Origin of the sequence: Pseudomonas sp. (assembly GCF_033723075.1) — a bacterium.
Classification (GTDB): domain Bacteria; phylum Pseudomonadota; class Gammaproteobacteria; order Pseudomonadales; family Pseudomonadaceae; genus Aquipseudomonas.
This window is the reverse complement of the sequence record NZ_JAWVXU010000005.1, coordinates 225386-282008: the sequence shown is the minus strand read 5'-3', so window position 1 is coordinate 282008 and position 56623 is coordinate 225386. Positions and strand designations below refer to the sequence as shown.

Sequence of the window (56623 nt, the reverse complement as noted above, 5' to 3'; positions counted from 1 at the left end):
CCCGCCCAGCAGGCACGCCACAATGTTCGAGGATTTCCTCCAGCATCAGCGGACTCGGCTTGCTCGCCGTCTCGTCGGCACAGCGAGTGACATCGAAGTAGTCCAGCCAGCCACGCCCCTCCAGCACACGCTGCAAGCCATGGCGACTCTTGCCCGTGGCCACAGCCAAACGATAGCCCTGCGCACGGAACATCTCCAGCGCCTCAGCCACCCCCGGGAACAACGCCGATGGCTGAGCCTCCAGCGCCAGATAGCGCTCGCTATAGCAGTGACGGAAGCGCTCGACCCGTGCAGTCTCGACCAGTTCGGGATGCAGGCTGGCGATCGCCTCCGGCAAACCAAGCCCGATAATCCCCTTGACCTGCGCATCGCTACACCGCGCCAGCTCACAAGAATCCGCCGCCCAATGCATCGACTCGACGATACGACCAATGGAATCGACCAGCGTGCCATCCCAATCGAAGATCAACAGCTCATAATCAGGCACTCAGACGCTCCAGCGTGCGCGCCCAGGCCGCATCGACCGGCGCCTCCAAGCGCAGTTCGCCACCATCGGGCAGCGGCACGACCAGCGCATAGGCATGCAGGAACAGACGCTTGCCGCCCAGCTCGCGGATCTCGCGACTGAAGTCGTCATCGCCATACTTGCTGTCGCCGGCGATGCAGTGCCCGGCATACTGGCTGTGTACGCGAATCTGATGGGTGCGCCCGGTTACCGGCTTGGCCTCGACCAGGGTGGCAAACTCACCAAAACGGCGCAGCACGCGAAACAGCGTCAGCGCCTCCTTGCCCTCATCGTCGACCTCGACCATGCGCTCACCAGAACGCAGATTGCTCTTCTGCAAAGGCGCATTGACCCGTTTCTTGGCGGTCGCCCAATGTCCACGGACCAACGCCATATAGCGCTTGTCAACGCCGTCACCGCGCAAAGCCTCATGCAGATGGCGCAGCATGCTGCGCTTCTTGGCGATCATCAGCAGCCCGGAAGTATCGCGATCGAGACGATGAACCAGCTCCAGCTCCTTGGCATCTGGCCGCAGCTGACGGAAAGCCTCTATCACCCCGTAGTTGAGGCCGCTACCACCGTGCACAGCGATGCCGGCCGGCTTGTTCAGCACTATCAGGGCCTTGTCTTCATAAACGATGGCCGCCTCGAGGCGCTCGAGCAACCCCTGCGCCAAGGGGGCCGGCTCATCGCGCTCAGCCAGACGTAGCGGCGGAACACGAATGATATCGCCCGCCTGCAGCTTGTACTCCGGCTTGATGCGGCCCTTGTTCACCCGCACCTCGCCTTTACGCAAAATGCGGTAAATCAATGTCTTGGGCACACCCTTTAACTGAGTGCGGAGAAAGTTATCGATGCGCTGGCCGGCGAGTTCCGGCGCAACCTCGAGCAGCTGAACGCCGGAGGTTGTAGAAGTAGGAGTTGTCATCGCGCAATCATAACAATTTTTTATGGAATTGAAGCACTTAATCATAACTGCTATAGTCGCGAACGCCGCCAAAAGCGGTCCGGTTTGCGGATGATCGCCAAAACTGCCATCCCCAACCGACGCAATTCATTTGGGACGTAAGGCCGTCCGACGGGTTACTCAGACGATAGAAAGCCGCAAAGGCCGCGAATAACTCGGAAATAAAGCCTTAAGCCATGATGCGCAGCCGCCCCCATTGGGCGTTTGCGATAACTGCCAACCCGCTGCGGATGTTATGCGAGCGGCACCCGATTTTCAGTGATACGTGTAGGGTGGAGATGTACAACCGTCGGTCTGCGTAGCAATTAGCTTTATCGAAGACGCTTCATCTCGTCCGCTACCGACAGTTGATTCCTCCTCCTGACTAATGCTTTCTGTCACAACAGCGAGCAGGAGATGTCCGTCGCGACCCAGCCCAACTGGCTGACTGTCGCTTGACAATGAAACGATTTACGCCCGTTTCTGACGCGCCTGACACCGACCCTGAGAGTCGTGTGTGCCGAACGCCGCTTCCGCCAGCACCGGAAACCGACGGTACAACATGAAAAGAATGCTGATTAACGCAACTCAACCCGAAGAGTTGCGTGTTGCTCTGGTCGACGGCCAACGCCTGTATGACCTGGACATAGAATCGGGCGCCCGCGAGCAGAAGAAGGCCAACATCTATAAAGGCCGCATTACTCGCGTCGAACCCAGCCTCGAGGCCGCTTTTGTCGACTTCGGCTCGGAGCGCCACGGCTTTCTCCCCCTCAAGGAGATCTCCCGCGAGTACTTCAGCAAGGCGACCGAGGGCCGCGTCAACATCAAGGACGTGCTCAAGGAAGGCCAGGAAGTCATCGTTCAGGTCGAAAAAGAGGAACGTGGCAACAAGGGCGCGGCCCTGACCACCTTCATCAGTCTGGCCGGTCGTTACCTGGTACTGATGCCGAACAACCCGCGCGCCGGCGGCATCTCGCGGCGCATCGAAGGCGAAGAGCGCAACGAATTGCGTGAAGCCCTCAATGGCCTGGTCGCCCCAAGCGACATGGGCCTGATCGTGCGCACTGCCGGCCTCGGTCGCTCCAGCGAAGAAATGCAGTGGGACCTCGATTACCTGCTGCAACTGTGGAGCGCCATTAAAGAAGCCTCACTCGATCGCGCCGCGCCCTTCCTGATCTACCAGGAAAGCAACGTGATCATCCGCGCGATCCGCGACTACCTACGTCAGGACATCGGCGAAGTACTGGTCGACAGTGTCGAAGCGCAGCAGGAAGCACTCAGCTTCATCAATCAGGTGATGCCGCAGTACGCCAGCAAGATCAAGCTGTATGAAGACAGCGTGCCGCTGTTCAACCGCTTCCAGATCGAAAGCCAGATCGAAACCGCCTTTCAGCGCGAAGTGAAACTGCCCTCCGGCGGCGCTATCGTGATCGACCCGACCGAAGCACTGGTGTCCATCGACATCAACTCGGCGCGCGCAACCAAAGGCAGCGACATCGAAGAAACCGCGCTGCAGACCAACCTGGAAGCGGCAGAAGAGATCGCCCGCCAGCTTCGCCTGCGCGACATCGGCGGCCTGATCGTGATCGACTTCATCGACATGACGCCAGCCAAGAACCAGCGCGCCGTGGAAGAAAAGGTCCGCGAAAGCCTGGAAGCCGACCGAGCCCGCGTCCAGGTTGGGCGCATCTCGCGCTTCGGCCTGCTGGAAATGTCCCGTCAGCGCCTGCGTCCGTCGCTCGGCGAAAGCAGCGGCATCGTCTGCCCACGCTGCAACGGCCAAGGCATCATCCGCGACGTCGAATCGCTGTCCCTGGCGATCCTGCGCCTGATCGAAGAAGAAGCCCTGAAAGATCGCACCGCCGAGGTTCGCGCCCAGGTGCCGATCCCGGTAGCCGCCTTCCTGCTCAACGAAAAGCGCAACTCGATCACCAAGATCGAACTGCGCAGCCGTGCACGCATCGTCATCCTGCCGAACGATCACCTGGAAACGCCACACTTCGAAGTCCAGCGCATCCGTGACGACAGCCCGGAAGCGCAATCCACCCAGACCAGCTATGAAATGGCTGCCGCCGAAGTGGAAGAAGTGCAACCGGTTGCGGCCACCCGCACCCTGGTTCGCCAGGAGGCGGCGATCAAGACCGCCCCCCAGCGCACCGCGCCAACGCCGGCGCCAGTGACCGAGATCAGCGAACCGGTAGTAGCCGCCAGCCAACCCAGCCTGTTCAAGGGCCTGGTCAAGTCGCTGGTCAGCCTGTTCGCCAGCAAGGAAGAAGAAGCAAAACCTGCTGTAGTCGAGAAAAAAGCCAGCGAACGCCCGCAACGCAGCGATGAACGCCGCGGTGGTCGTCAGCAGAACCGCAGCCGCGGCGGTCGTCGCGACGAAGAACGCAAACCCCGTGAAGAGCGCGCCCCGCGCGAAGAACGGGCACCTCGTGAAGAGCGTCAGCCGCGCGTAGCACGCGAAGAGGCGCAACCGCGTGAAGAACGCCAACCGCGTGAAGCCGTTGAGGTTCGCGAGCCACAGGAAGTCCGCCAGTCGCGCCCACCACGCGAAGGCCAGGAGAACCGCCGCGAGCGCAAGCCACGTGAAGAGCGCCCAGCCCGTCAACTGCGCGAGCCGCTGGATGCACCGCAAAGCGCCGACAACAGCAGCGAAAGCGACAGCGACAGCAGCACCGCAGAAGTACGTGCCGAGCGCCCGCAACGCGAACCGCGCCAACCGCGCGCGCCCCGTGAAGAGCGCCAACCACGCCCCGAAACGGCTGCAGTCATTGATGACGAAGCACTGAGCAACGAACAGCCACAGCAAGACGATGAGCCGGAAAGCGTAGAGGGTGAGCGCCCACGCCGCCGCTCGCGTGGCCAGCGTCGTCGCAGTAATCGCCGTGAGCGGCAAAGCGACGCCAGCGGCAATGTGATCGAAGGCACTGAAGAAAGCAGCGCAAACCAGGCTGAAGCCTCTGCCCCACTGGCAGTAGCCGCAACCGTTGCCGCTGAAGTGAGCGCCGAGCTGGTCAGCGCCGAGCCCACCGTGACCGAGCAACCAACCGAGGAAACGCCGGCTCAGTCTGTTGCACAGCCAGAGCTGCCAGTGGCCGAACAACCCAGCGAAGCAGGCACTACTGAAGCGGCTGAAGAAGCGACTGTAGCGACTGTCGAAGCCAGCACACCGCAGGCCGTTGAAGCAGTCCCCGAGATCAGCACAGAAGCTGTCACTCCCGCGCCAAGCGAAGAGCCAGCCGAAGTGGCGGTCGAAATCGTTGCCAGCGAACCGACTGAGCCCGCAATCACAGTGACGGAAGAGGTCGCACAGACCACAGAGACCACAGAGACTGCAAGCAACGTACCGAGCGCCGCAGGTCGTGCGCCGAACGATCCACGCGAAGTGCGTCGCCGTCAACGCGAAGCCGAGCGCCTGGCGCGCGAAGCAGCCGAGGCCGCAGCCGCCCAGCCAGCCGAAGCGGTAGAAGAGACCAGCCCAACTGAACCTGCGACTGAAACCGCAGCCAGCGACGAGGCAAGCGAAGCAAGCAACGAAGCACCAGCGGCTGAGACCGGCGAGCCGGAGCGCACACCAGCAAACGCAGTAGATGCCGACGCTGAAACTGAAACTGAAACTGAAACTGAAAAGCATCAGGATGAGCACGCGGACAAGCCGCACGCCTGAGACTATTCAGCGCAATAAAAAAGGGGATGCTTCGGCATCCCCTTTTTTATGCTTCTACCCACGCTACGCGGCTAGCCCCAACGGGATCATGGCCTGCGAGCATAGCCATCTCGTAGCGCCGAATACGGCTTAAAGCACGTTAGGCTCGATTTCCAGGTCAACCGCAAAGCGCCGGAATACATCCGCCTGGATACGCTGCGCCAACGCCAACAACTGCTGCCCGGTGGCCTGACCATAATTGACCAGCACCAGAGCCTGCAGCCGATGCACCCCGGCATCACCCTCACGAAAGCCTTTCCAGCCAGCGCGCTCGATCAGCCAGCCAGCGGCCAGCTTGACCCGACCATCGGCCTGCGGATAAGCCACCAGGCCGGCATGCTCGGCGCCCAGGCGCTGCGCCAGCTCAACTGAAACCAAAGGGTTCTTGAAAAAGCTGCCGGCGTTACCCAGCACCGCCGGATCCGGCAATTTCTCGCTGCGAATCGCACAGATCGCCTGGCTGACATCGACAGCCGTCGGCGTCGTCATGCCCTGCTCCGCCAGGCGCTGATGCAGCGGACCGTACTCGAGATGCAGCGCGGCCGTGCGGCTCAAAGCGAAGCGTACGCGCAGGATCACCCAACGCCCCGCCTCACGCTTGAACAGGCTGTCACGATAGGCGAAGCCACAGTCGGCCAGGGAAAATTCGCGCAGCTCGCCGCTCTGACGATCCAGGGCGGTCAAGCCGTCGAACAGGTCTTTCAGCTCGACACCATAGGCGCCAATATTCTGCATCGGTGCGGCGCCGACCGTACCGGGGATCAGGCTGAGGTTTTCCAGGCCGACCAACCCCTGCTGCAGAGTCCACAGCACAAAGGGATGCCAAGGCTCGCCGGCTTCGGCCTCCACCAGCACCCGCTCGCCGTCATCCTGCAGCACGCGAATGCCGCGACTGGCCATGCGCAGCACCAGCGCCTCGACATCGGTGGTCAGCAGCATATTGCTGCCACCGCCGAGCAACAGCACGGGCAACTGCTGCTGTTGTGCATAAACCAACGCCTCACGCACCTGATCGTCGTCATGCGCCTCGGTAAATGCACGCGCCGCAACATCCACGGCGAAGCTGTTATAGGCCTTGAGCGAAACCCGCGACCGAACACTAAGGCTCATAGTCGCCCCCGCAGTTCGCGGAGCAAACCATCGCAGGCCTGCTCGAGCAGATCCAGCACCTGCTCGAAACCTTCCTCGCCGCCGTAATAGGGATCCGGCACCTCATCCGGCGCCAGGTCATAGCGGCGCAGAAACAGATCCAGCTCGGCCGCAGCGTTGCCAGGACGCATGCGCCGCAGGTGCTCCAGATTGCTGTTATCCATGGCTAGAATCAGATCGAAACGACTGAAATCACCGGCGCAGACCTGACGTCCGCGCAAGGCGGAAAGGTCATAACCGCGCAACTGCGCCGCCTGCCGAGTGCGGCTGTCCGGCGGCTTGCCCACATGCCAATCGCCGGTACCGGCGGAATCGACCTCGACGCCCTCCTCCAGCCCCAGCTCACGCACCTTGTGACGCAGCACCGCTTCGGCGGTAGGCGAGCGGCAGATATTGCCCAGACAGACAAACAGGACGCGCATCAAGCCCCCAGCAGCCGGCGCACGCGCTCGAGATCTTCCCGGGTATCGACCCCGGCCGGCGGACGCTGCAGGGCATCGGCGACGTGGATGCGCACGCCGTGCCAGAGCGCGCGCAACTGCTCCAGGCACTCGGTGTCCTCCAGCCAGCAAGGTCCCCAGGCGACGAAATCGTGAAGGAACTGCGCGCGGTAGGCATAGATGCCGATATGCCGACGGTAGGGCACGTTAGCCGGCAACTGCTCGCGACTGACGGCAAAGGCGTCACGCGCCCAGGGTAAGGGCGCACGGCTGAAGGTCAGTGCCAGACCATTGCGATCGCTTGCGACCTTGACCACGTTGGGATTGAACAGCGCGGCCACATCGTCGATCGGCTCGGCCAGGGTGGCGATCGCCGCCTGCGGGTTGGCCGCAAGATTGGCCGCCACCTGATCGATGATCGCCGGCGGAATCAGCGGCTCGTCACCCTGCACGTTGACCACGATGGCATCGGTGGTCAGCCCCAGCGCGGCGGCCACTTCGGCCAGACGATCGGTGCCGGAGTTATGGTCGGCACGGGTCAACAACACCTGAGCCCCAAAGCCGTGACAGGCCTCGACGATGCGTGCATCGTCGGTCGCCACCACCACCTGCTGGGCACTGCTTTTACACGCCTGCTCCCAGACATGCTGGATCATCGGCTTGCCGGCGATGTCCTGCAGCGGCTTGCCGGGCAGACGGCTGGAGGCGTAACGCGCCGGGATCACAACGGTAAAAGCGCTGTTCATTTACTTGTCCAGACGTTCGTCGACGTTGAGGGTACGGGCTTCGCTCTCCAGCATCACCGGGATGCCGTCGCGCACCGGAAAGGCTAAACCGTCGGCCTTGCAGATCAGCTCGGACTTGTCGGCGGCGAGCTTGAGCGGGCCCTTGCACAGTGGGCAGGCCAAAATATCGAGTAGTTTCGGGTCCATGGAAGATCCTTGCTGTAGAGCGGCTGCAATGAATGGGACGGCGCTTGCCATAGCCGCTGGCTTAGCGAGCGAGAGGCAGCAAAGCGGTCAATTGCGCATCGAACCAGGCAATGAAGGCCGCCGAGGGCTCGGCATCCACCACCAGGTACCACCAGTCATCGGCGGCAAAAGCCCGGCATTTGACCGCATCCTTTTCCGTCATGACCACAGGCAACGCCGGGCTGAATTTCAGCAGCTCGGCGCTGTACTGCGCATGGTCGGCAAAAGCATGCGCAATCGGCCGCCAGTGTAGCGTTTCGAGCGTATTGAAGAAACGCTGAGGATTACCGATGCCGGCGACGGCATGCAGCTGCTGCTGCGGTGAGAAATGCGTCAGGGGACACTGCTCACCACTACGCAGGTTGACCAGGGAGCGCGGACGCAAGCCGAAGGCGTAACCACCCTGCGGATCACTGCTGGCACCGTTGTAGAGCAGCGCATCGACGCTCAGCAGGCGCTCGACCGGCTCGCGTAACGGCCCGGCAGGCAGGCAACGTGCATTGCCCAGGCCGCGCGCCGCATCGATCAGCACCAGCTCCAGGTCACGGGCCAGGTGATAGTGCTGCAGGCCATCGTCACTGAGGATCAGATCCAGCGGCTCCGCTGCCAGCAAGGCAGCCACCGCACGCCCGCGATCGGGATCGATCATCAAGGGCACGGCACTGCGCTGGACGATCAGCAGCGGCTCGTCGCCGGCAACGCTGGGGCTTTGATCGGCCTGCACCCGCCAAGGCAATTGCGGCGGCTTGGCGCCGTAGCCACGACTGACTACGCCGACCCTGAGGCCACGCTGGCGGCAATGTTCGATCAACCAGAGGATCAGCGGGGTCTTGCCAGTGCCGCCGACGGTGATATTGCCCACCACCACGACCGGCACCGGGGCGCGGTATATCTCGCCCTCACCCGCGAGGAAGCGTGCACGCTTGCGCTCTACCACCGCACGGTAGAGACCCTCGAGTGGCCGCAGCAGGGTCAGCGCCGGATGCCCGGCATACCAGGCCGCGAGCAGCCGGTCAGACAGACTCATGGGGAAACGACCCTCAAGGCGTGGCCTGCGCCTCGACCGTGGTGATACGCAGGTGGGCAAAGCCCAACTTGCCGGCGGCGTCCATGGCCGTGATCACCGCCTGATGAGGGGTCTTGCCATCGGCACTGATGGTCAGCGGCAGGCTGTTATCACCCTCCGATTCCTTTTGCAGCGCCGCCATCAAGCCATCCAGGTTACTTTTCAGCAGTTGCTTGCCATTCAGCGAATAACTGCCGTCGACTGCAATCAGCACCTCCAACTGCTTGAGCTCGGTCTGCTCCGGCGGCGTGCCACTGGCGGCCTCGGGCAGATCGACCTTGAGCTGGGTCTCACGGGTGAAGGTGGTGGTGACCACAAAAAACAAGAGCAGGATGAACACCACGTCGATCAGCGAAGCCAGGTTGATCTCGACGTTCTCCCGCGGTTTGCGCCGGAATTTCACGCCTTGCCCTCAGCAAAATCGACGTCACGATCACCCTGCACCACTTCCACCAGCTTGATCGCTTCCTGCTCCATGCCGACCACCAGCTCATCGACCCGACGCTGCAGGTAGCGGTGAAAGAACAAGGCTGGAATGGCCACCATCAAGCCGGCCGCCGTGGTGATCAATGCCTTGGATATACCCGCGGCGAGCAGCGCCGCATTGGCCATGCCCGAACCCATGAAGGAGCTGAAGATCTCGATCATGCCCAGCACGGTGCCGAGCAAACCGAGCAGCGGCGCAATACCGGCGATGGTGCCCAGGGCATTGAGATAGCGCTCCAGGTCGTGGACAACACGCGCGGCCGCCTCTTCGATGCACTCTTTCATGATCTCGCGACCATGCTTGGAGTTGGCCAGGCCGGCAGCCAGAATCTGCCCCAAGGGCGAGTTGTTACGCAACTCCTTGAGCTTCTGGTTGTTCAGCTTTTTATCCTTGATCCAGCGCCACACCTGACCGAGCAGGTGTGGCGGCGTGATGCGGCTGGGCCGCAGCGTCCACAGACGCTCAGCAATAATGCCGACCGCAACGATAGAGCAGAGCATGATCGGCAGCATTATCCAGCCGCCAGCTTTAACCAGTTCCCACACGGTGGTACATCCCCTTTGGAAAAGTGGCGCCACTCTAGCATAGGGGCGACATGGCGCCGACCGCCGCGGTTCTCATTTTTCTCGCCAAAAACGTGCGTGCTCGCGCAACCCTTGCCCTGGAGCGAAGGCGCCCAGGCGAATGCGCACGGCGCCGTGCTCGACCGTGTCATAGAGCCGAGCGGACAACGCCTCGTATCGCGCTACCACAGCGGCATGGGGATGACCGAAGGCATTGTGTTGGCCGCGGGAAATCAGTGCCGCACGCGGTACCACGGCATCCAGCAAGGCCTGCGAAGATGAGCTGCCACTGCCATGGTGTGGCGCAAACAGCCAGTGCGCGCGAAGGTCCAAGCCACTGTCGAGCAGCCCGCGCTCGGCGGCGCTGTCGATATCACCCGTCAACAGCAGGCGCTCGCCAGCCGCCTCGATCAGCAATACGCAGGAGGCCTGGTTGCCATCCGTCGCCTGCGCCCAGCGCCAGATAGTGAAGTTCACCCCATCCCACTGCCAGCTGCGCCCCGACTCACAGGCCTCGGCCCGGAGCATCGCTGGCAGTACCGCCGCCTCGCCGCTCACCACCTGCCTGACCACCATGCCACGCTGAATCGCCAGCGCACCGCCGGCGTGATCGTTGTCGGCATGGCTGATCAGCAACATATCCAGCTGTACCACCCCCAATCCGCGCAGCGACGGCAGCACCACACGCTCGCCCATGTCGAAATCGCCGAAGCGTGGCCCAGCGTCATACAGCAGCGCGTGCTCGCGAGTGCGCAGCAAGACCGCCAGGCCCTGACCAACGTCCAGCATCCACACCTCGGCCTGGCCATGGGCAGGCCGCTGCACCTCGGTACAGAACAGTGGCAGCAGCAGAATCCAGCCCAGGCTGCGCAATGGCACGCCAGCCGGCAGCAGCAACAGCACAGTACCTAGCGTCACCAGCAACCAAGCCCAGAGCGGTAATGTCCCGGGCAACCAGGCCGGCAGCCAGGTTGCCATCTGCGCCAGCAGCATGAACAACAGCTTGAGCAAGCCACCGGCCAGCCATAGCAGCGCTTCCCCCAGCCAGGGCAGTGGCAAGAGCAGGGTTCCCAACAACGCCAATGGCACCACCGCCAGACCGACCCAGGGCACGGCAAGCAGATTGGCCAGCGGGCCACTGGCACTGACCGGCAAACCCAACGCCAGCAACAACGGCAGCAGACCTATGGCCATTGCCCATTGCGCCCGCCCCAGCGTCTGCCACCATGGCCACGCGCCCAGCCGGCCACTGAAAAGCAGGATCAGCAACAGCACGGCGCCGAAGGACAGCCAGAAGCCCGGCTGCAAGCTGGCCAGGGGCTCCAGCAGCAAGACCACCACCAGCGCAACCAACAATGGCAAGAAAACCCCGAGATGGCGGAAGCGCCAACGCCACAGCAGCACCAGACCGACCATCACACAGGCACGCCGCACCGGCACCTCGAAGCCTGCCAGCAGGCCATAGCCGAGCGCACCGGCGAAGGCCAGAGCACAAGCCCAGGGCAACCACGGCCATTGCCGCGGCCACCAGCCCAGACGGGCCAAGCCGGCAATCAAACCATACAGCAGCGCGGCCAGCAGGCCGATATGCTGACCGGAAATCACCAGCAAGTGCACCGTGCCGGTGTCTTGCAGCACGCGCCAATCGGCCACCGACAAGCCGGAACCATCACCCAGCACCAGCGCCGCCAGCGCCCCCTCGCGACCATGGGCATCGACTGCAAGCAGGCGCTGACGCAAGCCATCGCGCCAGCTCCCCGGCCCACTGGCGGTGCTCAGCAGCTGGCCGCTCTTGACCGTGCCGGTCGCGCCAATACGTTGCGCCAGCAGCCAGGACTCGTAATCGAAAGACTGCGGATTGACCAGGCCATGCGGCCGCTTGAGACGCACTGCCAGGCGCCAGGTCTCGCCGGCCCGCAGCTCGGGGCCGCCATACCAGGCCAGGCGCAGTCGTTGCGGCAACCGGGCACGCCGCGACTCGGCCTGCTGCAGTTGAAACCTGACCACCCCATCGCGCAAGTCGGGTAGGCCGACCACCCGCCCCTGCAGCCACAGAGTACGGCCATCGAGCTCCGGCGCCAGCCTGTCGTCCAGCGCCGACTGCGCCGAGATACCGGCCCAGCTGAGACCAAACAGGAAGAATGCCAGGGGATAACTGCGAAATGGCAGCAACATCAGCCCCAGGACCGGCAGCAGCCATAACAGCCAGACGGGCGGTAAAGTCGGCAAAAATCGTAGCAGGAGCAAACCCGCTACCAGCGCTGACATCCCTGTGCGCATAACCCCTCACTCCTTGAGATCCGCTTCCGTGGACCCAACCCAACAACCGACGCTCACTTATTTGCTGTGACAAAGTCTGAAAGCGGCTCGCCTTGAATCGGTGCATAATATCGGCGCTTTTAGCCTGCCAGAGAGCCCCGATGCCGCGTCGTTTTTTCAAACGCTACATGCCTCACCCGGACCGCATCAAGGCCAGCAAGTCCCTGCGCTTTCTCGGCGCCCTGATTCACGACCCCAATCTCTGGCACCTCAACCGCCACTCGGTGGCGCGCGCCGTGGCCATTGGCCTGTTCTGGGCGATGATGCCCATGCCGCTGCAAATGGTCGCCGCTGCGCTGGTCGCTATTCCCGCACGCGCCAATCTGCCCATTTCCGTTGGACTGGTCTGGCTGACCAACCCGATCACCATGCCGCCGGTGTTCTATTGCAGCTACAAATTCGGCGCCTGGATGACCAACACCCCCGCCCTGCGCATGCCCGACCAGATCACCCTGAGCTGGGTCGGGCATATGCTGCAGACCCACTGGCAGCCTCTGCTCCTCGGTTCTTTCGTGCTCGGCTTGCTCTTTGCTGCACTGGGCTACCTGGTCACCAACAGCTACTGGCACTGGTGGGTACGGCGCAGCTGGCGCAAGCGCCAGGAACAACGCCGCAACAACAGGCCGGATAATTGAAAGCAAAAAGCCGTTACTCGAGTAACGGCTTTTTGCTTTCAGAGAGACTAGCTCATTCGTAGCGCAAGGCTTCCGCCGGCTGGATACCCGCCGCACGCCAAGAGGGATAGAGGGTCGCGAGAAAACTCAGGGCAAAGGCCGCGCCGCAGATCAGCAGCACATCGGCAAGCAGCAATTCGGACGGCAGGTTGCTGATGAAGTAGACATCCGAGCTGAGTACCTGCTGACCGCTGAGACGCTCGATCCAGCCGACCAACTGGCTGACATTCAGCGCCGCCACGATGCCCAGCGCGGCGCCAATCAGCGTGCCGACCACCCCGATCACCGTGCCCTGCACCATGAAGATGCCCATGATCTGCCCAGGGGTCGCGCCCAGGGTACGCAGGATGGCGATATCCGCCCCCTTGTCGGCGACCACCATGATCAAGGTGGCAATGATATTGAAGGCAGCCACCGCCACGATCAGCAGCAACAGCAAGCCGATCATGGTCTTTTCCATCTTCATGGCACTGAACAGACTGCCCTGGGTCAGCGTCCAGTCGCTGGCTCGATAGCCCTCGCCCAGCTCGTTGACGATGGCAGCCGACACCTGCGGCGCCTGATACAAATCCTGCAATTTCAAGCGCACACCGGGCACCTGGCCAGGCTGCAAGCGCTGGATCTGCGCAGCATCGGCGACATGCAGCAGGGCCAGCGAGCCGTCCAGCTCGGCACCGACCTTGAACACCCCGACCACATTGACCGCCTGCATCCGCGGCGTGATGCCACCGGGCACCGAACTGGCCTCGGGCACGATCAGCGCCAAGCGGTCGCCGAGCTTCAGTTGAAAGCGCCGGGCGGTGATTTCGCCGATCACCACACCGAACTCACCGGCCTGCAGATCGCCCAGACGACCCTGGGTCATGTGCTCGGCAATGATCGATACCTGCGACTCCAGCGCGGGATCGATGCCCTGCAACTGAATCGGCTGCATCGCGCCGCGGTAGGACAGCATGCCTTCCAGCTCGGCAAAGGGCACGGCGGCCAACACTTGCGGATTGCGCTTGGCAGCCGCGGCCACCGCCTGCCAATCGTCCAGCGGCTGGTCCCCGAAGATCGCCGCATGCGGCACCATGCCAAGGATCCGCGAGCTCATTTCCTTCTGAAAACCATTCATCACCGACAGCACCACGATCATTGCCAATACGCCCAGGGCGAGGCCGATCATCGAAGTCAGGGAGATAAAGGAAATGAAATGGTTGCGCCGCTTGGCGCGGGTGTAGCGGGTACCGATGTACAGACTCAGAGGGCGAAACATCAGGCGGCCACCAACTTGCCGTCTTCCAGGCGCAGGATACGATCCATCTGCTGAGCCAGTTCCAGGTCGTGGGTCACCACCAGGAAGGCAGTGCGCGACGCGCTGCTCAATTCCCGCATGAGATCCTGAATGCCCTGGGCGGTGTGATGATCGAGGTTGCCGGTAGGCTCATCGAGCAGCACCAGCCCCGGTCGATTGACCAGGGCCCGGGCAATGGCCACGCGCTGGCGCTCGCCACCGGACAGCTCCGCCGGCTTGTGCGCCAGGCGATGGCCGAGCCCGACCCGTTCGAGCAGCGCAGTCGCCCGCTGACGCGCCTCGGCAATCGGCGTGCGCCCGATCAGCAGTGGCATGCAGACGTTTTCCAGCGCCGTGAACTCCGGCAACAGGTGATGGAACTGATAGACGAAACCCAGCGAGCGGTTGCGCAGCAGACCACGCGCCTTCTCGCTCAGCGCCGACAGCTCCTCGCCCGCCAGCCAGACGCTGCCGGTACTGGGCGTATCCAGACCACCGAGCATATTCAGCAAGGTGCTCTTGCCCGAGCCCGAACTACCGACTATCGCCACCCGCTCGCCGGGGTGCAGTTCCAGCTGCAGGCCTTCCAGCACCACCACCGACTGCGGACCTTCCTCGTAGCTTTTGCCAAGATTGCGGCAACTCAACACAGCACTCTCTTGCATAACCTGATCACTCATAACGCAGTGCCTCCGCGGGCTGGGTGCGCGCCGCGCGCCAGGCCGGATAAAGGGTGGCGAGAAAACTCAGAACCAGCGCAGCGGCGCAGACCAGCAGTACATCCGCGAGCATCAGTTGCGATGGCAGGTAGTCGATGAAATAGACGTCGGCGTTGAGAAAGCGCATGCCCAGGGCACGCTCCAGCGCCGCGATACCGGCACTGACATTGAGTGCCGCGAAGATCCCCAGCAGCGCGCCGATAAGGGTGCCAACCACGCCGATCACCGTACCCTGGACCATGAAGATGGCCATGATTTGCCCAGGCGTAGCACCGAGGGTGCGCAGGATGGCGATGTCGCCCTTCTTGTCCGTCACCACCATGACCAGCGTCGAGATGATGTTGAACGCGGCGACTGCGACTATCAGCAGCAGCAGCAGGCCGATCATGGCCTTCTCCATGCGGATCGCCTGATACAGGTTGCCGTGGGTGCGGGTCCAGTCGCGGGCGTAATATTCACGCTCGCCCAGGGACTGGGCCAACTCCCAGGCCGTGCGCGGCGCCTGGAACAGATCGGCGACTTTCAGGCGGATGCCCTGTACCTGACCCGCCTGGCGGCGCTGCAAGCGCGCCAGATCCTGCACATGGGTCATTGCCACGTAGCCATCGATCTCCCCGGCGCCGACATGAAAGATGCCCACCACAGTGAAACGCTTGAGCCGCGGAAACATGCCCGCCGGCGTTACTGTGACTTCGGGCGCGACAAAGGTGATCTTCTCGCCCAGGCTCACGCCCAGCTTGGCGGCGGCCTTGTCGCCGATGACGATGCCAAAGGCGCCGGCTTCGAGGTCTTGCAAGCGGCCTTGCTGGAAGAAATCGCCAATGATAGAAACCTTCGCTTCCTCGAGCGGATCGACGGCGTTGATCAATACCTTCTGCACCTTGCCCTCATGCGTGAGCAAGCCCTGCATCTGGCTGAATGGCGCGACGGCCAACACCTGCGGGTTCTCCAGCGCCTGGTCGGCGAGGCTGCGCCAATCATCGATGGGGGTCGCCGACTCGACGGTGGCATGGGGCACCATGCCGAGCACGCGGGTGCGCATCTCATGATCGAAGCCGTTCATCACCGACAGCACCACAATCATCACAAGCACACCGAGTGCCAGCCCGATCATCGAGGTCAGGGAAATAAAGGAGACGAAGTGATTGCGGCGTTTGGCGCGTGTGTAACGCGTACCTATATATACGAACAGGGGTCTGAACATGTCGGGGGCTGATTCGAGGGAAAGAGGAACGTCCTTGTGGCGGGGCCCGGCCAGCGGCCTTACACTCAGACCACTACTGCTGCCATGGGTTCGCCATGTCGATTCAAGATGAAGATGACCGCCGCGAATACTATCGTATCGACGATACGATCGCACTGGAATTCACCCCCCTGTCGGAAGCAGATGCGCTGGCCAGCGACGAACTTCACGACAGCTCGCCGCTGTTCAATCTGCTCAGTGAATTGCACCTGCTGGACTTCGAGTCACAGCACCTGTTGCGCCATATAAGCGAGCGCGACCGCACCCTGGCCAACTATCTGAAGGTGATCAACAAGCGCATCGACCTGCTCGGCCAGGCCGTCGCCCAGAGCCTGTTGCGCGACATCGGCACACCGCGGCGGGTCTGCCTGTCCGAGGGCGGCGTGAGCTTCATCAGCAGCCAAAACCTGGCCATCGACAGCCATCTGGCGATCAAGATAGTCCTGATGCCGCAGGCACTCGGCCTGCTGTTGCGGGCCAAGGTGATTCACTGCCAGGCGCTCAACGAACAACAGTTCGAGATCGGCACCGAGTTTGAAGCCTTGACCGACGCCCAGCGCCAGTTGCTGGCCCGGCATATCCTCCAGCGCCAAGCCCTGGAGCGCCGCCAGGCCCGTGAACAGCCCCAGCCTTAATGACGAGAAGCCCATGCCACGCCTTTTTCTGGCCCTGATCCTGTGCCTGCCGTTTGGCGCTAACGCCGACACCCTGCTGATCCCCGTCGGCCAGCAAGGCGCCACTACCGTTCAACTGCCCCTGCGCGGCGAATCGCGGCGCTCGGTGCTGGAGCGTTTCGGCCTGGCCGATGAAGAACACCGCGCGGTCGGCAACCCACCGATTAGCCGCTGGGATTACCGCGAGTTCAGCGTGTACTTCGAGTTCGACCATGTGATCAACAGCGTGCGCCACCATCAGCCGCGCACCAGCGACTCTGCGAAGGAGCAACCGTGACCCTGATCTACGGCCACCGCGGCGCCAAAGGCGAAGCACCGGAAAACACCCTGACCAGCTTCCAGCAGTGTCTGGAGCATGGTGCGCGCCGCTGCGAACTGGACCTGCACCAGTCACGCGACGGCGAGTTGATGGTGATTCATGACCCGACCCTGAAACGCACCACCGGCCATCGCGGCAAGGTGGTCGAACACGACGCCGCTGACCTGGTGCGCTATGACGCCCGCAAAGGAGGACCCGGCTGGAAAACCCCCTGCCCGATTCCCCGCCTGGCCGAACTGTTCGAAAAGTGCGCCTTCGAGCACTGGCAACTTGAAGTCAAGAGCGCCTCCAAAGCCCGCGCGGCGAAGATGGTCGAAGCGATTGCCGAGCTGACCGCGCGCTATGACCTGACCGATCAAGTCACGGTCACCTCGAGCTCACGGGAAGTACTGAGTGCCCTCAAGCGGCTGGCACCGCAGCTTGCTCGTGGCCTGGTGGCGGAATACGCCTGGCTCGACCCGCTGAAAGTGGCCCAGCACTATGGCTGTAACCTGCTGGCGTTGAACTGGACCCTGTGCACCCCGGAACGCCTGCTGAAAGCACAGAAAGCCGGCTTGCATGTCTCGGTCTGGACGGTCAACGAACCGGCACTGATGCGCCGACTCGCCGATTTCGGTGTGGACAGCCTGATTACCGACTTTCCCGGTTTGGCGGTGCAAACCCTGGGCAGCACGTAGGGTCTACCCGGCCCGCCCCACCCTTGCACTCGACTATTGCCCCCTACAAGGCAGGCAATAAAAAACCGGCCACACAAGGCCGGTTTTTTATTGCTGCCTGGTCAGAAACTCTCCCGGTTCGGCCAGCGCCACGCCGAGGAGTCACTGAACGGATCTTCCCCGACCGGCTCAGGCCACCGGTCGGAGCCGTTCAAAAAAGCCGGTTGAGGCCGTCGAACGCCGCCACCCGATAGGCTTCGGCCATGGTCGGGTAGTTGAAGGTGGTGTTGACGAAGTACTTGAGGCTGTTGGCCTCACCCTTCTGGTTCATGATCGCCTGGCCGATGTGCACGATCTCCGAAGCCTGATAACCGAAGCAATGCACGCCGAGTACCTCGAGCGTCTCGCGGTGGAACAGGATCTTCAGCATGCCCACCGGCTCGTTGGAGATCTGCGCCCGCGCCATGCTCTTGAAGAACGCCTTGCCCACTTCGTAAGGAATCTTGGCTTGGGTCAGCTCGCGCTCGTTCTTGCCGATCGAGCTGATCTCCGGGATGGTGTAGATACCGGTCGGGACATCGTCGACGAAACGCCAGCTGTCGTTCTCGACGATATTGCCCGCGGCCGAACGCCCCTGGTCGTAGGCCGCACTGGCCAGACTCGGCCAACCGATCACGTCACCCGCGGCGAAGATATTCGACACTTCGGTGCGGTAATTCTGGTCGACCTCGATCTGCCCACGACTGTTGACCTTGATGCCGATGTTTTCCAGGCCCAGCTGGTCGGTGTTGCCGGTCCGGCCGTTACACCAGAGCAAGGCGTCGGCCTTGATCTTCTTGCCCGACTTGAGATGCAGAACCACCCCGTTATCCACACCTTCGATGCTCTCGTACTCTTCGTTGTGACGAATCAGTACGTTGCTGTTGCGCAGGTGATAGCTGAGCGCATCGGAAATTTCCGCATCGAGGAAGCTCAGCAATTGGTCACGATTGTCGATCAGATCGACCAGCACACCGAGACCGCTGAAAATAGACGCATATTCGCAACCGATGACCCCGGCCCCATAGATAATCAGCCGCCGCGGCGTGTGGCTGAGGGTCAAAATGGTGTCGCTCTCGTACACCCGCGGATGGTTAAAATCGACATCCGCCGGACGATAGGGGCGCGAGCCGGTAGCAATGATGACCTGCTTGGCCACCAACTTTTCCACCACGCCATTGGCGCAGACCACCTCGATGGTCTGCTCATCGGCAAAGCTGCCCGTGCCGAAGAACAGGTCGATGCGATTGCGCGCGTAGTAACCGGTGCGCGAGGCCACCTGCTTGGTGATCACCCGCTCGGCACTTTTCAGCACATCGGGGAAGGAAAACCAGCGCGGTTCGCCGATCTGACGAAACATCGGGTTGGTATTGAATTGCATGATCTGGCGCACCGAATGGCGCAACGCCTTGGACGGGATGGTGCCCAGGTGGGTGCAGTTGCCACCGACCTCGCGACGGCTATCGACCACCGCCACCTTGCGCCCCGCCTTGGCGGCGTTCATTGCCGCGCCCTCGCCCGCCGGGCCCGAACCCAACACCACTACGTCGTAGTTGTAGACCGCCATGTTTACTCCTTCAGATCACACCGGAGCACTTATGGCGCACTCTCGGCAGGGCCAGCGCTGCATCTGGGCAGCCTGGCTATCAATACGTGTTCGACACAGCCTGACATGCCGGCCGGCGAATGGCGATTAGCGCTTGGTCGCGTCGTAGGCCAGTGCACTGGTGCCGGCCTGCGGCGCGCTGTTGACCTCTTCGCACTTCTCGCGGCTACCGCCGCAAATCGAGCACTCTTTCTCGATACCCAGATTGGCGATGCCACCACAGGAACCGGCAATCGGTTTACGCCCCATGATCACGCCAACTGCCATCAACGACACCACCAACAGCATGGTGAAAAATACGATCAACCAAATCATTGCTCTTCTCCTGCAGCGAACAGCTGCTCGAAAGCCATGGTACTCCGTGTGACGAAGCCCTCGCCCTCACGGGTCACGAAAAACGCGGCGATGCCGGCCTGCTCGGCGTAGGTCAAACCTCGCTCCGGCCCCAGCACCATCAACACTGTAGACAAGCCATCGGCGCGTAAGGTCGACGGATCGGCGACCGTCACCGCAGCCAGCGTATGAGTGATGGGCGCACCGGTTTGCGGATCGAGCGTATGCGAGTAGCGCACGCCGTTTTCCTCGAAATAATTACGGTAATCACCCGAGGTGGAAATGCCATAACCATCCAGCTGCAGAACCTTCTGTGCCACCCGCTGATCATCGCGCGGCGCCTCGATGGCGATGCGCCAGGGCTGCCCGTCCGGCTTCTTGCCCGCGCCCTTGAGCTCTCCGGTAACATCCACCAGGTAACTGCCGACACCCAACTCGGCCAGGCGACCGACGATTCTTTCGACCGTATAACCCGCGGCGATACTGTTGAGATCCAGTTGCAGATCGACATCCTTGCACAGCTGCTGCCCCTCTATGCGCAGGTGCCGATAGCCACTACGCAGTCGCGCCTCGGCCAGTTGCTCGGCGCTCGGCACACGCTCGACCCGCGCCTGTGGACCGAAGCCCCACAGATCGAGCAACGGCTCGAGGGTCGGATCGAAAGCACCGCCACTTTCCCGGGCCAGTTGCAGCCCCGTGCGCACAACTTCGAGCATCCCAGCGGGAACCGTCATACAGCTGCCCGCCGGCGCCCGGTTGAACGCCGAGATGACGGAGTCCTCGCGGTAGGTGGACATCTGCTGATCGACTTCGGCCAGGATCGCCTCGGTCTCGGCCTTGAGGGTTAGCGCATCGGCGACACCCTCACCGGTGACATATTTGACCGAGTAGGTGCTGCCCATGGTCGGGCCACCGAACTCTTCGACCTGCTCAGAATGCAAACAGCCCGTTAGAGCTGCCGCAAAAGCGACAGCGATAACGGGCTGGAATATCGCAAACGTCATGCTTAGCCGCCGAAGTCGTCGAGCAGGATATTCTCCTCCTCCACACCCAGGTCGACCAGCATCTTGATCACGGCAGCGTTCATCATCGGCGGGCCACACATGTAGAACTCGCAATCTTCCGGAGCCGGATGCTCCTTCAGGTAGTTCTCGAACAGCACGTTGTGGATAAAGCCTTTCATCCCGGTCCAGTTGTCTTCCGGCAGCGGGTCGGACAACGCCAGGTGCCACTTGAAGTTGGGGTTCTCCGCCTGCAGCTGGTCGTACTCTTCGACGTAGAAGGCTTCACGCATGGAGCGCGCGCCGTACCAGAAGCTGATCTTGCGCGTCGACTTCAGGCGCTTGAGCTGGTCGAAGATGTGCGAACGCATCGGCGCCATGCCGGCACCACCGCCGACGAAGACCATCTCGGCATCGGTCTCCTTGGCGAAGAACTCGCCGAACGGACCGTAGACGTCGATCTTGTCACCCGGCTTGAGACTGAACACATAGGAGCTCATCTTGCCCGGCGGCAGATCGTCCTTGCCCGGCGGCGGCGAAGCGATACGGATATTGAACTTCACCAGACCGACTTCTTCCGGGTAGTTGGCCATGGAGTAGGCACGAATCACCGTCTCCTCGACCTTGGACACGTACTTCCACTGGTTGAACTTGTCCCAATCGCCGCGATATTCCTCCTGGATATCGAAGTCCTTGTAATGCACCTCGTGCGGCGGACATTCCAGCTGTACATAGCCGCCGGCGCGGAAGTCGACGTTCTCGCCTTCCGGCAATTTCAGCGTCAGCTCCTTGATGAAGGTGGCCACGTTCGGATTGGACAACACCGTACATTCCCACTTCTTCACGCCGAAAACTTCTTCCGGCACCTCGATCTTCATATCCTGCTTGACCGGGGTCTGGCAGGACAGGCGCCAGCCAGCCTTGGCTTCGCGGCGGGTGAAGGCGGCTTCTTCGGTCGGCAGCATTTCGCCGCCACCGCTTTCCACTAGACACTTGCACTGGGCGCAGGTACCGCCGCCACCACAGGCTGACGACAGAAAGATATTGTTGGCCGCCAGGGTCTGCAGCAACTTGCCACCGGCCGGCACCACAATGGTTTTTTCGCCATTGATCTCGATGCTCACGTCACCGCTGGAAACCAGCTTGGCGCGCGCAGCGATAATGATCAGCACCAACGCCAGCACAATGCCGGTGAACATGCCGATCGCGATGAAAATCTCGAAATTGATCATCTATTCATCCCTTCCTTACAACTGCACGCCGGAGAAGGACATGAAGCCCAGAGACATCAGACCGATGGTGATAAAGGTGATGCCCAGCCCCTGAAGACCCGCTGGCACGTCACTGTACTTGAGCTTCTCGCGAATCCCCGCCAGAGCGGCAATCGCCAACGCCCAGGAGACACCGGCACCGACACCATAGACGGTGCTTTCCGCCAGGTTGTAGTCGCGCTCAACCATGAACAGCGAGCCGCCCATGATCGCGCAGTTCACCGTGATCAACGGCAGAAACACCCCGAGCGCGTTGTACAGCGAGGGCACGTATTTATCCAGGGTCATCTCGAGGATCTGTACGATCGCCGCGATCACGCCGATAAAGGTCAGCAGGCCGAGGAAGCTGAGGTCGACTTGCGGATACCCCGCCCAGGCCAAGGCGCCGTCTTTAAGCAGATTGGTGTAGATCAGGTTGTTCACCGGCATGGTGATACCCAACACCACGACCACGGCAATGCCGAGGCCTATGGCGGTTTCGACCTTTTTCGAGATGGCGATGAAGGTACACATGCCGAGGAAGAACGCCAGGGCCATGTTCTCGACGAACACCGCTCGGACGAACAGGCTGATGTAGTGTTCCATTAGTAGGCCTCCTTGCTGGATACCTGAGGCGCCATCTTGAAGCTCGGCTTCTCGACCTGGTCTTTCTTCCAGGCGCGGATGCCCCAGATAAACAGGCCGATCAGGAAGAACGCCGAAGGTGGCAGCAGCAGCAAGCCGTTAGGCTGGTACCAGCCGCCGTCGTTGATCACCGGAATGATCTCGTAACCCATCAGTTTGCCGGCACCGAACAACTCACGAATGATGCCCAGAGCGATCAGCATGGCGCTGTAACCGAGACCGTTGCCGATACCGTCGAAGAACGACAGCACCGGCGGGTTCTGCATGGCGAAGGCTTCTGCACGGCCCATCACGATGCAGTTGGTGATGATCAGACCGACGAATACCGACAGCTGCTTGGACAGACTGAAGGCATAGGCCTTGAGCACCTGATCCACCACGATGACCAGGGACGCAATGATCACCATCTGCACGATCATGCGGATCGAGCCCGGGATCTGGCTGCGGATCATCGAAATGAACAGGTTGGAGAAACCGGTCACCAGAGTCAGCGCCGCAGACATCACCAGCGCGGTTTTCAGGTTCGAGGTCACCGCCAGGGCGGAGCAGATACCGAGGATCTGCAGGCCGATGGGGTTGTTATTGAAGATCGGATCCAGCAGTACTTGTTTGATCGTAGGTTGCGACATGATCAAGCCTCCCCTGCGCGCAGGTTCGCGATAAACGGACCGAAGCCATTCTGGCCGAGCCAGAACTTCAGCAGGTTGTCCACCCCTTTACTGGTCAGGGTAGCGCCCGCCAAGCCATCGACTTGGTGCTCAGCCTTGGGGCCTTGCGGGTCTACGCCGCCCTTGACGATTTCCACGGCCAGCTTGCCGCTGTCGTCGAACAGGGTTTTACCCGGCCACTGGCCTTTCCATTTCGGGTTATCCACTTCGCCGCCAAGACCCGGGGTCTCGCCATGCTGGTAGAAGCCCATGCCGACCACGGTGTTCAAGTCGCCTTTTACCGCGATGAAACCGTGCAGGGTCGACCACAGACCGTAGCCACGCACCGGCAGGATCAGGGTGTCGACCTGACCATCCTTCTCCACCACATAAACAGTGCTGAAACGTTCCTGGCGTTTGATCCCGGCGATGTCTTCACTGCCCGGCAGCACGCTGGAGAGCTTCGGATCCTTCGAGGCCTTCAACGGATCGAAGGTCACCGGGTCCTGGGCATCGGAGAACTTGCCGCTCTCCAAGTCGACCAGTTTGGCGCTGATAGTGCCTTTGAACAGCTCTTTGACTTCGCGCGCCGACATATTCGCCTCGCCCAGACCGGCGATCGCCAGAATGCTGCGCTGCTTATCCAACAGACGGTTGTCCAACTGGGTCGGCTTGAGCGCCACTGCGGCACCGGCGACGAACACCGAGCACACCAGGCAGACCAACAGGGCCACCGTCAGGGTGCGGGCGGTGGATTCTTTTTGACTAGACATTGCGTGCCAGCCTCCGCTTGATATTGGCTTGAACGACGAAGTGGTCGATCAGCGGTGCGAACAGGTTGGCGAACAGAATCGCCAGCATCATGCCTTCCGGGAACGCAGGGTTGACCACACGGATCAACACCACCATGACACCGATCAAGGCACCGAAAATCCACTTGCCGGTATTGGTCATGGACGCCGATACCGGATCGGTGGCCATAAAGAACATACCGAAGGCAAAGCCACCGACCACCAGATGCCAGTGCCAGGGCATGGCGAACATCGGATTGGTTGTCGAACCCAGGGCGTTGAACAGCAGGCTAAGGCCGACCATGCCCAACATCACCCCGGCGACGATGCGCCAGGAAGCGATCTTGGTGATCAACAGCACACCGCCGCCGATCAGGATCGCCAGGGTGCTGGTTTCACCCAGGGAGCCGTGAATGGTGCCGACGAAGGCGTCCATCCAGGTAATGCCCTGGCCAATCACGTTTTCGATCCCGCCGGACGCGGCCAGGCTCAGCGCAGTGGCACCGGCGAAGCCGTCGACCGCGGTCCAGACCGCATCGCCGGACATCTGCGCCGGGTAGGCGAAGAACAGGAAGGCACGGCCGGTCAGCGCCGGGTTGAGGAAGTTCTTGCCGGTACCGCCGAACACTTCCTTGCCGATCACCACACCGAAGCTGATGCCCAGGGCAACCTGCCACAGCGGAATGCTTGGCGGCAGAATCAGCGCGAACAACACCGAGGTAACGAAGAACCCTTCGTTGACTTCATGCTTGCGGATCGAGGCAAACAACACTTCCCAGAAACCGCCGACGATGAAGATCACGCCGTAAACCGGCAGGAACCATGCCGCACCCTGGACGAAGTTGTCCCACAGGCTATTGGGGTCGAAACCGGCAAAGGCGCTGATGAACGCGAAGTGCAAGCCTTCCTGACTCGCCAACAGCTCGGGGCTCTGGGCGAAAATCTGGTTGGCCTGGTAGCCGGTGTTCCACATACCGAAGAACATCGCCGGGAAGGTACAGACCCAGACGGTGATCATCATGCGCTTGAGGTCGATGCCGTCACGCACATGGGCGGTGGTTTTGGTCACGCTGCCGGGGCGATAGAAGAACGTATCGATGGCCTCGTACAAGGCATAGAACTTCTCGTACTTGCCGCCCTTCTCGAAGTTGTGCTCGATTTTATCGAGGAATGCACGAATACCCATGGGTTAACCCTCCTTTTCGATGCGGGCGAGGTTATCGCGCAGGATCGGGCCATATTCGTATTTGCCGGCACAGACATAGGTGCACAACGCCAGATCTTCTTCGTCGAGTTCCAGACAGCCCAGTTTCTGGGCCATCTCGGTGTCGCCAACGATCAGGTAGCGCAGCAATTGCGTCGGCAGAACGTCCAGCGGCATCACTTCCTCGTAGTTGCCGACCGGCACCATGGCGCGCGGGCTGCCATTGGTGGTGGTGGAGAAGGCGAACTTCTTCGCCGCCGACAGCTTGGAAACGAAGATATTCAGCACCGAATGCTTGTTCACCCCGGCCCGCAGGTAATGCAGCATCTCGCGGTCGTTACCTTCAGCCAGACACGACACCTGCAGGTGGTAACGCCCCAGGTAGGCAAAAGCGCCGTAGGCGGTACGTCCGCCCAGCACCGAACCGGAAACCACGCGGTTATAACCAGGCTGCAACTGACCGACGGTCAGCTCGTCCAGATTGGCACCCAGGCGAGTACGCAGCAGACGCGGTTGCTCGACCACCGGACCGGCCAGGGCAACTACGCGCTCGACCCATAACTGCCCGGTCGCGAATAGCTTGCCAACGGCAATAACGTCCTGATAGTTGATCGACCAGACACTCTTGCTGGCACTGACCGGATCGAGAAAGTGGATATGGGTGCCCGGCAGACCAGCCGGATGCGGACCGGCAAACGTCTCGGTCTGCACCTTGCTCAGTTGCTCCCCCGGCAGACTGCCGCCTTCGGCCTTGCACAGGAAGACCTTGGCCAGATTGCTCAACACCTTGAGACCGTTTTCGAAATCAGCGGCATATTCGCCGATGACCACGGCCGGATCGGCCGCCAACGGCTGGGTGTCCATGGCCGTGACGAAAATCGAGCTGGGCTGCGCGTCTACCGCAGGCACCTTGCTGAATGGACGAGTGCGCAACGCGGTCCAGAGACCGGACTGCTGCAGGTTTTCGCGAACCTGCACATCACTCAACCCGTCCAGCTGCGTCAACGGATAGCTGGCGAAGGTGACCTGCTCATCACCGTCCAGGTCGATCACCAGCGACTGCAGCACGCGCTTCTCGCCGCGATGAATAGCACTGACCACCCCGGCGCCCGGCGCAGTGTAATCAACCCCTGGCAACCTCTTATCGGAGAACAGTACCTGACCGAGTTTGACTCGATCGCCGACCTGCACCTGCATCGTCGGCTTCATGCCGTGATAATCGAAGCCGACGACGGCGACACTGCGTACCGGCCTTGCAGCCTCTATACGCTGCGCCGGCGCGCCTGTTATGGGCAAATCAAGCCCATGTTTCAATTTGATCATAGGTTTGCCTAACCACTGATTTATAAGCTTTTTTTAGAATACGGGCGGCATCTGGATGCTTAATAGCCATATCCACACCAATATTGCTATTGACGTGGATAATGATGCCGAGCGCGGGTAAAAAATCCGCTTGATTATAAAGACGCGCCCCTCAACTGACCACCCAAGCGCTTGCTTATTTTGGGTTTTCCGTAACAGGGCACAACAGTCCAAACTTGACTGGAATCATTGCACGGGTGCAATGACATGTACCCCGCTGCCCGGAGTCATTGCATGCACAAACTACTGGTGCTTAGCACCTTGCTCCTGTTCAGCCCCGCCCTGCTCGCCGACCCCGGCGAGCGTTTACGTGAGGCGAACTTCGCCGCCCAGGCGACCCTGGGGCAAGCCAGCCTGGAGCGCAAGAACCAAAGCGTTCTGCGCTACCTGTGGGTCGACGTCTACGCCGCCGCCCTCTATGCAGAACCCAAGGTCAGCGCCGCCCAGGCCCTTGACCGGCAACGCAGCAAACGCCTGGAACTCTATTACTTCCGAAAAATCCAGCGCGACGACGTAATCAAGGCCGCCTGGACCACGCTGAGCAGGCAACATGACACTGCCACGCTAGCGCGCCTGCGCAGCGACCTGGACGCCTTGCATGCAAGCTTCCAGGACATCGACCCGGGCGACCGCTACGCCCTCAACTACACCGCTGCCAGCGGGTTGAGCCTGGAACGCAACGGCAAGATCGCCTTTACCAGCACCGACCCGGAACTGGCCAGCGCCTACCTGGGCATCTGGCTGGCGCCCAACGGGCTGTCGGACAGCCTGCGCAGCGGCCTGCTCGACGACTGACCGACAAGCCTGGATAAAAAAAGCCCATGGGAGCCGAAGCTCTTCGCAGGAACAGGGGGGGTATTTTGGCCCGTTAGCCATTGCAGCAACCAATTGGGGCTTAGCCATAAAAAACGGGAGCCGAGGCTCCCGTTTTTTTCAATTGCCGCTAGCGCTTAGCGCGGAAAAGCCGGCGGATTGACTCCAACCATATCTTCCATGACGCGAACCACCTGACAGCTATAGCCAAACTCGTTGTCGTACCAAACGTACAGGACAACACGATTGTCATTGCAGATGGTCGCTTCGGCATCCACTACGCCGGCGTGACGCGAACCGACGAAGTCGGTGGAGACCACTTCCTGGGAATTGACGAAGTCGATCTGCTTGTGCAGATCCGAGTGCAGCGCCATGTAGCGCAGATACTCGTTCATCTCTTCGCGGGTTGCGGGCTTTTCCAGGTTCAGGTTGAGGATGGCCATGGACACGTTCGGCGTCGGCACGCGAATGGCGTTGCCGGTCAGCTTGCCCTTGAGCACCGGCAAGGCCTTGGCAGCAGCAGTGGCAGCCCCGGTCTCGGTGATCACCATGTTCAGCGCAGCACTACGGCCACGACGACTGCCCTTGTGGAAGTTGTCGATCAGGTTCTGATCGTTGGTGTACGAGTGCACGGTTTCGACGTGACCGTTGATGATGCCGTACTTGTCATTCACCGCCTTGAGCACCGGCACGATGGCGTTGGTGGTGCAGGAGGCCGCGGAAACAATCTTGTCGTCGGCGGTGATGTCGCCATGGTTGATGCCATGCACGATGTTCTTCAGCGCACCCTTGCCTGGAGCCGTCAGCACCACGCGATCGATGCCCGGACAGGCCAGATGCTGGCTCAAACCCTCGGCATCACGCCACACACCGGTGTTATCCACCAGCAGCGCGTTGTCGATGCCGTACTCGGTGTAATCCACTTCGCTGGGCGACTTGGCATAAATCACCTGGATCAGATTGCCATTGGCGGTGATGGTGTTGTTTTCCTCGTCGACGACGATGGTGCCGTCGAACGGACCGTGCACCGAGTCACGCCGCAACAGGCTGGCGCGCTTGTCCAGGTCGTTCTCTGCACCCTTGCGCACGACAATCGCACGCAGGCGCAGGCCATCACCACCACCGGTTTTCTCGATCAGGATGCGCGCCAGCAGACGGCCGATACGGCCGAAACCATAGAGCACCACATCGGTGCCCTTGCGGGCCACGACATTCTGCTGACCGGCTACCGGCTCCAGCTCGTCGCGCACGAACTGCTCGATGCTGCGGCCATTGGCCTCGTCCAGGTACTTGGCCATCATCCGGCCCAGATCCACGGAAGCAGCGCCCAGCTTGAGCTCGCTCATGGTCTTGAGCATTGGGAAAGTGTCATGCACCGACAGCTCGGCATCGCCATCCAGACGATGGCGGGCGTAGCGATGGGCTTTGAGAATCTGAATGACCGAACGGTTGATCAGGCTACGACCGTAGATCGAGGTGACTACGTTGTTGTTGCGGTAGAGTTGACCAATCAAGGGAATCATCGCTTCTGCGAGGGCTTCACGATCGATCCACTCACCGAGACACTGGTCGGGCTTCTGATTCACGGGCAGTACCTTCCACATGTAGGGGCTGAAAAAAGGGGCTACATTATGACGGCGTAGACAATCGCCGGCAATCTGCAACGGACGAAACACTGACAGCAACCAGCGCGGATAGTTACAATCGCGGGCCCTGTCGCCATGCCCGTGAGCCGCCCGTGTCCGTACTGCGTCTACCGTCCCTGCCCGCCACCGCCGGGAAACAGCACTGGGGCAACCTGCCCGGTGCCGCATTGAGCCTGGCGATTGCCGAAACTGCCAGCGCTGCCAAGCGCTTTACCCTGCTGCTGACTGCCGACAGCCAGAACGCCGAGCGCCTGCAGCAGGAACTGAGCTTTTTCGCCCCGGAGCTGCCGGTTCTGCATTTCCCCGACTGGGAAACCCTGCCCTACGACCTGTTTTCACCGCATCAGGACATCATCTCGCAGCGCATTGCCGCACTCTATCGCCTGCCAGAGCTGAAACATGGCGTTCTGGTAGTGCCAATCACCACCGCCCTACATCGCCTGGCCCCCAAGCGCTTCCTGCTCGGCAGCAGCCTGGTGCTGGACGCTGGCCAGAAGCTCGATGTCAACGACATGCGCACCCGCCTGGAAGCGGCGGGCTATCGCTGCGTCGACACGGTTTACGAACACGGCGAATTCGCCGTGCGCGGTGCCCTGATCGACCTGTTCCCGATGGGCAGTGACCAGCCGTATCGCATCGACTTGTTCGACGACGAGATCGAGACCCTGCGCACCTTCGACCCGGAAACCCAGCGTTCGATCGACAAGGTCGAGTCGATCAAGCTGCTGCCGGCCCGCGAATTTCCGCTGGAGAAAAAGGCCGTCAGCGATTTTCGCGGACGCTTTCGCGAACGCTTCGATGTCGACTTCCGCCGCTGCCCGATCTATCAGGACCTGTCCACCGGCATCACCCCGGCCGGCATCGAGTACTACCTGCCGCTGTTTTTCGAAGAAACCGCGACCCTGTTCGACTACCTGCCGCAGGACACTCAGGTATTTTCCCTGCCCGGCGTGGAAAAAGCCGCCGAGCACTTCTGGAACGATGCACGCAATCGCTATGAAGAGCGCCGGGTCGACCCCGAACGCCCACTGCTACCGCCGGCCGACATCTTCCTGCCGGTGGAAGACTGCTTCGCCCGCCTGAAAGACTGGCCACGGGTCGTCATCAGCCAGGAAGACATCGAACCGGGCGTCGGCCGCCAGCGCTTCAACGCACAACCCTTGCCCGACCTGGCGATCCAGGCCAAGGCCAGCGACCCCCTGGCCGCCCTGCGCCGCTTTATCGAAGAGTATCCGGGCCGCGTACTGTTCTGCGCCGAGTCCGCCGGGCGCCGCGAAGTACTGCTGGAACTGCTCGCCCGCCTCAAGCTAAAGCCCAGGGAAGTGGCCAGCTGGCCGGAATTCACCGCCAGCAAGGAGCGCCTGGGCATCACCATCGCCCCGCTCGACGACGGCCTGCTGCTCGACGACCTGGCCCTGATCGCCGAGAGCCCGCTGTTCGGTCAACGGGTGATGCAACGCCGCCGCCGCGAGAAGTCGCGCGACGGCGGCGACAACGTGATCAAGAACCTCACCGAACTGCGCGAAGGCGCGCCCGTGGTGCATATCGATCACGGCGTCGGTCGCTACCTGGGCCTGATCACCCTGGAAATCGACGGTCAGGCCGCCGAGTTCCTCGCCCTGATGTACGCCGAGGAAGCCAAGCTTTACGTTCCCGTGGCCAGCCTGCACCTGATCGCCCGCTACACCGGCAGCGACGACGCCCTGGCGCCGCTGCACCGCCTCGGCTCGGAAGCCTGGCAGAAAGCCAAGCGCAAGGCCGCCGAACAGGTGCGCGATGTGGCGGCCGAACTGCTCGACATCTATGCCCGCCGCGCCGCCCGCGAGGGCTATGCCTTCGCCGACCCGCAGCTCGACTACGTGACCTTCAGTGCCGGCTTCCCGTTCGAGGAAACCCCGGACCAGCAAACCGCCATCGATGCCGTGCGCGAGGACATGCTCTCGGCCAAGCCGATGGATCGCCTGATCTGCGGCGACGTCGGCTTCGGCAAGACCGAAGTGGCCATGCGCGCCGCCTTTATCGCCGTGCACAGCGGTCGCCAGGTCGCCGTACTGGTGCCGACCACCCTGCTCGCCCAACAGCACTACAACAGCTTTCGCGACCGCTTCGCCGACTGGCCGGTGAATGTCGAGGTGATGAGCCGCTTCAAGAGCACCAAGGAAGTCGCGAGCGCCATGCAGCAACTGAGCGAGGGCAAGGTCGACATCGTCATCGGCACCCACAAGCTGCTGCAGGGTGACGTCCAGTTCAACAACCTGGGCCTGGTGATCATCGACGAGGAACACCGTTTCGGCGTGCGCCAGAAGGAACAGCTCAAGGCCCTGCGCAGCGAGGTGGATATCCTCACCCTTACCGCCACACCAATTCCGCGCACCCTGAACATGGCCGTGGCGGGCATGCGCGACCTGTCGATCATTGCCACGCCGCCGGCGCGCCGCCTGTCGGTACGCACCTTCGTCATGGAGCAGAACAACCCGACCATCAAGGAAGCGCTGCTGCGCGAGCTGCTGCGCGGCGGCCAGGTCTATTACCTGCACAACGATGTGAAAACCATCGAGAAATGCGCCGCCGACCTCGCCGAACTGGTGCCGGAAGCGCGTATCGGCATCGGCCACGGGCAGATGCGCGAACGCGAGCTGGAACAGGTGATGGGCGATTTCTATCACAAGCGCTTCAACGTGCTGATCGCCTCGACCATCATCGAAACCGGCATCGACGTGCCCAGCGCCAACACCATCATCATCGAGCGCGCCGACAAGTTCGGCCTGGCCCAGCTGCACCAACTGCGCGGCCGGGTCGGCCGTAGCCACCACCAGGCCTACGCCTATCTGCTGACGCCGCCGCGCAAGCAGATGACCGACGACGCACAGAAGCGCCTCGAGGCCATCTCCGGCGCCCAGGACCTCGGCGCCGGCTTCCTCCTGGCCACCCACGACCTGGAGATCCGCGGTGCCGGCGAACTGCTCGGCGACGGCCAGAGCGGGCAGATCCAGGCGGTAGGCTTCACCCTCTATATGGAAATGCTCGAACGCGCGGCGAAATCCATCCGCAAGGGCGAGCAACCCAACCTTGATCAACCGCTGGGTGGCGGCCCGGAAATCAACCTGCGGGTAGCGGCGCTGATCCCGGAGGACTACCTGCCGGACGTGCATGCGCGACTGATCCTCTACAAGCGCATCGCCTCGGCTGCCGACGAAGACAGCCTGAACGAGCTGCAGGTGGAAATGATCGACCGCTTCGGCCTGCTGCCGGAACCGAGCAAGAATCTGGTGCGCCTGACCCTGCTGAAATTGCAGGCGGAAAAGCTTGGCATCAAAAAGGTCGACGCCGGCCCACAAGGCGGCCGCATCGAATTCGCCGCCGATACCTGTGTCGATCCCTTGACCCTGATCAAATTGATCCAGGGCGCGCCTGCCCGTTACAAGTTCGAAGGCGCCACACTGTTCAAATTCCAGGTGCCTATGGAGCGCCCGGAGCATCGATTCGACACCCTGGAAGCGCTATTCGAGCGCCTGACTCCCTCAGCCTAAAGGATTGACCCCATGCGCGCACTCCGCCCCCTGGTCTCGCTCTCGCTTATGTTGCTGTCACTACTGAGCACTAGCGCCGCCTTTGCCGAGGCCATGTACCAGGTTGAAGTGATCGTCTTCCGGCAAACAACCCAGCCACTTCCCGCCGCCCGCCCCGCCCCCGACGATTGGGCACAAGGTGCATTGCCGATCGACCCCAGTCAGGAACGCGCCACCACGCTAAACAATGAAGCGGGCAAACTCACCCCGGCTAACGGCTATAACGTACTGCTGCACAAAGCCTGGGCGCAGAACATTGGCGCCAGCCCGAGCCGAGTGGCGCTGAGCACCGGCAGCGAACAGTCCGGCCATTTCCCGGTCGAGGGCACCCTTGAGCTGAAACAGGATCGCCTTATCGACCTGAGCGCCAACCTGTGGGTTAATCGGTTCGATGACAGCGGTTGGCTCAGCAGCAGCGAACTGATCAAGCACAGCGTCCGCCTGCAGAGCGGCGAACTGACCTACCTCGATCACGGCAGCCTCGGGCTGCTGGTACGCATCAGCCCACTTTAAACGGTATGCATAGCGCCTTGCGCGGACAAAGAAAGGGTCGCGATAGCGACCCTCTTTATTCATTCACGGCCAATATGCTCAGCCGGCCAGCACATGGGCCAAGACGGCCTTGACCCGCCCCATGCCCTCGTCCAGGGCGCGCTCGATCGCGGCCATGGTAATCGATGCCGTGGATTTACCTGCCGCCGGGTTCACCACCAACGCCAGACAGGCATAAGGCAACGCCAGCTCGCGCGCCAGCACCGCCTCGGGCATGCCGGTCATGCCGACGATATCGCAACCGTCACGCTCCATTCGGGCGATCTCGGCAACCGTCTCCAGGCGCGGCCCCTGGGTGCAGCCATAGACCCCCTGAGCGCTGAAAGCGCAGCCCTCGGCAGACAGTGCCCCCGCCAGCTTTTCCCGCAACTCGGCATCGTAAGGGTGGCCGAAATCCACATGGGTGACATGCTCCAACTCACCCTCATAGAAGGTGTGCTCACGCCCCGAGGTGTAGTCGATGATCTGATGCGGCAGACAGAAATGTCCGGTGCCCATGGCCGCCTGAATGCCGCCGACAGCATTCACCGCAATAATCGCCTTGGCGCCCGACTGCCTGAGCGCCCAGAGGTTGGCGCGATAATTCACCTGATGCGGCGGAATCCGGTGCGGGTGACCGTGGCGAGCCAGGAACAGCACTTCACGCCCCGCATACTTGCCACGCAGCACCGGCGCCGAAGGGGAACCATAGGGCGTATCCAGATGCAGTGCTGCAGTAATGGTCAAACCATCCAGCTGGGTCAGGCCAGTACCGCCGATAATGGCGTAGACAGTCATCAAGCTCTCCTCAATCGATTAATTGCGCGGCGCGTAATGCACCCACTGCTTCCAGCCATCGCGGGCTCTGCCGGTATTCCGTACCCGGAAAAGCCTGGCGACGCATACGCGCCAAACCTGGCGGCGTAACAACCTGCAACCGCTGCAAGGCGCTCAGCGCCAACTCCGCAGCAGCACGATCATTACATACCAAGCCCATGTCGCAACCCGCGGTCAGCGCCGCCTCGATGCGACAAGCCGCGTCGCCCACCACGTGAGCACCGGCCATCGACAAATCATCGCTGAAAATCACCCCGGCGAACTGCAACTCACCACGTAGAATTTCCTGCAACCAGCGTCGCGAAAAACCGGCAGGCTGGTCATCTACCTGCGGGTAGATCACATGCGCCGGCATCACTGCGGCCAACTGCCGACTCAATTGCGCGAACGGCTGCAGGTCGCTGGCGCGGATCTGCTCAAGACTGCGCTCATCCACGGGAATCGCCACATGGGAGTCGGCCTCGGCCCAGCCATGCCCGGGAAAATGCTTTCCGGTCGCAGCCATACCAGCCGCGCCCATGCCGCGAATAAATGCAGCCGCCAGCTGCGTGGCGCGTTGCGCACCCGCCTCGAAAGCCCGGCTACCCACCACGGCACTGCGCTGATGATCCAGATCCAGCACCGGCGCAAAGCTCAGATCCAGCCCCACCGCCAATACTTCGGTGGCCATCAACCAGCCACAGTGTTCGGCCAAGACGTCGGCATTGGCGTTATCGGCAATCGCACGCATCGCCGGCAGACGCACAAAACCCTGACGCAGACGCTGCACCCGCCCCCCCTCCTGATCGACGGCCAGCAGCAGATCAGGACGTACCGAACGAATTGCGGCCGACAACTCACGTACCTGCCGCGGGTGTTCGATATTGCGCCCGAACAGGATCAAGCCAGCCACTTCGGGCTGGCGGAGAAGCTGCCGATCCTCGGCAGTCAGCCAGGTGCCGGCGATATCCAGCATCAACGAGCCTTGCATGGGTGAACTCACAGATAATCCTTAGCTAAAGTGATGCCGCCGCCCAGACCGGGCACGGCGCCTCGTCGATCTGTACGGCACATTGAACAGGGACGCGCGGGAACAGCACCAGCAGATCAGCATTGCGTAGCCGCACACAACCGTGGGAGCGCGGTACGCCCATGGGTTCAGTGTCGGGCGTGCCGTGCAGATAGATATAGCGGCGGAAGGTATCGACCTCTCCAAGTCGATTGCGCCCCAGCTCACAACCACTGAGCCAGATAATCCGCGTGAGAATCCAGTCACGATCGGGGAACTGCGCAGCCAGGGCCGGCGACCAGACCTCGCCCGTCCAGCGACGACCGCGCAATACCGCGCCCGAGGGCAAGCCTTCGCCGATCTTCGCCCGCACTCGATGCAAACCACGCGGCGTGCAGCCGGAGCCATTCAGCTCACCCGGCCCCTTGAGGGCGGTGGACACCGGCAGGCGCAGCAACAGCTGCCCGTCGGCAAAGCCGTACAGGCACTGATCAGCGAGAGAGAGATGCAGAAAATCGAGAGCACGCATGGGCGACTAGCTTAGCGGATCGGACTCGCCAAGCCCACTAGGGTCTGTTGCCGTTTCGTTCGCGGCTCGCGAGGAAACGGCAACAGACCCTGGAGTGGCATCAAACCTTGGCGGGTATGCCGGCGTTCTTGACGCGCGGCTTGAGCTGAGCAGCGGCCAGGGCCTCATCGGTCACACCGCTTTCCGAACGCATGCCAGCCGCCAGGAACGGCACCATCATGCGCATGACCTGCTCGATCGACGTATCCACCCCGAAGTCGGTCTCGGCCATCGCGCGCAACGCCTTGATTCCGGACATGCTGAAAGCCGCAGCGCCGAGCATGAAATGCACCCGCCAGAACAACTCCAGCGGCGGGATACGCGGCGCGGCCTCATGCACCAGAAGCATGTAACGGCGGAAGACCTTGCCGTACACCTCTTCCAGATACTTGCGCAGGTGGCCCTGACTCTGACTGAAAGCCAAACCCAGCAGACGCATGAATATCGACAGATCATTGCCACTGCGCGGCTTCACGGCCAATGCCTGATCCACCAGCAACTCAAGCAACTCCTCAAGGCTGACCTTCACCTCCTGCTTGGTCTGTCGACGATCGAGCTCGCGCTCGAGGCTGCTGCAGAAAGGACCGAGAAACCGCGAAAAAACTGCCTGGATCAGCGCTTTTTTCGACCCAAAATGATAGTTCACCGCCGCCAGGTTGACCCCGGCCTTACTGGTGATCAGCCGCAATGAAGTTTCCGCGAATCCTTTCTCAGCGAACAACTGCTCCGCCGCATCGAGAATGCGTTCAACGGTTTCCGACTGAGCCATGACTATCCACCTGACAAACACTTGTTTGAAACATACGTTTCGGCCTACTGTCTTGTCAAGTCACGCGAGCCATTTTATGGCCGGACAGTCATGTATAGAGCAAAAATCACCCGTATCTGCGCAGGTGCACATGCTTGCCCTCCCCCTCCAGTAATCCGCAGTCAAGAGGAAACAGCAAGCGGCGATTTTTGGCCAAGAAAACAAAGGAAGATTGCCAACCCCGAATCACTGTATATAATCACAGTCACTGGATAAAAAGACAGAGCCCGACATGCTGAAACTGACGCCACGCCAAGCTGAAATTCTCGCCTTCATCAAGCAATGCCTTGACGACAACGGCTACCCGCCAACCCGTGCGGAAATCGCCCAGGCACTTGGCTTCAAGTCACCCAATGCCGCCGAGGAACATCTCAAGGCCCTGGCCCGCAAAGGGGCCATCGAAATGACGCCCGGGGCATCACGCGGCATTCGCATTCCTGGCTACGAACCCAGCAACGGGGAAGAGGGTTTACCCGTGATCGGTCGTGTCGCCGCCGGCGCGCCCATTCTAGCGCAACAGAATATTGAAGACTCATGCCGAATCAACCCCGAGTTCTTCCACCCCAGGGCCGACTACCTGCTGCGCGTGCGCGGCATGAGCATGAAGGACATTGGCATACTCGACGGCGACCTGCTGGCCGTGCATACCACCCGCGAAGCACACAACGGGCAAGTAGTGGTGGCCCGCATCGATGACGAAGTGACGGTCAAGCGCTTCAAGCGCGAAGGCAACAAGGTCTGGTTGATTGCCGAAAACCCTGAGTTCGCCCCCATCGAAGTCAATCTGGAAGAGCAGGAGTTGATCATCGAAGGCTTGAGTGTCGGCGTTATCCGCCGCTAGAGGAGGTTCTATGCAGTTCCCGCAGCCACTAAACCGTATACAGTTGCCCCTGTTCGAGGGGCTAATGGCGTCGGCAGTAACGCCACGACTGAATCAGGTGATGGAGTCACCCTGGCAGGAGAACCCTGAAGCCTTCAGTGAAATCTCACTGCGTGGAGCTGCCGGCCATTGCCTGAATCTGCTTGCCCCGATGCTCCGCGAGCTGAGTCAAAACAACGATGCGCGCTGGCTGAGCCTGATCGCCCCACCCAGCAGCCTGACGCAAACCTGGCTACGGGAAGCCGGCCTCAACCGAGAGCGCATTCTACTGCTCCATCCGCGAGGCAAACAAAGCGCCTTGCAGCTGGCTCAGGAGGCACTGAAGCTGGGTCGTAGCCATACCGTTATCAGCTGGCTTCACCCTCTTGAGCAGCATGCTCGGGAGCAACTGGAGCAGGCCGCACGACAGGGCAAGGCGCAGAGCCTCAACATCAGTCTGGGGTAAACTTCGCGAGCAATGGCACAAGGACTGCGCATGAGACGACGCTATCATCCGGGCACATGAGCCAGCCAAAACACATAGCTCCGGCTACCGGCAGCAATATCAGCGTCGAGACACCCCATCCGCAATCAATGCAGCACGCGCGGGCCTTGAGCGTGGTCAAAATCACCCTCAGCCAATTTTCCGGCCATTTGCACGCCGACACTGAGCATAGCCTTGGCTACCTCGATATGCTGACCCTGCAGGAAATCCTTGGCATCAGCGGAAAAGTCCAGCACCACCAAGGTTTCTTCGTCCTCTGCACGCCGCAGTGCAATGCGCCCATCGGGCAACTCGACGATCTCAAGGTAGGATGTAGGCATAAGGCTGGCTCTCCACGAAAGGCAGGCATTGTAACAGTCGACCAGAGCTCACCCTAGCCCGCTTATCCAAACTCAGAGGCTTGGAAAATATCGAGGGCCGTCGGGCGAGCGCAGCAGGCAAGCGATTTCCCTCAGCCTCTCAAGCTCACCACTCGCTCAAGGACTCGCGAAAGCGCTTGGCCAAGCCCTTCAGCTCCTGCCGCCAGACCTCCAGGACTTCACGCGCCAGGGGCGGATTCTCTTGATCCAGGCTGATCGCCTCGATCAAGGGTGTGCGCGGGTCGACCTTGACCTTTTTCGCCGCCTGCGGTGGCTGAAACAGCTCGCCATAAGCCTTCAGAAGCTGGGCCAGCCAGGTTTCCGACTGCTGTGACAACTCAATAAGCTCGGCCAATTCAGGACTGGGCGCAGCCTCCAACAGCGCCTCGTCAAGCAACTGCTCGGCACGCACTGCATTGCTTTGCGGCAAGCGGTAGTAGCCAGCGATCTCATGACACAACCCAAGCAGTGCTCCATAGAGATGGAATAGTGTCGCCTCACGCTCGGCCTGAATCAGGGCCAGGGCATTGACCGCCCGCCCCTCTTGCGCGGCGCGCCAGGACTCCAGCGACAGACCGGCATAGAAGAGTTTCTGGTTGGTGCGGGTGTACAGTTCATGGGCCATCAGGCACCCTCCACTACAGACCGATCAGGCCACTATACGCGCGCCTGCTGCCTGCAGACGCGCGCCTTGTCCGATCAACGCTTGTCTTCGACCTTCCACTTGCCACCGTCATAGAATGCGCGCCAGCCGGTGGGTTTGCCCTCGACCTCGGTCTGCACGTATTGCTCTTTGGTCTTGCGACTGAAGCGAATAACCGCCGCACGACCTTCCGGGTCCTTCTTCGGCGCATCGCAGAGGAAGTGATACTTCGGGTCGATCTCGTCCTTGTGCGGAATCAGCTCCAATACCAGCGGCGCACGGGTCTCGCGGTTTTTCGGAAACTGACTGGCAGCCAGGAACAGACCCGATGCACCGTCGCGCAGGATATAGGTGTCGTTGACCTTCTCGCACTTGAGCTCCGGCATTTTTACCGGATCCATCTTCGGTGGAGCAGCCTCACCGCTTTTCAGCAGCTTGCGGGTGTTTTTGCACTCAGTATTGGTGCAACCGAAAAACTTGCCGAAACGCCCGGTCTTCAGCTGCATCTGGCTGCCACACTTATCGCACTCCAGGCTCGGGCCTTCATAACCCTTGATCCGGAATTGACCCTGTTCGATCTCGTAACCCGTGCAATCCGGGTTATTGCCGCAGATATGCAGCTTACGCGTCTCGTCGAGCAGGTAGGCATCCATGGCGGTGCCGCACTTCTCGCAGCGATGCTTGCCCAGCAGCACCAGCGATTCCGACTCGCCCTCATCATCCGCGGCGATTTCATCGCCAGGCACCAAGTTGATGGTCGATTTGCAGCGCTCCTTAGGCGGCAGCGCATAGCCGGAACAACCGAGGAACACCCCGGTGGAGGCGGTACGAATCATCATCGGCCGGCCGCACTCGCGGCACGGGACATCGGTCGGCGTCGGCAAATTGGCACGCATGCCACTGTCGCTGGCCTCGGCCACTTCGAGCTTCTTCTTGAAGTCGCCGTAGAACTCATCGAGCACATGCTTCCACTCGCGCTCGCCCTGAGCCACATCGTCCAGGTGCTCTTCCATACCAGCGGTAAAGCCGTAGTCCATCAGATTAGAGAAGCTTTCGCTCAGGCGTCCGGTAACGATATCGCCCATTTTTTCCGAGTAGAAACGCCGGTTGTGCAGTGCGACATAGCCACGATCCTGGATGGTCGAGATGATCGCCGCGTAGGTCGACGGACGACCGATACCGCGCTTCTCCATCTCCTTGACCAGGCTCGCTTCCGAATAGCGGGCCGGCGGCTTGGTAAAGTGCTGGCTCGGATCGAGCTTGATCAGCTTGAGTGCATCGCCCTGGGCCATGTCCGGCAACACATCGTCATCGCCCGGCTTGCTCATTTGCGGCAATACCCGGGTGTAACCGTCGAACTTGAGAATCCGGCCCTTGGCGCGCAACTCGAACTGCGCGGCGGTGACGGTCACGGTGGTCGACAGGTACTCGGCAGGCGGCATCTGGCACGCCACGAACTGGCGCCAGATCAGCTCATACAAGCGTTCGGCGTCACGTTCCATGCCGGTTAGCTGGGTCGGTTTGAGGTTGACCTCAGACGGACGAATCGCCTCGTGCGCCTCCTGGGCCCCTTCCTTGCTGCTGTAGGCCATCGGGTTGGCCGGCAGGTACTTCTTGCCGAACTCGCCTTCGATAAAATCGCGCACCATGCTCACGGCATCGGCCGACAGGTTGGTCGAGTCGGTACGCATATAGGTGATGTAACCGGCTTCATACAGACGCTGGGCCATCATCATGGTCTTCTTCACCCCGAAGCCCAGGCGGTTGCTCGCCGCCTGCTGCAGGGTGGAAGTAATGAACGGTGCCGACGGCTTGCTGCTGGTCGGTTTGTCTTCACGCTTGGCAATGCTGTAGCTGGATGCCTCGAGCGTTGCCAGGGCAGCCATCGCCTGGGCTTCGTTCAGCGGCTTGAAGGCCGCAGCGTTTTCGCGAGCCACCTCGAAGCGCACATTGGCGCCCTTGGCCGTGCCCAGGTCGGCGTGCACCTGCCAATATTCTTCAGGAACGAAGGCGCGAATTTCTTTCTCGCGCTCGACCACCAACTTCACCGCCACCGACTGCACCCGGCCAGCCGACAGACCACGAGCGATCTTGGCCCACAACAGTGGCGAAACCATGTAGCCCACTACACGGTCAAGGAAGCGGCGTGCTTGCTGGGCATTGACCCGATTGATGTCCAACTCGCCCGGTTTGGAAAAGGCCTCTTGAATGGCCTTCTTGGTGATCTCGTTAAATACCACGCGCTTGTAGCGGCTGTCGTCGCCACCAATGGATTCGCGCAGGTGCCAGGCAATGGCTTCTCCCTCGCGATCCAAGTCGGTTGCGAGATAGATGGTGTCGGCATCCTTGGCCAACCGCCGCAGTTCTTCAACGACCTTTTCCTTACCCGGGAGGATTTCGTACTTGGCCTTCCAGCCATGTTCGGGATCGACCCCCATGCGCGCCACCAGTTGGCGCTTGGCCTTTTCCTTGGGCGACAACGCCGGCACTTCACCCGCCGCGGCCTTGCCACGTTTGACGGGCTCTTTGGCAGCACTTGCCGAACCGCTGGTAGGCAGGTCACGGATGTGGCCGATGCTCGACTTCACCACGTACTCGTTGCCCAAGTACTTGTTGATGGTCTTGGCCTTGGCCGGGGATTCCACGATGACCAGCGATTTGCCCATGGATTGGAAAATTCCTGAAATTCGATAAATGAAAGGCGGGTGGCGCCTGACGCGGCACCGCTATATATAGTGGCGGTTAAGCTGAGGTCAAGCGCAGCAATAGCGCGACCTGCGTTCAGGGCCGATTGAAAACACTCGTTTCGGCCTGAATCAAAGCAAAGCGGGGAACCATCTCGCCGTCCACTTCGACGTTTTCGCAAAACATCTCCAGCGGGCGCACCCACAGGCCGTAATCGCCGTATAGCGCCTGATAGACCACTACTTGCTGCTCATCCTCGGAATGCCGAGCTATGCCAAATACGCGGTATTCGGGCCCCTTGTAGTGACGATAAAGGCCGGGCTGTAATTGCATCGCTAAATCCCTTGAATTTTTTTCCCGCCGACAAAAAATTTCCGGGAGAAGTTTTCCACGTCGCGTGGCGACGGCCCGAAGCGTGGTCGCCATGGATGGTAGGCCAAAAACAAAACCGGGGCACTAGGCCCCGGTTTTGTGTCTGTAAGCGCCTTCTCTGATCGACTAAAGGCGTTCGAAGACAGTGGTAATGCCCTGACCCAGGCCGATGCACATGGTCGACACACCAAAAGTGCCGCCATTCTGCTTCATCACGTTCAACAGGGTACCGGAGATACGCGCACCGGAACAACCGAACGGGTGGCCCAGGGCGATCGCGCCGCCATGCAGGTTGACCTTCTCTTCCATCTTGTCGAGCACTTTCAGATCCTTCAGCACCGGCAGAGCCTGGGCAGCGAAGGCTTCGTTGAGCTCGAAGAAGTCGATGTCATTGATGGTCAGGCCAGCACGCTTGAGGGCCTTTTGGGTGGCCGGCACCGGACCGTAACCCATGATCGCCGGATCGACACCAGCGACCGCCATGGCACGTACCACGGCCATCGGCTGAATGCCGAGGTCCTTGGCGCGCTGGGCGGACATGACGATCATGCAGGAAGCGCCATCGGTGATCTGCGAGGACGTACCCGCAGTCACGGTGCCGCCTTTCGGATTGAAAGCCGGCTTGAGCGCCGCCAGGCTTTCCAGGGTGGTCTCCGGACGAATGGTTTCGTCGTAGTCGAAGACTTTCAGGAAGCCGTTCTCGTCGTAGCCTTGCATCGGGATGATTTCATCCTTGAACTTGCCTTCGACGGTGGCCTTTTGCGCCAGACGGTGCGAACGCTCACCGAAGGCGTCCTGCTGCTCGCGGCTGATGCCGTGCATCTTGCCGAGCATTTCCGCAGTCAGGCCCATCATGCCCGACGCCTTGGCAGCGTACAGCGACAGGTGCGGATTCGGATCGACGCCGTGCATCATGCCGACGTGGCCCATGTGCTCCACCCCGCCGATGACGAACACGTCGCCATTGCCGGTCTGGATCGCCTGCACGGCAGTGTGCAGGGCGCTCATGGAGGAACCACACAGGCGGCTGACCGTCTGCGCCGCACTGGTGTGCGGGATCTGGGTCATCAGCGACGCCATGCGCGCGACGTTCCAGCCCTGTTCCAGGGTCTGATTGACGCAACCCCAGATCACGTCTTCCACTTCGGCCGGATCGACCTGGGTGTTGCGCGTCAGCAGGCCGCTGATCAAATTGGCCGACAGGGTCTCGGCACGGGTATTACGATGCATGCCACCCTTGGAACGACCCATCGGGGTGCGACCGAAGTCGACGATCACTGCATCTCTAGGATTCAGGCTCATAAATTCACTCTCGCTCTAGTCTGTGCGCATTAACCGAAGAACTTCTGGCCGCTGGCGGCCATTTCGCGAAGTTTTGCGGTCGGCTGATACAGCGCACCCAGGTCGGCGTACTTGTCGGCCAGGGCCACGAATTCGGCGACACCGATGCTATCGATGTAACGCAGCGCACCACCGCGGAACGGCGGGAAGCCAATGCCGTAGATCAGGCCCATATCGGCCTCGGCGGCAGTCTCGACGATGCCGTCTTCCAGGCAACGAACGGTTTCCAGGCACAGCGGGATCATCATGAAGTTGACGATGTCTTCATCAGTCACTTCACGCTGCTCGGTCACGATCGACTTGAGCAACTCATAAGCCACAGGGTCGATGACCTTCTTCGGCTTGCCGCGCTTGTCCATTTCGTAGGAGTAGAAGCCTTTGCCGTTCTTCTGACCCAGGCGATCCGCTTCGTACATCACATCCACGGCGGTGCGGCCTTCGACCGCCATGCGATCCGGGAAGCCTTCGGCCATGACGTCACGGCCATGGTGACCGGTGTCGATACCGACCACGTCGGACAGGTACGCCGGGCCCATGGGCCAGCCGAACTTCTCCATGACCTTGTCGATGCGCACGAAGTCGACGCCGAAACCGAGCAGCTTGGAGAAACCGCCGAAATACGGGAACAGCACGCGATTGACCAGGAAGCCCGGGCAGTCGTTGACCACAACAGGGGTCTTGCCCATCTTCTTGGCGTAAGCAACGGTGGTGGCGATAGCGACCTCACCGGACTTCTCGCCACGGATTACTTCGACCAGCGGCATCATGTGCACCGGGTTGAAGAAGTGCATGCCGCAGAAGTTTTCCGGACGCTTGAGCGCCTTGGCCAGCAGGCTGATGGAGATGGTCGAGGTGTTGGACGTCAGGATCGCGTCGTCCTTGACCAGTCCTTCCACTTCGGCCAGCACGGCTTGCTTGACCTTGGGGTTCTCGACCACGGCCTCGACAACGATGTCGACGTTGCCAAAATCACCGTAGGACAGGGTCGGACGGATGGCGTTGAGCGCTTCAGCCATCTTCGCCGGGGTCAGGCGACCTTTGGCGACACGGTTGCCGAGCAGCTTGGAGGCTTCGGCCAGGCCCATCTGGATACCGTCTTCACGGATATCCTTCATCAGGATCGGCGTACCCTTGACCGCCGACTGGTAGGCGATACCGCCGCCCATGATGCCGGCGCCGAGAACGGCAGCCAGTTTCACGTCTTTGGCGATTTCGTCATGGTGCTTGGACTTCTTCTTCAGTTCCTGATCATTCAGGAACAGACCGATCAGACTAGCGGCAACCGGAGTCTTGGCCAGCTTGACGAAGCCGGCGGCCTCCACTTCCAGCGCCTTGTCGCGACCGAAGTTAGCGGCTTTCTGGATGGTCTTGATCGCTTCGACCGGGGCCGGGTAGTTCGGGCCGGCCTGGCCTGCCACGAAACCCTTGGCGGTTTCGAAGCACATCATCTGCTCGATGGCGTTGAGCTTGAGCTTTTCCAGCTTGGGCTGACGCTTGGCCTTGTAGTCCAGTTCGCCGGAGATGGCGCGCTTGATAAGATCCAGCGCAGCGGCCTGCAACTTGTCGGCAGTCACTACCGCATCGACGGCACCCACTTTCAGGGCATCGTCCGCACGATTTTCCTTGCCAGATGCAATCCACTCGACCGCATTGTCGGTACCAATCACGCGCGGCAGACGCACGGTGCCACCGAAGCCCGGGTAGATGCCCAGCTTGACTTCCGGTAGACCCACTTTGGCGCCGTCAGCCATGACCCGGTAATCCGCCGCCAGGCACATCTCAAAACCACCGCCCAGGGCAATGCCGTTGATAGCGACCACGGTCGGCACATTGAGGTCTTCAAAATCACTGAAGATCTTGTTGGCTTCGAGGTTGCCAGCCACCAACTCGGCATCCGGCAACTTGAAGCTTTCGACGAACTCGGTGATGTCGGCGCCGACGATAAATACGTCTTTGCCACTGGTGACAATCACACCCTTGACCGAAGCATCGGCCTTGATTGCATCAACCGACTGACGCAGTTCGTTGAGGGTTTGACGATTGAATTTGTTGACGGACTCACCCTTGAGGTCGAATTTCAATTCGACGATGCCGCTCTCAAGAGCCTTAACCGTGATGGCTTTACCTTCGTAAATCATCAACTGATCTCCACGGTATGGAAGCTGAACAGTACACATCGGAGCCAACCAGCTAGCTACCCTGCGGCGCAGCCGCTTGAGAGTAGCCCCTATGAGCCTGGCACACCCGCCGACGCGATAATCGGACTGGATTGGCGCTGCTTTTTTAGGCAAACACTCAATTCATACGCCCGTTTGATTTGGGTGTGACCACCTTCAAGGAAAAGCCGCAAATTGTCAATTGGTCGCTTTCAGCTTGATCCGTCGGCGACGGCCAGAGTGGGGGCATTTACGCAAGGGAGTGCGACATCTTGACGCGATCAGGCAACCATCAGCGCCGATAACACAATTAATCTCAGCCTCACGATTGGCAGCTGTGCATACTTGGCAAATCGCTTTTAGCGGGCAAATACGTCTTGATACGACCGATCAGGGCGCACGCCCCACCAGGCATTGAGCGAAGCCAGCCAGCATATGAGACGTTCACCGACAGGCCTGGGACGACCTGAAAGCATTGCGCTTTCAGCTTGAACGACCCTTGGAACGCTTTCAAACAAAGCGGCCCAAACACCCTGCCCCATGCTGACAACCCAGTATTCACTATGCCGGTAGCGGACCTGGTAGTCGCAACAGGCAATCAATGACACTGCGTCAGGCGTGATATGGCAAAATCAAAAAACAGAGCAGCGCCAGCAGCAAGTAGCGCTATATTTCTATCGCATTACGCCGACCACAGCGGGCCATTGCTGGTAAACAAGTATTCCGACAGCACCACTAAAGGCCTGGAAAACGCGTTCACCCACATTCCGGCCGCTCAACTCTGAACCAGAGCCCACCTCGACGTATGAATCATTCGACTTTCCGGCCTGCCTGGCCACATTTATAGCCCGATGCTTGCATCGGGTTTTCTTTCTTCATTGACTGCCGGCCTGATGATCTGCCGCTCACGCGCGCGCCAGCAAGAAACTGGCAATTCTCTGCAGCGCGTTCAACCCCTCCCGCTCCCCCCAATACAGCACAATCATCTGCGTCGTCGCCTCGACCTTGTATACATCGACCGGCAGGCTGGCCAATTGCTCGGCCAATGGCGCATCCACACAAGGCTCTCGCCATCGGTTCAGCCACTGGCCAGGCGCGGCCTGCCAGTAACACCAGCAATCCTCATGCCCACGGCGCCGTACCCGATGATATTGCGGACACTGGCCCGGCGGCTCGATGGCCAGCCAGTGCGGCCATTGCTCGCGCGACAACTGCATTGCCAACCCCATGCGCCGGGCTTGCAAACGTACATCCATCCGCCCACGCTGTCGCCGCGATGGCATTAGCATGGCCAGTGGGCTGAGCACAAAAGCCAGAAGCAGCAATATGATCCATACAGGCATAAGTTCATCTCGCAGGCAAAAGCCTGTCACAAGCGTTCAATACAGCCATACTTACCACCATCGGTCACCCTTAGAAGGAGCCACCCATGCCCTACCAGCATATTCTGGTCGCTGTCGACCTAACCGAAGAATGCGATCCAGTCATGCAGCGCGCACAGAAGCTGGCCTCGAGCAGCCACGCCAAATTATCCGTGGTGCATGTAGTCGAACCCATGGCCATGGCATTTGGCGGGGATGTACCCATGGACCTGTCGATGCTGCAACAGCAGCAATTCGAACAGGCCCGCGAACGCCTGGACAGCTTTGCCGGAAAATACCCCGACCTGAGCGCAGACCAACGCCACCTGGCTTACGGCCAGCCACGTCAGGAAATCCACCGTTTAGCCGAGGAGCAAGGCTGTGACCTGATCATCGTCGGCAGCCATGGCCGCCACGGCCTGGCCTTGCTGCTCGGCTCCACCGCCAATGACGTCCTGCATGGCGCCCCCTGCGACGTGCTGGCCGTGCGCCTGAAGAAACCCGAGTAGCGCGCACCCGGCGAATGAGGCGCCCTGCCTCATTCGCCCCGGGGTCACTCGAAATTGTCGCCCGCGCTCATCACCAACGGACGAATCTTCTGCAGCTGGGTTTCCAGCGAGTAGGTCATGCTCGACGACATGGAGAAGAAGGTCAGAAAGGCCTTGAGGTTCGAGTCGCCCTCACAGGTGTCGTGAATCCGCTGCCAGAACGCCTGATTGACCAGCTGCAACTGCTGGAACATGCGCACCAGCCCCTTGAGCTCCCAATCGGCAAGACGCCCTTCACGGAAATTGAAGTACTGCCGCGCCAGGTACAACGACACTGCGCGCAGGATGAACTCCTGATTATTGGCGAACGGCAGGTGATTCTGCGCCATCGGCTTGAGCTTGCCCAACACCGGACAGGCGCTGGTCGCCATGATCACCCCGAGCAGCGCGCGCAGGCCCTCTTCAAGACCCACCTGCTTGGTGTATTCGCGCTCGGGAGTGCTCACCCAGACCACAGCCTTCTTGAAGGCCGGCAGTCCTTGAAAATCCTCGATCACCCGATGCAGATCGACCGCTGCCGGACAGTGACTGAAGTCGTTTCTGCTCAGCGGGCAATTGCTGCACTGCTGGTAGTCCAGGCGCGTCCAGCTGGGCGCCACCTGAGCCTGAATGGGGTCGTACACACGGTCCAGTTCGATCCTGTAACTGAACCCGTGATTATCGTCGAGACTAATCCGGTACTCGATGGCCATGCGTGTCTCCGCCAGACGTTTTGAGGTTCTGCTTGGGGATAATCGGCTACTGCAACAATCGGGTTCAGCCTTCCAGCTCGGCCCAACGCTCCAGTAGTTTATCCAGTTCCTGCTGCTGGCTTTGCAAACGAGCCAGCACCTCTGCACTTTTTTCCGCGGATTGCTGGTAAAACGTCGGGGCGCCAATCTGCGCCTCCAGTGCGGCGATCTGCACTTCCAGCGCGTCGATCTGTGCGGGAAGTGCCTCCAGCTCGCGCTGCACCTTGTAACTGAGTTTCTTCTTGGCGACCGGCGCATTGGCAACCGGCGCCGCCTCAGGTGCCGGTGCCGCCTCGACTACCGCGGAAGCCAGTTCGGCCTTGCCGGCCTTGGTTTCGCCAACCCCGAGCAACCGCGGCGAACCGCCCTGGCGCAGCCAGTCCTGATAACCGCCGACATATTCGCGCACCTTGCCCTCGCCTTCGAAGACCAGGGTGCTGGTCACCACGTTATCGAGGAAGGCCCGGTCGTGACTGACCATCAGCACGGTGCCCTTGAACGTCAGCAGCACCTCTTCGAGCAGCTCGAGGGTTTCCACGTCGAGGTCGTTGGTCGGCTCGTCGAGCACCAGCAGGTTGGCCGGCTTGCTGAACAGCTTGGCCAGCAACAGGCGCGCACGCTCGCCGCCCGACAGCGCCTTGACCGGAGTGCGGGCACGTTGCGGACTGAACAGGAAGTCACCCAGGTAACTCAGCACATGCCGGCTTTGCCCATCGATATCGATGAAGTCGCGGCCTTCGGCGACGTTGTCGATCACGGTTTTTTCCAGGTCGAGCTGATGGCGTAGCTGGTCGAAGTAGGCCACGTCGATGCGCGTGCCCTCCTTGACGCTGCCGCTGCTCGGCTGCAGGCCACCGAGCATCAGCTTCAGCAAGGTGGTCTTGCCGGTGCCGTTGGCGCCGAGCAGGCCGATACGATCCTCGCGCTGCAGGACCATGGAGAAATCCTTGATCAGAAACGGCCCACCCGGGTGGGCGAAACTGACGTTATCCAACACCATCACCTGCTTGCCGGATTTATCGGCGGTATCCAGCAGGATATTGGCTTTGCCGGTCCGTTCACGGCGCTCGCTGCGCTCGACCCGCAAGGCCTTCAACGCCCGCACGCGCCCCTCGTTACGGGTGCGCCGCGCCTTGATGCCCTGGCGAATCCATACTTCTTCCTGGGCCAGACGCTTGTCGAACAGGGCATTGGCCACTTCTTCCGCGGCCAGGGTGGCTTCTTTGTGCACCAGGAAGCTGGCGTAGTCGCCATCCCAGTCGATCAGGCCGCCGCGATCCAGTTCGAGAATGCGCGTGGCCAGGTTTTGCAGGAAGGCGCGGTCATGGGTAATGAACAGCACGGCGCCGTTGAAGCCCAACAGCGCCTCTTCCAGCCAGGCGATGGCACCGATGTCCAGGTGGTTGGTCGGCTCGTCGAGCAGCAGCAGATCCGGTTCGGAGACCAGCGCCTGGGCCAACAGCACCCGCCGCCGCCAGCCGCCGGACAATTCGGCCAGGGTCTTGTCTGCCGGCAACTGCAAGCGACTCAAGGTGCTATCGACCAGTTGCTGCAGACGCCAACCGTCACGGGCCTCGAGGTCATGCTGGACATGCATGAGCTTGTCCAGATCGGCATCGGTGACAATATTCTGGCTCAGGTGGTGATACTGGGCCAACAGCTCGCCGACCCCGTCCAGGCCCTGGGCAACCACATCGAAGACTGTCCGTCCGTCGGCTACCGGCAGCTCTTGCGGCAACTCGCCGATCTTCAACCCCGGCGCGCGCCAGACTGAGCCGTCATCGGGCTTCTGGTCGCCCTTGACCAGCTTCAACATGCTCGACTTGCCGGTGCCATTGCGGCCGATGATGCATGCCCGCTCGCCACGAGCAATCTGCCAAGACACCTTGTCCAGCAGCGGCATGGCGCCGTAGGCCAGGGAAACATCGGTGAACTTAAGCAGGGTCATGGCACGCCTCGATAATACAGCGACTGATAAACAAGCAGGTAACGGCTGCGAAAGCGCAAGCAATGAACGACCATCTGCGCACTGCAGCCCTACTCTGCGGGGAGTTATCACCGCAAAAAACTTGTTTGCCGACGCCCGCAGGCCCCGACAAAAACTGGGCGCGCATTCTAACCGAGATGAGCGCCGAGTTTGCGGGCAATTTTCATTGAGGCGCCAGTCGGCAGCCCGGCTTTCACCCGCCCCCGGCAAAAGGCTAAGCTAGATGTATCAAGCGTCGGTTTCGCCGGCGCTTACTTATTTGCCTATCCGGAAGTGTCATGCGCTGTCGCCTGTTTCGCCTGTTCTCCTGCTTGATCCTCTCTGCCGCGACGGCCGCAGCCGCTCAGGCTGCCAGCCTGACCCAACAGCGCCAGTACTATGACGAGGCCAAGGCCGCCCTGGCCAAGGGCGACAAAGGCCCTTATCAGCGCTATGCCAGTGCCCTGCGTGATTACCCGCTGGAACCTTACCTGGCCTACGAGGAACTGACCGCCCGGCTCAAATGGGCCAGCAATGACGAGATCGAAAAATTCCTCGCCGAACATGGCGACCTGCCGCAAGCCAGCTGGATGAAACTGCGCTGGCTGCGCTGGCTGGCCGAACGCGGCGAGTGGAAGACCTTCATCAACCACTACGATCCGGCACTGAATTTTACCGAACTGGACTGCTTCTACGGCCAATACCAACTGAGCCACGGCATGCTGGCTGAGGGTTCGGCCACCGCCGAGAAACTCTGGCTGGTCGGCAAGTCGCAACCCAATGCCTGCGATCGCCTGTTCGAGCAGTGGGCCGCCAAGGGACAACTCACCGAAGAAATGCGCTGGAAGCGCGCCAAACTGGCTACCGAAGCCCGCAACTACGGTCTGGCCAGCTACCTGATCAAGGGGCTGCCGACCCTGGGCAACCACGGCAAGCTGCTGCTGGAAGTGGCGCAGAAACCCCAAATCCTCAGCCAAACTGCGCGTTTCAGCCCCAACGATCCGGCCATGGCCGACGTCGTCGGCCTCGGCCTGCGCCGCCTGGCCCGGCAAGATCCGGAGAAAGCCCTGACGCTGCTGGATGGCTATGCCCAGCGCATGAAGTTTTCCAGCGACGAAAAAGTCGCCATCGCCCGTGAAATCGGCCTGACCCTGGCAAAACGTTTCGACGCACGCGCACTCAAGGTGATGGCGCAGTACGACCCGCAACTGCGCGACAACACCGTCAGCGAATGGCGTGCGCGCCTGCTGCTGCGCCTCGGCCGCTGGGACGACGCACACCAGTTGACCCGCCGAATGCCTGCAGAGTTGGGCCAGACCAACCGCTGGCGTTACTGGCAGGCGCGTAGCCTGCAGTTGGCCCAACCCAACAGCCAGGAACCGCAGGCGCTCTACCAGGGCCTGGCCAAGGAGCGCGACTTCTACGGCTTCATGGCCGCCGATCAGGTCAAGGCTCCTTACCAACTGAACAACAAGCCGTTGCAACTTTCGGCCAGGACCCTGCAGAAGGTGCGCAACGCCGCCGGCATTCGCCGCGCCATGGAATTCCACGAACGTGGCCAGATCGTCGATGGCCGCCGCGAGTGGTATCACGTCAGCCGCCTGTTCAGTCGTGACGAGCTGGTTGCCCAGGCTCGCCTGGCTTACGACATGGGGTGGTACTTCCCGGCGATTCGCACCATCAGCCAGGCGCAGTACTGGGACGATCTGGACGTGCGCTTCCCCATGGCCCACCGGGAACCGCTGACCATCGAGTCGAAGAAACGCGGCCTGCACTCCAGTTGGGTATTTGCCATTACCCGCCAGGAAAGCGCCTTCATGGCCGACGCCAAGTCCCCGGTCGGCGCCATGGGCCTGATGCAGTTGATGCCGGCGACCGCCAAGGAGACCGCACGCAAATTCGGCATCCCCTTGAGCAATCCGAACAATGCCCTGCTGCCGAAGGTGAACATTCAGCTCGGCGCCGCCTACCTGAGCCAGGTCTACGGTCAATTCAACGGCAACCGCGTGCTCGCCTCCGCCGCCTACAACGCCGGTCCGGGGCGCGTGCGCCAATGGCTGCGCGGCGCCGACCACCTGGCCTACGACGTCTGGATCGAGAACATCCCTTTCGACGAAACGCGCCAGTACGTACAGAACGTGCTGTCTTATTCGGTGATCTACGGACAAAAACTCAACGCCCCACAACCACTGATTGCCTGGCACGAGCGCTATTTCGACGATCAGTAGGTGTTAGCGGATGGGCGGCTCAGGCCGCCCATCACGCTTGCAGCTCATGGTTTGAAACTTGCCGTTTACTCCAACACCTCAACCGCCATGCCGAGTTTCAGCTCACCGCCTCCCTGGTTGATCAGGTTCTGGCCGAAGTACAGCTCACCATCACGGGCGCGGTAGGTCTTCAGCGTGGTCAGCGGTTCACGGTCGGCACTGCGCTCGCCTGTCAGCGGATCAATGGTCGTGAGGATGCAGCGCGTGCAGCCCTTGGCGACACGAAACTCGATGCCGCCAATGCGGATCCGTCGCCAATCGTCTTCGGCATAGGCCGCACCGCCCTCGACCACCAGGTTCGGCCGGAAGCGCAGCATGTCCAGCGGCCGGCCAACCCGCGCAGACAAATCATCCAGCGACGCCTGGCCGATCAACAGCAGGGGAAAACCATCGGCGAAGCCGACCTTCTCTTCCACGCTGAGATTGCCCGCGATATAACGGGCCCGCTCGGCGGGCACATGCACCAGACGACAGGGTTTGCCGATAAAGCGGCTCAACCATTCGGCCGCTTCATCGCCGGCATCCGGTACGTACAGACTGTCGCTCCAGATAAACACCCCGCGCAACGCTGCATCGACACCTGGCAAGGGCACATCGAGCACTGGAAAACCGGGCGCACTCAGGGTCAGGCCACCCGCGGCATTGCAACGCGCCAGCAATTGGCTCATATGCGGCAAGGCCCGCTGGGTAAGAAAGCGCCCATTCTGCGCATCAACTACCATCCAGCGACGGTCACCAACCACGCCCAAGGCATCCAGCTGAATGTCTGTCCGCGGTTCGGCGATGGCGGACTTCAGTGGATAACGGTACAACCCGGAGAGACGTAACATGAGCCAGCTTCCCGTTCGGCAAAACGTTCTTATACGAGGAACCCGGCGCACTCACAAGCCTGCACTGGGTTTTGCCCTGGCGGCCCTGCTGAGCGCCTGCAGCGGCAGTCCACCCGACAATCTGGGCGTGCATAACGGACGTCTGGCGTCCTGCCCGGAGTCGCCCAACTGCGTCAGTAGCCAGGCCAGCGATGAGGCGCATCGGGTCGATCCGCTGCCGCTCAAGGGCAGCCCGGCTCAGACCCAGGCGCGGCTGGCCAGGCTATTGACCGACGAACCCCGCGTGCGCCTGATCGAGCAGAACGCGCATTACCTGCGTGCCGAATTCAGCAGCCGGGTGCTGCGTTTCGTCGATGATGTGGAGTTCCTGATCGGCGAACAGGCCGTCGATGTGCGCTCGGCCTCGCGCCTGGGCTACTCCGATCTGGGGGTCAACCGCAAGCGCACCGAGCACCTGCGCCAACGGCTCGGCGAGCAGAAATAGCGGCTGCCGGGCCGCAATCGGCGCAACGAAAAAAACGGCGGGTTGTCGCTGCGCTCCGAATGGATCGCAGCCCGGGGCCCTACGCGCTTGGTTCATCCAGCATCAAGCGCTCGCGGATCACGTCGACCAGTTTGTCCGGCTGGAACTTGGAGAGTAAGTTATTGCAACCGACCTTTTTCACCATGGCCTCGTTGAAGCTGCCCGACAGCGAGGTGTGCAGCACCACGTAGAGATCCTTCAGGCGCGGATCCTGCCGGATTTCGGTGGTCAGGCGATAACCATCCATCTCCGGCATTTCCGCATCGGTAAACACCATCAGCAGTTTGTCGGTCATCACCTCGCCGGCATCCGCCCATTTCTTCAGCATGTTCAGGCCTTTCAGACCATCGGTGGCCACATGCATCTTCAAGCCCAGCTGCGACAGGGTCTCGCGCAGCTGCGCCAGAGCCACACTGGAGTCGTCCACCAGCAGCACCTCACGCCCGCGCGCACGTTCCAGCAGCGGATCGGCCAGGCGGTCGCCGGAAATCTTGGCGTTGTAGGGCACGATCTCGGCCAGTACCTTTTCCACATCGATGATTTCCACCAACTGCTCTTCGACCTTGGTGATCGCCGTCAGGTAATGCTGACGCCCCGCGCCACCGGGCGGCGGCAGGATGGATTCCCAGTTGAGGTTGAGAATGCGATCGACGCCGCCCACCAGGAAGGCCTGTACCGAGCGGTTGTACTCGGTGACGATGATGGTGCTGCGCTCATCCGGCACTATCGGGCGCATGCCGATGGCTTGCGACAGGTCGATGACCGGCAGGGTCTGGCCGCGCAGGCTGACCACCCCGCAAACGAAGCGATGGCGGTGCGGCATGAGTGTCAACTTGGGCATCTGCAGGACTTCCTGCACCTTGAACACGTTGATCGCGAACAGCTGCCGCCCAGCCAGACGAAACATCAGGATTTCCAGGCGGTTCTCGCCCACCAGTTGGGTGCGTTGATCCACCGAGTCGAGAATGCCAGCCATTGCGCGCTCCAAATTGTTTTTATCGATTCCAGTTACAGCAAGGGTATCGGCAAGGAGCGACAGCGCTGAAGCCGACTAGACGCCATCTTGCACGAGCCGGCGTAACGGTGCCAGCCAAGTGCCACCGACATCACTCGCGCAGCAGCGGCGAATCCACCGGTAAATGCACCCGCAATGCATTACGCCGCGCAGAAAATCGCAGTCGCCGGCTTTCCAGCGGTTCGCCATCCAGATTCACATCCAGACCTTCCGGCGCCTCGACCTCCACCCAGGGCAAGCGCGCGCTGAGGGCGACGCTTTGCAAGCCATTGATCCCGCCAGACAACAAGGTCCCCAGGGTGCCGACCACGTCCTCTGCAGCGGGGACGATGCAGACATCCAGCAAACCGTCATTCACCCGCGCCTGCGGACACAGCAGATGCCCCCCGCCAGCCTGTCGCCCATTGCCAATACCCATGGCAATGAATTCGCCCTCCCAGAGGAAATCCGGCCCGGTGAAGCGACCAAAGGCCGAGCGCACCTCGGCAAAGCGGGTCAAGCCGGTGAGGAAGTAGGCCGCGCCGCCGAACAGGCGCTTGAGGTCTTCGGGGGTGTTGGCGGTGACATTGGAGCCAAAGCCGCCCGTGGCCATATTGAGAAAAAGCTGACCTTCGACCTCACCGAGGTCGATCGGCTGCGCCGGCGTATCCAGCAACCCCAGGGCCTCGGACGGAGTCAATGGCAGCCCCGCGGCATTGGCGAAGTCGTTGGCGGTACCCAGCGGCAGCAGCACCAGACTGGCCTCGGTTTGCGCCAGCGCCATCGCTTCGGCCACCTCGCGCAACATACCGTCACCACCACCGGCGATCAGTGTCGGATAGCCGGCCTGCAGCGCCTCGTTGACCAGCCGCCGGGCGTCACCCGCCTCCCAGGTGACCCGTACATCAAGCTGCCAGCCATCCTCACGCCGCGCCGCCACCGCGGCACGCACCTCTTCATTGCCAGCTTGCTTGCCATGCAGGATCAACAATGCCTTGCGTTCGTTCATAACCAGCGCCTTGGATGTCAAGCGGATCGAGACTGTGTGGACAACGAAAAGCCTGCAAAGGTGCGCCAGCACTCAAACGCAGAATGCGTGCCAGCGTGTCTGTCACAGCACGCATCACTCGCCCGCTTGCAGATCGACTGCGCTATCGTCCTGCGCCGGCTGGCAGAGTGGCAGCCAGACCGTGAAGGCGGCGCCGCTGCCAAGTTCGCTCTCGACTTCCAGGCGGCCATGGTGTTTGGCCACGATGCTGTAGGACACCGACAGACCAAGACCGGTGCCTTGCCCGACCGGCTTGGTGGTGAAGAACGGGTCGAACAAGCGGGTCAGATTCTCCGGGGCAATACCACTGCCACTGTCGCGCACCCGCACGAACACCCAGTCATCCTCGGCACCGGTTTCCAGCCATATAGTGCCCTGCCCCTCGATGGCATGGGCGGCATTGATGATCAGGTTCATGAACACCTGGTTGAGCTGTGAGCCGAGACACTGCACGGGCTGCAATTCGCCGTAGTTCTTGACCACCTCGGCCTTGAACTTGATCTCGTTCCAGATCACGTTGAGCGTGCTGTCGAGGCCCTTATGCAAATCGGCCTCCTGCCAGTCGCCCGAGTCGATATGGGAAAAATCGCGCAGATCCTGGACGATCTGCTTGACCCGCTCCAGGCCCTGGCGCGATTCACGCACCAGATCGGCCATGTCGCTGCGCAGAAAATCGTAGTCCAGCGCCTGATTGGCCTGTTCCAGTTGTGCGCGCAAGGCCGCATCCTGATGCTCGGCTGCCGCCGCCTGATAGCTCTCGATCAGGCGAAACAGGTCACCGACATAGCGTTCCAGGCTGCTGAAGTTGGAATAGACATAACCCACCGGGTTGTTGATCTCGTGGGCAACGCCTGCAGCCAGTTGGCCGATCGCCGCCATTTTCTCCGACTGCAACAGTTGCGCCTGGGTATCCTCGAGCTTGCAAATCAGGCGCGCCTGCTCGCTCTGTTCCGCACGTAGCAACTGATTGAGCTGCTCCAGTTGCAGATGTTGGGCCGCGGTTTCGGTGGCATCGGAGATGGTCAGGCAGACATATTTAACGGTACCCGCGGCCTCCACCATCGGCGAGAAGGTGCAATTC

Annotated in this window: 53 protein-coding genes (2 of these 53 cut by a window edge); 13 read left to right on the top strand and 40 right to left on the bottom strand. The window is 61.2% G+C overall.

All coding sequences use genetic code 11. The features are described from left to right. Positions 1–487 carry the 5' portion of an HAD-IA family hydrolase gene (locus R3355_RS08725; RefSeq protein ID WP_318946525.1) on the bottom strand. Its footprint begins 209 nt before the window's first position, so only the first 487 of its 696 coding nucleotides appear in the window; its start codon is at positions 485–487; the stop codon falls past the left edge of the window. After that, a complete protein-coding gene (gene rluC / locus R3355_RS08720) occupies positions 480–1433 on the bottom strand; it encodes a 23S rRNA pseudouridine(955/2504/2580) synthase RluC (RefSeq protein WP_318960863.1) in 954 nt (317 codons plus the stop codon). Before rluC ends, R3355_RS08725 begins: the two co-directional genes overlap by 8 nt. 580 nt (positions 1434–2013) lie before the next feature. On the opposite strand from rluC, the gene rne reads away from it, so the two are divergent. Then, positions 2014–5121 carry a ribonuclease E gene (gene rne / locus R3355_RS08715; protein WP_318960862.1) on the top strand — a complete coding sequence of 1036 codons (3108 nt, stop codon included), beginning with the start codon at positions 2014–2016 and terminating at the stop codon, positions 5119–5121. Between the two features lie 129 nt (positions 5122–5250). On the opposite strand, the gene murB is transcribed toward rne, so the two are convergent. The 8 genes from murB to R3355_RS08675 form a co-directional block, all read right to left on the bottom strand. Continuing rightward, on the bottom strand, positions 5251–6270 hold the full coding sequence (gene murB, locus R3355_RS08710) for a UDP-N-acetylmuramate dehydrogenase (RefSeq protein ID WP_318960861.1): 1020 nt from the start codon (positions 6268–6270) through the stop codon (positions 5251–5253). Beyond that, positions 6267–6731 (bottom strand): low molecular weight protein-tyrosine-phosphatase, encoded by a 465-nt coding sequence (locus tag R3355_RS08705; protein ID WP_318960860.1) that lies wholly within the window; start codon positions 6729–6731, stop codon positions 6267–6269. Before R3355_RS08705 ends, murB begins: the two co-directional genes overlap by 4 nt. After that, complete coding sequence (gene kdsB / locus R3355_RS08700; protein WP_318960859.1) at positions 6731–7495, bottom strand: 3-deoxy-manno-octulosonate cytidylyltransferase; 765 nt, start codon at positions 7493–7495, stop codon at positions 6731–6733. The genes R3355_RS08705 and kdsB overlap by 1 nt, the downstream gene beginning before the upstream one ends. After that, positions 7496–7681, bottom strand: a complete 186-nt coding sequence (locus R3355_RS08695; RefSeq protein ID WP_079201660.1) for a Trm112 family protein — start codon at positions 7679–7681, stop codon at positions 7496–7498. Positions 7682–7742: 61 nt separating this feature from the next. Continuing rightward, positions 7743–8747, bottom strand: coding sequence for a tetraacyldisaccharide 4'-kinase (gene lpxK, locus R3355_RS08690; protein WP_318960858.1), 1005 nt, complete (start codon positions 8745–8747; stop codon positions 7743–7745). A gap of 13 nt (positions 8748–8760) precedes the next feature. Continuing rightward, positions 8761–9189 (bottom strand): biopolymer transporter ExbD, encoded by a 429-nt coding sequence (locus tag R3355_RS08685; RefSeq protein WP_318949213.1) that lies wholly within the window; start codon positions 9187–9189, stop codon positions 8761–8763. Next, positions 9186–9818: a MotA/TolQ/ExbB proton channel family protein gene (locus tag R3355_RS08680; protein WP_318949214.1), complete on the bottom strand. Its 633-nt coding sequence runs from the start codon at positions 9816–9818 to the stop codon at positions 9186–9188. The genes R3355_RS08685 and R3355_RS08680 overlap by 4 nt, the downstream gene beginning before the upstream one ends. Before the next feature lie 72 nt (positions 9819–9890). Beyond that, the gene (locus R3355_RS08675; RefSeq protein WP_318960886.1) at positions 9891–12104 is read right to left on the bottom strand and encodes a DNA internalization-related competence protein ComEC/Rec2; all 2214 of its coding nucleotides are present in this window, start codon (positions 12102–12104) and stop codon (positions 9891–9893) included. A 152-nt stretch (positions 12105–12256) separates the two neighbouring features. On the opposite strand from R3355_RS08675, the gene R3355_RS08670 reads away from it, so the two are divergent. Beyond that, the gene (locus R3355_RS08670) at positions 12257–12790 is read left to right on the top strand and encodes a DUF2062 domain-containing protein (protein WP_318960857.1); all 534 of its coding nucleotides are present in this window, start codon (positions 12257–12259) and stop codon (positions 12788–12790) included. 52 nt (positions 12791–12842) lie between these two features. On the opposite strand, the gene R3355_RS08665 is transcribed toward R3355_RS08670, so the two are convergent. From R3355_RS08665 to R3355_RS08655, 3 genes are read right to left on the bottom strand one after another with little or no spacing between them, the layout of a single operon-like run. Further along, on the bottom strand, positions 12843–14087 hold the full coding sequence (locus tag R3355_RS08665) for a lipoprotein-releasing ABC transporter permease subunit (RefSeq protein WP_318960856.1): 1245 nt from the start codon (positions 14085–14087) through the stop codon (positions 12843–12845). Then, on the bottom strand, positions 14087–14770 hold the full coding sequence (gene lolD / locus R3355_RS08660) for a lipoprotein-releasing ABC transporter ATP-binding protein LolD (RefSeq protein WP_318949228.1): 684 nt from the start codon (positions 14768–14770) through the stop codon (positions 14087–14089). The genes R3355_RS08665 and lolD overlap by 1 nt, the downstream gene beginning before the upstream one ends. A gap of 7 nt (positions 14771–14777) precedes the next feature. After that, on the bottom strand, positions 14778–16028 hold the full coding sequence (locus R3355_RS08655) for a lipoprotein-releasing ABC transporter permease subunit (RefSeq protein WP_318949217.1): 1251 nt from the start codon (positions 16026–16028) through the stop codon (positions 14778–14780). Between the two features lie 95 nt (positions 16029–16123). On the opposite strand from R3355_RS08655, the gene R3355_RS08650 reads away from it, so the two are divergent. The 3 genes from R3355_RS08650 to R3355_RS08640 are packed head-to-tail and all read left to right on the top strand — an operon-like array spanning position 16124 to position 17737. Beyond that, a complete protein-coding gene (locus R3355_RS08650) occupies positions 16124–16702 on the top strand; it encodes a PilZ domain-containing protein (protein ID WP_318960855.1) in 579 nt (192 codons plus the stop codon). Between the two features lie 13 nt (positions 16703–16715). Beyond that, on the top strand, positions 16716–17018 hold the full coding sequence (locus tag R3355_RS08645; RefSeq protein WP_318960854.1) for a phosphodiesterase: 303 nt from the start codon (positions 16716–16718) through the stop codon (positions 17016–17018). Beyond that, positions 17015–17737 carry a glycerophosphodiester phosphodiesterase gene (locus R3355_RS08640; RefSeq protein ID WP_318960853.1) on the top strand — a complete coding sequence of 241 codons (723 nt, stop codon included), beginning with the start codon at positions 17015–17017 and terminating at the stop codon, positions 17735–17737. The genes R3355_RS08645 and R3355_RS08640 overlap by 4 nt, the downstream gene beginning before the upstream one ends. A 190-nt stretch (positions 17738–17927) precedes the next feature. On the opposite strand, the gene sthA is transcribed toward R3355_RS08640, so the two are convergent. From sthA to R3355_RS08595, 9 genes are all read right to left on the bottom strand, one after another. Beyond that, positions 17928–19322: a Si-specific NAD(P)(+) transhydrogenase gene (sthA, locus tag R3355_RS08635; protein WP_318949221.1), complete on the bottom strand. Its 1395-nt coding sequence runs from the start codon at positions 19320–19322 to the stop codon at positions 17928–17930. A gap of 126 nt (positions 19323–19448) precedes the next feature. After that, positions 19449–19676 (bottom strand): (Na+)-NQR maturation NqrM, encoded by a 228-nt coding sequence (nqrM, locus tag R3355_RS08630; protein WP_318949222.1) that lies wholly within the window; start codon positions 19674–19676, stop codon positions 19449–19451. Further along, positions 19673–20698, bottom strand: coding sequence for an FAD:protein FMN transferase (locus tag R3355_RS08625; protein ID WP_318960852.1), 1026 nt, complete (start codon positions 20696–20698; stop codon positions 19673–19675). Before R3355_RS08625 ends, nqrM begins: the two co-directional genes overlap by 4 nt. Before the next feature lie 2 nt (positions 20699–20700). After that, positions 20701–21927: an NADH:ubiquinone reductase (Na(+)-transporting) subunit F gene (nqrF, locus tag R3355_RS08620; RefSeq protein WP_318949224.1), complete on the bottom strand. Its 1227-nt coding sequence runs from the start codon at positions 21925–21927 to the stop codon at positions 20701–20703. A 15-nt stretch (positions 21928–21942) separates the two neighbouring features. Then, the gene (gene nqrE, locus R3355_RS08615; protein WP_318949225.1) at positions 21943–22551 is read right to left on the bottom strand and encodes an NADH:ubiquinone reductase (Na(+)-transporting) subunit E; all 609 of its coding nucleotides are present in this window, start codon (positions 22549–22551) and stop codon (positions 21943–21945) included. After that, a complete protein-coding gene (locus R3355_RS08610) occupies positions 22551–23225 on the bottom strand; it encodes an NADH:ubiquinone reductase (Na(+)-transporting) subunit D (RefSeq protein ID WP_318960851.1) in 675 nt (224 codons plus the stop codon). The genes nqrE and R3355_RS08610 overlap by 1 nt, the downstream gene beginning before the upstream one ends. Next, entirely contained in the window at positions 23222–24010 is a 789-nt protein-coding gene (locus R3355_RS08605) for a Na(+)-translocating NADH-quinone reductase subunit C (protein ID WP_318951219.1), read from the bottom strand. Before R3355_RS08605 ends, R3355_RS08610 begins: the two co-directional genes overlap by 4 nt. Continuing rightward, the gene (locus tag R3355_RS08600) at positions 24003–25214 is read right to left on the bottom strand and encodes an NADH:ubiquinone reductase (Na(+)-transporting) subunit B (RefSeq protein ID WP_318960850.1); all 1212 of its coding nucleotides are present in this window, start codon (positions 25212–25214) and stop codon (positions 24003–24005) included. Before R3355_RS08600 ends, R3355_RS08605 begins: the two co-directional genes overlap by 8 nt. 3 nt (positions 25215–25217) lie before the next feature. Beyond that, positions 25218–26555, bottom strand: a complete 1338-nt coding sequence (locus R3355_RS08595; RefSeq protein WP_318960849.1) for a Na(+)-translocating NADH-quinone reductase subunit A — start codon at positions 26553–26555, stop codon at positions 25218–25220. A gap of 273 nt (positions 26556–26828) precedes the next feature. Between R3355_RS08595 and R3355_RS08590 the strand changes: the two genes are divergently transcribed. Continuing rightward, positions 26829–27389, top strand: coding sequence for a chalcone isomerase family protein (locus R3355_RS08590; RefSeq protein WP_318960848.1), 561 nt, complete (start codon positions 26829–26831; stop codon positions 27387–27389). 155 nt (positions 27390–27544) lie between these two features. Here the strand turns inward: R3355_RS08590 and R3355_RS08585 are convergent, their stop codons facing one another. Next, entirely contained in the window at positions 27545–29011 is a 1467-nt protein-coding gene (locus R3355_RS08585) for a glyceraldehyde-3-phosphate dehydrogenase (protein WP_318960847.1), read from the bottom strand. 134 nt (positions 29012–29145) lie between these two features. Between R3355_RS08585 and mfd the strand changes: the two genes are divergently transcribed. Together mfd and R3355_RS08575 are read left to right on the top strand one after the other, a co-directional pair. Beyond that, complete coding sequence (gene mfd, locus R3355_RS08580) at positions 29146–32583, top strand: transcription-repair coupling factor (RefSeq protein ID WP_318960846.1); 3438 nt, start codon at positions 29146–29148, stop codon at positions 32581–32583. Positions 32584–32595: 12 nt separating this feature from the next. Then, positions 32596–33135 carry a CsiV family protein gene (locus tag R3355_RS08575; protein ID WP_318960845.1) on the top strand — a complete coding sequence of 180 codons (540 nt, stop codon included), beginning with the start codon at positions 32596–32598 and terminating at the stop codon, positions 33133–33135. A gap of 78 nt (positions 33136–33213) precedes the next feature. On the opposite strand, the gene R3355_RS08570 is transcribed toward R3355_RS08575, so the two are convergent. From R3355_RS08570 to R3355_RS08555, 4 genes are all read right to left on the bottom strand, one after another. Further along, on the bottom strand, positions 33214–33951 hold the full coding sequence (locus tag R3355_RS08570) for an S-methyl-5'-thioinosine phosphorylase (RefSeq protein ID WP_318960844.1): 738 nt from the start codon (positions 33949–33951) through the stop codon (positions 33214–33216). A 10-nt stretch (positions 33952–33961) separates the two neighbouring features. After that, the gene (nagZ, locus tag R3355_RS08565; RefSeq protein ID WP_318960885.1) at positions 33962–34960 is read right to left on the bottom strand and encodes a beta-N-acetylhexosaminidase; all 999 of its coding nucleotides are present in this window, start codon (positions 34958–34960) and stop codon (positions 33962–33964) included. 25 nt (positions 34961–34985) lie between these two features. Continuing rightward, positions 34986–35507, bottom strand: a complete 522-nt coding sequence (locus R3355_RS08560; RefSeq protein WP_318960843.1) for a L,D-transpeptidase — start codon at positions 35505–35507, stop codon at positions 34986–34988. A gap of 100 nt (positions 35508–35607) precedes the next feature. Further along, complete coding sequence (locus R3355_RS08555) at positions 35608–36315, bottom strand: TetR/AcrR family transcriptional regulator (RefSeq protein WP_318960842.1); 708 nt, start codon at positions 36313–36315, stop codon at positions 35608–35610. A 271-nt stretch (positions 36316–36586) separates the two neighbouring features. Here R3355_RS08555 and lexA point away from each other — a divergent pair, with 271 nt between their 5' ends. Further along, a complete protein-coding gene (gene lexA, locus R3355_RS08550) occupies positions 36587–37195 on the top strand; it encodes a transcriptional repressor LexA (protein ID WP_318960841.1) in 609 nt (202 codons plus the stop codon). A gap of 10 nt (positions 37196–37205) precedes the next feature. After that, positions 37206–37679, top strand: a complete 474-nt coding sequence (gene sulA / locus R3355_RS08545) for an SOS-induced cell division inhibitor SulA (protein WP_318949021.1) — start codon at positions 37206–37208, stop codon at positions 37677–37679. Between the two features lie 125 nt (positions 37680–37804). Here the strand turns inward: sulA and R3355_RS08540 are convergent, their stop codons facing one another. From R3355_RS08540 to R3355_RS08510, 7 genes are all read right to left on the bottom strand, one after another. After that, positions 37805–38038, bottom strand: a complete 234-nt coding sequence (locus R3355_RS08540) for a hypothetical protein (protein WP_318949020.1) — start codon at positions 38036–38038, stop codon at positions 37805–37807. Between the two features lie 145 nt (positions 38039–38183). Then, a complete protein-coding gene (locus tag R3355_RS08535) occupies positions 38184–38702 on the bottom strand; it encodes a DUF6586 family protein (RefSeq protein WP_318960840.1) in 519 nt (172 codons plus the stop codon). Between the two features lie 74 nt (positions 38703–38776). Further along, positions 38777–41386 carry a type I DNA topoisomerase gene (topA, locus tag R3355_RS08530; protein ID WP_318960839.1) on the bottom strand — a complete coding sequence of 870 codons (2610 nt, stop codon included), beginning with the start codon at positions 41384–41386 and terminating at the stop codon, positions 38777–38779. 115 nt (positions 41387–41501) lie between these two features. Continuing rightward, positions 41502–41738, bottom strand: coding sequence for a DUF1653 domain-containing protein (locus R3355_RS08525; RefSeq protein WP_318960838.1), 237 nt, complete (start codon positions 41736–41738; stop codon positions 41502–41504). A gap of 165 nt (positions 41739–41903) precedes the next feature. Further along, a complete protein-coding gene (fadA, locus tag R3355_RS08520) occupies positions 41904–43079 on the bottom strand; it encodes an acetyl-CoA C-acyltransferase FadA (protein WP_318960837.1) in 1176 nt (391 codons plus the stop codon). Positions 43080–43108: 29 nt separating this feature from the next. After that, positions 43109–45256: a fatty acid oxidation complex subunit alpha FadB gene (gene fadB / locus R3355_RS08515; RefSeq protein WP_318960836.1), complete on the bottom strand. Its 2148-nt coding sequence runs from the start codon at positions 45254–45256 to the stop codon at positions 43109–43111. Between the two features lie 923 nt (positions 45257–46179). Next, positions 46180–46617, bottom strand: a complete 438-nt coding sequence (locus R3355_RS08510) for a hypothetical protein (protein ID WP_318960884.1) — start codon at positions 46615–46617, stop codon at positions 46180–46182. An 86-nt stretch (positions 46618–46703) separates the two neighbouring features. Between R3355_RS08510 and R3355_RS08505 the strand changes: the two genes are divergently transcribed. Further along, the gene (locus R3355_RS08505) at positions 46704–47144 is read left to right on the top strand and encodes a universal stress protein (RefSeq protein WP_318960835.1); all 441 of its coding nucleotides are present in this window, start codon (positions 46704–46706) and stop codon (positions 47142–47144) included. 44 nt (positions 47145–47188) lie between these two features. On the opposite strand, the gene R3355_RS08500 is transcribed toward R3355_RS08505, so the two are convergent. Both R3355_RS08500 and R3355_RS08495 read right to left on the bottom strand, forming a co-directional pair. Beyond that, positions 47189–47875: a DUF6901 family protein gene (locus tag R3355_RS08500; RefSeq protein ID WP_318949013.1), complete on the bottom strand. Its 687-nt coding sequence runs from the start codon at positions 47873–47875 to the stop codon at positions 47189–47191. A gap of 64 nt (positions 47876–47939) precedes the next feature. Then, a complete protein-coding gene (locus R3355_RS08495; RefSeq protein ID WP_318960834.1) occupies positions 47940–49862 on the bottom strand; it encodes an ATP-binding cassette domain-containing protein in 1923 nt (640 codons plus the stop codon). Between the two features lie 317 nt (positions 49863–50179). Here R3355_RS08495 and R3355_RS08490 point away from each other — a divergent pair, with 317 nt between their 5' ends. Further along, positions 50180–52108 (top strand): transglycosylase SLT domain-containing protein, encoded by a 1929-nt coding sequence (locus R3355_RS08490; RefSeq protein WP_318960833.1) that lies wholly within the window; start codon positions 50180–50182, stop codon positions 52106–52108. A 65-nt stretch (positions 52109–52173) separates the two neighbouring features. On the opposite strand, the gene R3355_RS08485 is transcribed toward R3355_RS08490, so the two are convergent. Continuing rightward, positions 52174–52977: an MOSC domain-containing protein gene (locus R3355_RS08485; protein WP_318960832.1), complete on the bottom strand. Its 804-nt coding sequence runs from the start codon at positions 52975–52977 to the stop codon at positions 52174–52176. Between R3355_RS08485 and R3355_RS08480 the strand changes: the two genes are divergently transcribed. Further along, entirely contained in the window at positions 52976–53461 is a 486-nt protein-coding gene (locus R3355_RS08480; RefSeq protein ID WP_318960831.1) for a DUF1499 domain-containing protein, read from the top strand. The genes R3355_RS08485 and R3355_RS08480 overlap by 2 nt on opposite strands. Before the next feature lie 79 nt (positions 53462–53540). Here the strand turns inward: R3355_RS08480 and R3355_RS08475 are convergent, their stop codons facing one another. The 3 genes from R3355_RS08475 to R3355_RS08465 form a co-directional block, all read right to left on the bottom strand. Further along, positions 53541–54476 (bottom strand): chemotaxis protein CheV, encoded by a 936-nt coding sequence (locus R3355_RS08475; protein WP_318960830.1) that lies wholly within the window; start codon positions 54474–54476, stop codon positions 53541–53543. A 130-nt stretch (positions 54477–54606) separates the two neighbouring features. After that, the gene (gene yegS / locus R3355_RS08470; protein ID WP_318960829.1) at positions 54607–55503 is read right to left on the bottom strand and encodes a lipid kinase YegS; all 897 of its coding nucleotides are present in this window, start codon (positions 55501–55503) and stop codon (positions 54607–54609) included. A gap of 114 nt (positions 55504–55617) precedes the next feature. After that, positions 55618–56623 carry the 3' portion of an ATP-binding protein gene (locus R3355_RS08465; protein ID WP_318951362.1) on the bottom strand. It continues 329 nt past the right edge of the window, so 1006 of the gene's 1335 nt are visible here — the last part of the coding sequence; its start codon lies off the right edge, out of view — the gene reads right to left on this strand; it ends in the stop codon at positions 55618–55620.

What these genes read in the sequence shown, in the direction of transcription:
- rluC (WP_318960863.1), bottom strand. Translation starts at nt 1,433, where the DNA reads ATGACAACTCCTACTTCTACAACCTCCGGCGTTCAGCTGCTCGAGGTT.
- rne (WP_318960862.1), top strand. Translation starts at nt 2,014, where the DNA reads ATGAAAAGAATGCTGATTAACGCAACTCAACCCGAAGAGTTGCGTGTT.
- murB (WP_318960861.1), bottom strand. Translation starts at nt 6,270, where the DNA reads ATGAGCCTTAGTGTTCGGTCGCGGGTTTCGCTCAAGGCCTATAACAGC.
- R3355_RS08705 (WP_318960860.1), bottom strand. Translation starts at nt 6,731, where the DNA reads ATGCGCGTCCTGTTTGTCTGTCTGGGCAATATCTGCCGCTCGCCTACC.
- kdsB (WP_318960859.1), bottom strand. Translation starts at nt 7,495, where the DNA reads ATGAACAGCGCTTTTACCGTTGTGATCCCGGCGCGTTACGCCTCCAGC.
- R3355_RS08695 (WP_079201660.1), bottom strand. Translation starts at nt 7,681, where the DNA reads ATGGACCCGAAACTACTCGATATTTTGGCCTGCCCACTGTGCAAGGGC.
- lpxK (WP_318960858.1), bottom strand. Translation starts at nt 8,747, where the DNA reads ATGAGTCTGTCTGACCGGCTGCTCGCGGCCTGGTATGCCGGGCATCCG.
- R3355_RS08675 (WP_318960886.1), bottom strand. Translation starts at nt 12,104, where the DNA reads ATGTCAGCGCTGGTAGCGGGTTTGCTCCTGCTACGATTTTTGCCGACT.
- R3355_RS08670 (WP_318960857.1), top strand. Translation starts at nt 12,257, where the DNA reads ATGCCGCGTCGTTTTTTCAAACGCTACATGCCTCACCCGGACCGCATC.
- R3355_RS08665 (WP_318960856.1), bottom strand. Translation starts at nt 14,087, where the DNA reads ATGTTTCGCCCTCTGAGTCTGTACATCGGTACCCGCTACACCCGCGCC.
- lolD (WP_318949228.1), bottom strand. Translation starts at nt 14,770, where the DNA reads ATGCAAGAGAGTGCTGTGTTGAGTTGCCGCAATCTTGGCAAAAGCTAC.
- R3355_RS08655 (WP_318949217.1), bottom strand. Translation starts at nt 16,028, where the DNA reads ATGTTCAGACCCCTGTTCGTATATATAGGTACGCGTTACACACGCGCC.
- R3355_RS08650 (WP_318960855.1), top strand. Translation starts at nt 16,124, where the DNA reads ATGTCGATTCAAGATGAAGATGACCGCCGCGAATACTATCGTATCGAC.
- R3355_RS08645 (WP_318960854.1), top strand. Translation starts at nt 16,716, where the DNA reads ATGCCACGCCTTTTTCTGGCCCTGATCCTGTGCCTGCCGTTTGGCGCT.
- sthA (WP_318949221.1), bottom strand. Translation starts at nt 19,322, where the DNA reads ATGGCGGTCTACAACTACGACGTAGTGGTGTTGGGTTCGGGCCCGGCG.
- nqrM (WP_318949222.1), bottom strand. Translation starts at nt 19,676, where the DNA reads ATGATTTGGTTGATCGTATTTTTCACCATGCTGTTGGTGGTGTCGTTG.
- R3355_RS08625 (WP_318960852.1), bottom strand. Translation starts at nt 20,698, where the DNA reads ATGACGTTTGCGATATTCCAGCCCGTTATCGCTGTCGCTTTTGCGGCA.
- nqrF (WP_318949224.1), bottom strand. Translation starts at nt 21,927, where the DNA reads ATGATCAATTTCGAGATTTTCATCGCGATCGGCATGTTCACCGGCATT.
- nqrE (WP_318949225.1), bottom strand. Translation starts at nt 22,551, where the DNA reads ATGGAACACTACATCAGCCTGTTCGTCCGAGCGGTGTTCGTCGAGAAC.
- R3355_RS08605 (WP_318951219.1), bottom strand. Translation starts at nt 24,010, where the DNA reads ATGTCTAGTCAAAAAGAATCCACCGCCCGCACCCTGACGGTGGCCCTG.
- R3355_RS08600 (WP_318960850.1), bottom strand. Translation starts at nt 25,214, where the DNA reads ATGGGTATTCGTGCATTCCTCGATAAAATCGAGCACAACTTCGAGAAG.
- R3355_RS08595 (WP_318960849.1), bottom strand. Translation starts at nt 26,555, where the DNA reads ATGATCAAATTGAAACATGGGCTTGATTTGCCCATAACAGGCGCGCCG.
- R3355_RS08590 (WP_318960848.1), top strand. Translation starts at nt 26,829, where the DNA reads ATGCACAAACTACTGGTGCTTAGCACCTTGCTCCTGTTCAGCCCCGCC.
- R3355_RS08585 (WP_318960847.1), bottom strand. Translation starts at nt 29,011, where the DNA reads ATGTGGAAGGTACTGCCCGTGAATCAGAAGCCCGACCAGTGTCTCGGT.
- R3355_RS08575 (WP_318960845.1), top strand. Translation starts at nt 32,596, where the DNA reads ATGCGCGCACTCCGCCCCCTGGTCTCGCTCTCGCTTATGTTGCTGTCA.
- R3355_RS08570 (WP_318960844.1), bottom strand. Translation starts at nt 33,951, where the DNA reads ATGACTGTCTACGCCATTATCGGCGGTACTGGCCTGACCCAGCTGGAT.
- nagZ (WP_318960885.1), bottom strand. Translation starts at nt 34,960, where the DNA reads ATGCAAGGCTCGTTGATGCTGGATATCGCCGGCACCTGGCTGACTGCC.
- R3355_RS08560 (WP_318960843.1), bottom strand. Translation starts at nt 35,507, where the DNA reads ATGCGTGCTCTCGATTTTCTGCATCTCTCTCTCGCTGATCAGTGCCTG.
- R3355_RS08555 (WP_318960842.1), bottom strand. Translation starts at nt 36,315, where the DNA reads ATGGCTCAGTCGGAAACCGTTGAACGCATTCTCGATGCGGCGGAGCAG.
- lexA (WP_318960841.1), top strand. Translation starts at nt 36,587, where the DNA reads ATGCTGAAACTGACGCCACGCCAAGCTGAAATTCTCGCCTTCATCAAG.
- sulA (WP_318949021.1), top strand. Translation starts at nt 37,206, where the DNA reads ATGCAGTTCCCGCAGCCACTAAACCGTATACAGTTGCCCCTGTTCGAG.
- R3355_RS08540 (WP_318949020.1), bottom strand. Translation starts at nt 38,038, where the DNA reads ATGCCTACATCCTACCTTGAGATCGTCGAGTTGCCCGATGGGCGCATT.
- R3355_RS08535 (WP_318960840.1), bottom strand. Translation starts at nt 38,702, where the DNA reads ATGGCCCATGAACTGTACACCCGCACCAACCAGAAACTCTTCTATGCC.
- topA (WP_318960839.1), bottom strand. Translation starts at nt 41,386, where the DNA reads ATGGGCAAATCGCTGGTCATCGTGGAATCCCCGGCCAAGGCCAAGACC.
- R3355_RS08525 (WP_318960838.1), bottom strand. Translation starts at nt 41,738, where the DNA reads ATGCAATTACAGCCCGGCCTTTATCGTCACTACAAGGGGCCCGAATAC.
- fadA (WP_318960837.1), bottom strand. Translation starts at nt 43,079, where the DNA reads ATGAGCCTGAATCCTAGAGATGCAGTGATCGTCGACTTCGGTCGCACC.
- fadB (WP_318960836.1), bottom strand. Translation starts at nt 45,256, where the DNA reads ATGATTTACGAAGGTAAAGCCATCACGGTTAAGGCTCTTGAGAGCGGC.
- R3355_RS08510 (WP_318960884.1), bottom strand. Translation starts at nt 46,617, where the DNA reads ATGCCTGTATGGATCATATTGCTGCTTCTGGCTTTTGTGCTCAGCCCA.
- R3355_RS08505 (WP_318960835.1), top strand. Translation starts at nt 46,704, where the DNA reads ATGCCCTACCAGCATATTCTGGTCGCTGTCGACCTAACCGAAGAATGC.
- R3355_RS08500 (WP_318949013.1), bottom strand. Translation starts at nt 47,875, where the DNA reads ATGGCCATCGAGTACCGGATTAGTCTCGACGATAATCACGGGTTCAGT.
- R3355_RS08495 (WP_318960834.1), bottom strand. Translation starts at nt 49,862, where the DNA reads ATGACCCTGCTTAAGTTCACCGATGTTTCCCTGGCCTACGGCGCCATG.
- R3355_RS08490 (WP_318960833.1), top strand. Translation starts at nt 50,180, where the DNA reads ATGCGCTGTCGCCTGTTTCGCCTGTTCTCCTGCTTGATCCTCTCTGCC.
- R3355_RS08480 (WP_318960831.1), top strand. Translation starts at nt 52,976, where the DNA reads ATGAGCCAGCTTCCCGTTCGGCAAAACGTTCTTATACGAGGAACCCGG.
- R3355_RS08485 (WP_318960832.1), bottom strand. Translation starts at nt 52,977, where the DNA reads ATGTTACGTCTCTCCGGGTTGTACCGTTATCCACTGAAGTCCGCCATC.
- R3355_RS08475 (WP_318960830.1), bottom strand. Translation starts at nt 54,476, where the DNA reads ATGGCTGGCATTCTCGACTCGGTGGATCAACGCACCCAACTGGTGGGC.
- yegS (WP_318960829.1), bottom strand. Translation starts at nt 55,503, where the DNA reads ATGAACGAACGCAAGGCATTGTTGATCCTGCATGGCAAGCAAGCTGGC.